Source organism: Vibrio sp. 1-Bac 57, assembly GCF_037546855.1.
Lineage (GTDB): Bacteria > Pseudomonadota > Gammaproteobacteria > Enterobacterales > Psychromonadaceae > Psychromonas.
In genome coordinates this window covers 115344-173014 of sequence record NZ_JALAAC010000007.1, presented here as the reverse complement: position 1 = coordinate 173014, position 57671 = coordinate 115344, and the positions used below count along the sequence as shown (strand labels likewise).

Genomic DNA, 57671 nt, shown 5'->3' with positions numbered 1-57671 from the left:
AGACAAATTAATAATGGCCGTCACTAATAAAGCAAGCAGTGCCAATGAAAGCATTAGCTTATAAGGTTTTATAAAGGAAAATATAGGTAATAAGCTATTGAAGGCTTTAAGCTTTTCTTTTGGATTAGACTTGTTTTGTAAATGGGTCTCTTCGGTTGAAGTATTATTCACAATATACTCAATATGTTAGGAGATGATATTTGTATCACTCATTAAGAATCAGGCGTTAATAATGATGCGGATAGAGAAGTAATTCAAGAACATAAATGTAAAAACAAAAAATCCCATGACTAGTTGAGTCATAGGATTTTTTGTTTGCTTTTGATTATTTGCTTTGAGTTATGTCATTTAAGGTTTAATTTATTATGACTGTTTGACTGTCCTATGAGCTAAAGCTAGCGGATACCCTCGCTGCTGTGTGTAACACTCTGAACGCTCCGTTACTTGTTGATCAGTAATAGAGCGAGTCACAGGAAACAAACGTGACCCCACTAAGCTTTTATCAACAAAACCCAATTCTGCCAATTTTTCAGTTAACGCATCGGCACTCGTTAATACAGATGACGCTTTCACTATCTCACAACGTGCATAATTATCATCTTCAAAAGATACACCAGCGGCACGCAGGGAAGCATCCTCACCGGGTATTTGTTGCGCTCCAAATAGCGGCTTACCTTCTACACTCGCTTCTTTAAAAGCAGGAATATATCGAGCCAAGTGTGCAATTGCGCGTTGCCCGCGTTCTGCAACCTCTTGGGCTAACCAACCTTTGTCTATTTTACGAATAAACTGCGCATCTAACTGAGGTTGAGAGCTATTGTCAGCACTAGCAACAAGGCCATTATCAAATAATGTAATTTGTTCAGTCATGCCATGTAACTGTACTAAATTTTCAGCATAAGGCGTAAATTGTGCCATGCCCTCGGGCGTACCACGTTGACCATGAAAAACAACTTCAGGCCATAAACCTCCGGTACCCTGCCACTTGGTGACATAGGCAGCTTTAAACTCGACTAAACGTTGACGATGAAAACCAGCTAAATCATCAATTTCACCGGTTTTAAAGCCCGCTGCATTAATTAAATAATCAAACTTCTGTTGGCTATTATGACCACTTTCATCACAACTTAACTGCCATTTTTTATCAACAGTTTGTTCGATTTTTGTGATTTTAGCATTTAGATGCACCTGACAATGGGCATTCTTTTCTAAAGAGAGCGCAGCTGTGGCGCCTAAGCGAAATACATTCCAACCAAATTCTTGAACTAAAACAACAGGAAATTTTAATAAAGACAGATCAACATGCTTAGCAAATGGAATCATCCATTGCTCTGCCGTGCTAGGTACTGGATGCTCATCTAGTAACGCTAACTGTTGTAATTCTTCCAACTCAAACAGTTGATAATAGTCGCTCGCTTTGCCAAGCACTTGATTATCAGCATCTTCATCAATTAGATCTTGGTATTCACTTTGTAATCGCTTTAGACGAGGTAAAAGTTCCATCGGTTGCCCTGGATCTTGTTCAGGGATCGCAATCACTGTTGGGCGATAGTCAACCGAATCAGGATATAAGCGCAGTGCTTCTATAGACTCTTTTAATAACGTTACACATTGTTCTTCTGAAATTTCCCTATATAAATTGCCACCAGCATGAAGATGACAAATAGGAGGTCCATTTACTAAACTCGTCCCTTTTTCAAATAAATCAACTTGTAAGCCTATTTCACTTAAATAAAGTGCAATTGAAGCTCCAGCAATACCGCCACCGATAATGGCAATTTTTTTATCTGACATTTCGTTCTTAGTCATTTTAAAACCGTTTATATTTACGTTTAATTCATGCCATATGTAAAAGCAATATGGCTAGATTTTATCAAAAATTAACTGAAGCTTTATTTACTCTGTTAATTCATATTGATTAACATCTGAGAAAGTAGCAATGATGTCCGCAAAGTCATCAAAACTGATATCTGGATTGTGCTCGTTGATATCTTCGCCATAGTTATAACCATAACTTAAACCAATGCTCTGCATGTTGGCTGCATTGGCAGCTAAAATATCATTTTTAGAATCACCAACCATCACACACTGGTCAACGGTAACACCTAACTTTTCGCAGCTGTAATGCAAAGGAAGCGGATCAGGTTTACGTTTTTCTAAGGTATCGCCGCCAATTAAAAGCTCAAATAAACCATTTAATTCTAAACCATCAAGGATTGGTTGAATAAAATCAAAGGGTTTATTGGTTACAATGGCAAGCTGATAGCCTTTAGCTTTTAATATTTTTAATGTTGAACGTACATGTGGATAAGTTACCGTATCTATACATAAGTTCTGAGCATAAAACTCAAGAAAAATCGCCAAAGCTTTTGCCAGCAATTCAGGATCAAGGTCAGGGTCAATGTGTGATTGTCCAGAAAGGCCTCTTTGCACTAGAATACTTGCACCATTACCTACCCAAGAACGAATAATAGTTGGTGAAATAGGTTCGCGACCAATACTTGTTAACATATGATTGATAGCTAATGCGAGATCCGGTGCGCTGTCAATTAACGTACCATCTAAATCAAAAAGAATTGCTTTTTTACCTGTAAATTTCAAGAGTCACTCCTAAGTGCTGCTATTTTTATTTATTATTTTATTTGGTTTTGCAGTGTGTTTGAACGATATTAGTTTGTTATTAATTACGCGATTCAAGCTTATCGTTTAAACATAACCATCAGTTAATTAAACTGTATTAAGGTAATATGAAGGTCAATAAGCAGGCCAATTAAATTCAGCCACCTCAATTAACCCATCAAGGATTAACCAATCAACGATCAACGATCAACCCGCCACAATAACGATAAGCTAATAAAGTCAGTCGTTTAACATCCACGGGGTTATACGCACCACAGAAAGTTTAAGTTCATTTATTTCTTTAATTTTTGAAAAATCATCTTTGCTAAGCAATAGGTCACCATTAGCAGCAAATTTAACATCGCTACTTTCAACATCGCTACTGAGTGAAGTCTTTATGGATGCGGGAATTGGATCTAAAAACTGAAGGCGTAAACCAGCAAACGTTGGTAAAAAATGCTTCCCTATCATGCCTGCATTTTTCTTTATCACCCCTTCTAACTGTTCATCAATAGCAGCGAGTTTTTGTTCGTTTAAATTAAATAATTCACTCTCTTTTGCCATCACGGTGATTTGTAAGTCACAACTAGATAATGTTTTATTATCATCAATATCAACTTCTAACATCCCACCGTCTTTGCGATGTTTATCAGAGTAGAAAGGCAATAAACGTCCTGCTGATTCAAACAAAATAGGCTCTCGAACATTCTCAACTACCATCTCTGCATTAGCAATCTTACATAGCGCTTTACTCTCTCTATCGATTAAATAAAAGGCGGTAGTGACATAGGGGTAATCAAGTTTATACATCGTTTTCATGTAGCTAAAAAACACTGAATAATTAAGCTTAATGGTTGAAGCTTGACTCAATGAAGTCAAGCTAGACAATAAAATGGCGAGTACTAAACGTCGCATAATACCTTCCTTCTTTGTATTGGAGTTAAGCTTCAAAGCCGCCGTTTTTAGGTCCAGAATGATGATTATCATCGTCATTCTTATTGTTGTCGTTTGAACCTTCAGTTGCTTCTGTTACTGAGATGCTAACACCGCATACTTGACGATAAACAATCCCCATCACGTTGATAGAAAAAGGAATAACGAATAATAAACCAATGCCTGATGTCAAAATACCAATCATAAAAAGAACACAAAATATAATTAATAGTTGGGTAAATTGAGCAATGTTTTTATGAACCAACTTAAATGAGAGTTTTAAAGCCATCACTGGTGATACTTTTTTCTCGGCAATCAAAGGATAAACCAAGCAGAAAGACATTTTTAAATACAGCAACACAATAACAGATAACACAAAACCAACACTGCCAAAGACTTGCCCTAAGAACATGCTAGCGCCATTGGTCATCAAATTGATGATCATCGCGGCTAACGATAATTTAAAGATGATATTAAAATAATTAAACAAGTGAAAAGATTTTGTTTTTAATCCCACTGAATGGTGAACTCCCATCATCAGCATACCGGTCATCAAAGGAGGCACGACAATTAATGCAAAAATAAAGAAAAGTATCATGGTTTTAGGATCATCAAGTGACGTTGCTTGATCAAGAAATACGCTAAGTAAAGCAAATGAAACCAACATGATAAATAGACAAGCGGTTAATAGAGGAAAGAAATGTTTACGCGTAATTTTAAGGGCATCCAGCAACAATTTTTTCAGATCAAATCGATACCCTTCGGTCAGTGATTTTTTAATATCACCACCTAATACAAAATATTTTGAATTCATAACACACTAACTTCCCTAAATTGAATAACAGCTGCTTAACAGCGGATCATTGTAGGGAGTTCTGTTAGCTTTTCAAGTACATTCAAAGCTAAACAAGATTAATTAAAACTCATTGCTTAACAAGTTTTTAAACACGCCTTCTTTACTATGCTTGGTGCTTAATGAGCTTTGATTTTAAAAAGTACTTAACGACAAAATCAAGACACGACACAGAGTTTATGAAGGAAAAAACTGAGCTATTTTATTATCATTTTTTAAGGTTTTTTGTTTCAGTTCGAGCCTTCGTGGTTACCTTCGTAGCTAACTCGCTTTTGATTTTAAAACAATTAACCACGAAGCCGCTGCGCTGCACAGAGAACACGAAGAACAGATTAAAAAAGGGATTTAAAAGTGCGGATCTACGTAAAAGTTAAATTTTTACTTATTAACAAGTTATAGGTTTCATGGTTTGATTTATCCTTCTTAGCTCTTCGTGCCTTCGTGGTTAATCAGCTTTTGATTTTAAAGCAATTAACCACGAAGCCGCTGCGCTGCACAGAGAACACGAAGAAAAGATTAAAAATGAGGATCAAGCTAAAAAATAAATTTTAATCACTTATTAAAGGGATAAAGGGTAAAGGGTTTATGGTTTGATTCCATCTTCTCCAACCTTCGTGCCTTCGTGGTTAACTCGCTTTTGATTTTAAAGCAATTAACCACGAAGCCGCTGCGCTGCACAGAGAGCACGAAGAAAAGATCAAAAATAAGGATCAAGCTAAAAAGTAAATTTTAATCACTTATTAACGGGTTAAAGGATTATGGTTTGATTCATCCTTCTGCACTCTTCGTGCCTTCGTGGTTAACTCGCTTGTGATTTTAAAGCAATTAACCACGAAGCCGCTGCGCTGCACAGAGAACACGAAGAACACGAAGAACAGATTAAAAAAGGGATTTAAAAGTGCGGATCTACGTAAAAGTTAAATTTTTACTTATTAACAAGTTATAGGTTTCATGGTTTGATTTATCCTTCTTAGCTCTTCGTGCCTTCGTGGTTAATCAGCTTTTGATTTTAAAACAATTAACCACGAAGCCGCTCCGCTGCCCAGAGAACACGAAGAAAGGCTTCAAAAAGGGATTTAAAAGTACGGATCTACGTAAAAGTTAAATTTTTACTTATTAACAAGTTATAGGTTTCATGGTTTGATTTATCCTTCTTAACTCTTCGTGCCTTCGTGGTTAATCAGCTTTTGATTTTAAAGCGATTAGCCACGAAGCCGCTGCGCTGCACAGAGAGCACGAAGAAAAGATTAAAAATGAAGATCAAGCTAAAAAGTAAATTTTAATCACTTATTAACGGGTTATGGTTTGATTCATCCTTCTGCACTCTTCGTGCCTTCGTGGTTAACTCGCTTGTGATTTTAAAGCAATTAACCTCGAAACCGTTCCGCTGTACAGAGAACACGAAGAAAAGATTAAAAATGAGGATCAAGCTAAAAAATAAATTTTAATCGCTTATTACAAGGTAAGGGAATCATCGTTTGATTCATCCTTCTCCACCCTTCGTGTCTTCGTGGTTAATTGCTTTTGAATTTGCACTTAAAAAACCAGATGGAACAATACAAACATTAACCTTTGATTGCTTATTAACGAGTTAAGAATGTTGACTCGCCCTTATCCACCCTTCAAAGCTTCAAAGCTTCAAAGCTTCAGGTTATTTCGCTTTTGGTCACTATAAAACCAGTGATTAGTTTTATGCTAATAGGTTTTTAACCAATTCAGGCACTAATTGAGTCGCCTTACCTTCTAGTATGGTATCGAAATGACTATGCTCATTACGTTCTAGGTTAACCTCAATAGAATCAGCTCCTGCACTTTTAGCTTCTTCAACAAATCCCGCTGCTGGATAAACAGTGCCGGAAGTACCAATCGCTATAAATAAATCGGCTTGCGCAAGATGATGATAAATAATATCTAGACCTATGGGCATTTCGCCGAACCAAACAATATGAGGCCTTAAAGGTAACGGGTATTGACAACAGGTACAAAAATCATCACTGGTTAAATCCGTTTTCCAAGGAATGACTTGATTGGTTTTAGCACAACGTACTTTTAATAATTCACCATGCATATGAATAACGCTCTTTGAGCCTGCTTGTTCATGTAAATCATCTATATTTTGAGTGACAAGTAGAAACTCTCCTTCAAATTTTTGTTCCAATTCCGCTAACGCATAATGTGCAGCATTAGGTTTATTTTCTCCTAAACAAAAACTATGGCGTCGTTTATTATAAAAATCTAATACCAATTCAGGATCGCGTTGATAACCATCCAAAGTCGCGACATCTTCAAGTTTATATTTTTCCCACAAACCATCCTTTGCACGAAACGTTTCAATACCTGACTCAGCAGAAATGCCTGCTCCTGTTAACACTACTATTTTTTTATATTTACTCACTACTTTAAACCCCAATCAAAAACATAACCCCAACAGCATAAAGCTGAGCTCTATTTATTAATGCCTTATTCACGAAAACCTCAATGCAATCTTAATATTGACAATATGACTTTTGATAAACGAAATTAAAGTATCAAAAAAGTCATTGTTAATTGTAATGTTATATCAGAAAAAGTTTGTGGTTCAGTTCATATTCCAACCGAATTTGAGGCAAAAAAAAAGCCGCTAAGCGACTTTCTTTAAAAGGGAATAAATTATTTTTTAGGCTTATCTGAAAGACTCGTTTCTACTAACTCTTTCAATTTCTGACCCGCTTTAAAAGTAACAACTCGTCGGGCCTCTATAGGTATGTCCTCACCAGTTTTAGGATTACGACCTGGCCGTTCTCCTTTATCCTTTAGCTCAAATCCACCAAAGCCTGATATTTTAACTGGTGAACCAGCTTCAAGAGTTGATTTTATTTCTTCGAAAAAAGATTCTACAAACTCTTTAGCTTCTCGTTTGCTTAATCCGATTTCTTCCGATAAATGTGCCGCTATCTCAGCTTTTGTCAGTGCCATAAATTAATCTCTCAACGATGCATGAAATTCCGTAGAAACCGCTTCAACTATTGAATTAACACTATCAGCAATCTCCTGTTCTTCCAAAGTACGTGTCGCGTCTTGTAATATTAAGCCTATTGCTAAGCTTTTCTTACCGTCTTCAACACCCAATCCTTTGTATACGTCAAACAAGTTTATGCTAACTAGCTGAGATCCGCCAATTTTTTCTATAAATTTGAGGACCTTACCTGCATTTACTTGATCATCGACCACAAAAGCGAGATCTCGGTTGTTTGCAGGGAACTTAGAAATGTCTCCAGCTTGAGGTAATTGACGGGTTAAAATAGCATCAATTTCTATTTCAAATACAATGGCTTGGCCGTTTAAAGCAAAGGTTTTTTTCAAACTTGGGTGCAAAGTACCTATGTATCCGACTTTAATACCATTACGGTAAATAGTTGCAGATTGACCAGGATGTAAAGCACTGTGTTTCTCTGCTTTAAATTCAAAACTTGTATCATCAACAGCTAAATCCAGTACGGCTTCCAAATCTGCTTTAAGATCAAAGAAATCAGCAACACGCGTTTCAATCGCCCAGTGCTCGTCATTAACGTTACCAATGATCACACCTGAAAGCATTGCTTGTTGGCGAATACCATTTTCAGCTTGCTCATCCTTGATAAAACGTAAACCAGTTTCAAATAAACGCACACGATTTTGTTGACGCTTTTGGTTTTTAGACACGCTATCTAACAAACCGGTCCATAAACTAACGCGCATTGCTGACATATCTTTAGAGATAGGATGTGGCAAAATCAATGCATCCGCTTCAGGATGTAATTTAAGTTGCTTATCAGGGTCAACAAAACTGTAAGTGATCGCTTCTTGGTATTCACGGTTCACTAATACATCACGGATTTTAGATAATTTTAAACGTGATTCATTATGAGCAGGCATAGTTAATGCTGCTTGTGGTGCAATATTAGGAATATTATTGTAGCCGTATACACGTGCTACTTCTTCAATTAAATCTTCTTCAATTTCCATATCAAAACGGTAGCTCGGTGCAAGTGCAGACCAACCTTCTGCCGTTTCAGATACTACACAACCTAATTGCGTTAAGATTTGTAGAACACGTTCAGAATCAATTGAAATACCAATTAAACGATCTAACTTACTACGGCGTAACTCAATAGTAGCTTGTGTTGGTAGAGTCGCTTCGTTTACTGCTTCGGTAATTGGGCCAACTTGACCACCACAAATATCAACTAATAATTGTGTTGCTCGCTCCATTGCAGTTGCCTGAAGTAATGGATCAACACCACGTTCATAACGATGAGAAGCGTCTGTATGTAAACCGTAGCTACGCGCACGACCCGCAATCGCTAATGGTGCAAAGAAAGCACTTTCTAAGAAGATATCTGTTGAACCTTCCTGAACGCCAGAATCTTGACCGCCAAAAATACCGGCCATTGCTAGTGCTTTAGATTGATCTGCAATCACTAATGTATCTGCATTTAACTTAACTTCTTTACCATCTAATAAAGTTAACTTTTCATCTTGATTAGCAAGGCGAACTTCAATGCCTCCATCTAATTTAGATAGGTCAAAGGCATGCATTGGATGACCAAACTCAAGTAACACATATTGTGTAATATCAACTACAGCATCAACACTTCGCACACCACAACGGCGTAGTTTTTCAACCATCCATAAAGGAGTTGTTGCATTTTGGTTAATACCTTTGATCACTCGACCAAGGTAACGAGGACATGCTTCAGGTGCTTGCAGGTTAATAGCGACTTGGTCATCGATAGAAACAGCTACATTTTCCCACGTTGGTTGAGTTGCATGTGTACTGTTTAATACTGCAACTTCACGGGCAAGACCTGCAATACCTAAACAATCAGCACGGTTAGCGGTTAAATCAACGTCAATAATCACATCATCAAGTTGTAAGTATTCACGAACACACTGACCGATAGGCGCATCTAATGGCAATTCAATAATGCCCTCAGCGCTTTCTGCCATGCCTAATTCAGACTCGCTACACAACATGCCAAATGAAGGTTGACCGCGTAGTTTTGCTTTTTTAATTTTAAAGTCACCCGGTAAAACGGCACCTACAACAGCAACCGCTACTTTTAATCCTAGGCGACAGTTTTTAGCTCCACAAACAATATCAATTAACTCATCTGAGCCGATATTAATTTTGGTAACTTGTAATTTGTCTGCATCAGGGTGTTGGCCACATTCAACCACTTCACCCACGACTACTTTACTAAATTCACCTGCAACGGGCTCTACGTCATCAACCTCAAGACCGGCCATAGTAATTTGATGCGTTAATTCATCACGTGTAATTTCTGGGTTAACCCACTCGCGTAACCAAGCTTCACTAAATTTCATTATTATTAACCCTTATTTGAATTGCTTGAGGAAACGAAGATCGTTTTCAAAGAATGAACGTAAATCATTTACGTCGTAACGCAGCATTGTTAAACGCTCAATACCCATACCAAAGGCAAAACCAGAATATTTCTCAGGGTCAACACCCATTGATTTTAATACTGTTGGGTGCACCATGCCGCAGCCTAATACTTCTAACCAACCATTTTTACCTTTCACATCTACTTCAGCAGAAGGTTCTGTAAATGGGAAGTAAGATGGACGGAAACGCACTTCTAAATCTTGCTCGAAGAAGTTATGTAGGAAGTCGTGTAAAATACCTTTAAGTTGCGTAAAGCTGACATTTTCAGCAATCATCAACCCTTCAACCTGATGGAACATTGGCGTATGTGTTTGGTCGTAATCATTACGGTAAACACGTCCCGGTGAAATAATACGTACCGGTGGCTCTTGGTTCTCCATGGTACGGATTTGTACACCCGATGTTTGTGTACGCAATACTAAGTCTGGATTAAAGTAAAAAGTATCGTGGTCAGCACGTGCAGGATGATGCGGCGGAATATTTAGGGCATCGAAATTGTGGTAACCGTCTTCAATTTCAGGACCGTCTTTCACTTCAAAACCTAATTCGCTAAAGAACTCAACAATACGTTCAGTTGTGCGCGTAACAGGATGCACATTACCTTGTTTAGCACCACGGCCAGGTAAAGTCACATCAATGGTTTCAGAAGCTAATTTGTCATTTAAAATCGCTTCTTCCATCCCTTTTTTACGTTCAACTAATACTGCTTGAATCGCTTGTTTTGCTTTATTAATTAATTGACCTGCCGCTGGCTTTTCAGCAGGAGGTAATTTGCCTAAGCCTTTCATTTGCTCAGTCATTAGGCCTTTTTTGCCCAGATACTGTAAACGAATCTCTTCTAATTCATTAGTATCTGCGGCGCTTTCGATCTGTTGTTGCGCATTAGCAACGATTTCATCTAGATGCTGCATTTAATTTACTCTACTTTAGTACAAGTGATAAAAAATATGGATGTAATTTTACGCAGATCAAATAGATATGGCTAGTGCTGAGGAGGATTTGCAGAGGATAAAACACTGGAAATGAGTATTTATTTCACTCAAAACCAGTGCAACATAAAAGCAGGATGAACTAAGCGTTACAACACAGTCCAAGTTTGTGTTAATAATAATTTACCTTGATCAAATATTTGTCCGGTAAATTTATCACCTTGATTCACTTTTCCGACACCTTTTGGTGTTCCCGTCATCAAAATATCGTTTGTTTCAAAAGACATAAATTCATTAACTGCTTGTACAATCTGTAACGGCTTATAAATCATTAATTCGTAATTCGCTTGTTGTATCACCTGATCATTAATCGACAAGACCAAGCTCAGTGAGTCGACTTGATGCTCAAAACTGACAAACTCTGAAAACACGGCTGACGCGTCAAAAGCTTTAGATCTTTCCCAGGGTAAAGATTTGCTTTTAAGCACGCTTTGTACTTCTCGCTTGGTGAGATCTAACCCAATACCAACGCCTATAAACTGATTATTCTCAACAATAAATGAAATTTCAGCCTCATAATGAATTGCGTCAACGGCATGTGTTTTTATATCAGCAGCGATAGCAGAGTTAGGTTTAACAAAAATAACCGGCTCAGTAGGCACTTCATTATTCAGTTCCGCAATATGCTCAACATAATTACGGCCAATACAAACCACTTTCGAAGGAGTAATTGTTTTTCCATTTAATAATACTGATTGCATGGGTGATCCTTATATATAAAAACTAATTTCTTCGTTCAACTAAGCGTTGCTAATCTAAATATTGATAAGTTAAGTATTCCTAAGCTAAGTATTTTCAAACTAGGCATTCTCAAACTAGGTATTCTTAAACCAAGCGTTACCAAACCGAGCATGACCAATTGAATTAGGTTTAACTACAAATAGGTTATCTTTTCGCACCTTTAAATAGCGTGAAGTAGTTTTCAGTAGTAACTTTAGCAAGCTCTTCAAATGTCACCCCTTTTAATTCAGCAACAAATTGTGCAACGTCGTAGGTGTAAGCTGGTTCATTTTCTTCCCCTCGATGTGGAACTGGTGCTAAATAAGGAGAATCCGTTTCTACCAATAAACGTTCCAAGGGTACCGCTTTTATTACTGCCTGCAATTCTTTTGCATTCTTAAAGGTCACAATGCCCGAGACAGAAATATAAAAACCCATTTCCATCGCGGCTTCTGCCATTTCGATTGATTCAGTAAAACAATGTAAAACGCCACCTACTTGCTCAGCGCCTTCTTCGCGAAGAATGTCTAAGGTTTCTTGTCGGGCACCACGAGTATGAATAATTAAAGGTTTATTGAGTTGTTTAGCCACTCTAATTTGTTTACGAAATGCATCGATTTGCCATTCTTTTGTTTCCGGAGAATAGAAAAAATCTAAACCAGTTTCCCCTATTGCAACCACATTCTCTGCACTTGCATATTCTAGCAATAAGGCTTCATCCATCACCGCTTCTTCGTATAACGGATGTACGCCACAGGTGCTAGAGACTTGTTTAAAAGGTGCAATCATTGCAGCCATTGCGGGGTAATCCTGTAACGTCACGCAAACACTCAATAAATGAGTAATGCCTTTTGCCTGTGCTTTTTCAATAACCTCAGCAATATCGGTATGTTTTTCTCCATATTTTAATCGATCAAGATGACAATGAGAGTCTACTAACATACAGTAATTTCCTTAAATTCATTTTTAATTTTTATTAATAACGCATTAATCAATAATTCTTTTTTAAGCGCCGAATGCCCCGTTAATAGGCTGCGTGTTTTTAATATTTCGTCGCTTAATAAACGTAAACTTTTTAACGACAATTGAGTTTGCCAAATTTGCAATTGCGGTAAAGCAAAGTAATAAATAGCATCAGGGTCAAGCTGATTACCGTTCAATTTTAATTTATGCAGATCGTGTAACAAATGAAATAATAATAATAGATTTTGCTCAACATCCTTCGCTAATAATTGTGCAAAGGAAAACAAATTAATAGGCTCATATAAAAGAGAAAATAACCCTTCAATACATTGCCGACGAGTATCAAGAGATGCATCTTCTTGCAACGCTTTCAAGTGGTTGAGCAAGGCTAATGGACTATTTTGAAACCAGCGTAATACGCCAACATCACTAACTTGAAAACCAAATTGATACAACCAATCAATTAAGGTTTGATCATCGGGACTGTGTAAATGTGTTTGTTGCAGACGGCTTAATAAGGTCGGCATCAATTGATGATATGTTCGTGTTAATAAAATTAAATAACTATCACCTTGCGGCTCTTCAAGAGTTTTCAACAATGCATTAGCAGCCGCTTCGGTTAATTGGTCGGCACCTTTAATTAACACCACTTTATTATTACCAAGTTGTGGACGCTCATTCAATTTATCTGTTAATAAGCGAATTTGATCAATACCGATTGATTTATTTTTTTCAGCTTCCAATAGATTAAAATCAAGATGATTATTAGCACTAAAGAGCTGGCAGGAGTGACATTCAAAGCAGGCGTCATCATGTTGTTTATTACTGCATAATAAATACTGGGCTAATTGTCGTGCTAATTTATATTTACCAATACCACTACTGCCAGTAAACAGCAGACCGTGCGCAAAACGCCCTTGACGATAGGCATCCTGTAAATGCGCATAGAAAGGGGTTAACCAAGGCGTATTCACATTTTCAAAAATATTACTTTCCGGCATTTTTATAAACTCGCTAACCATGCGTCAAGCTGTCGATTAATATCAATTTCAACCTGCTCAAATGTTTGACTTGCATCGATACATACCGCATTTTTTTCTTCGTTAACCAGTTGCTGAAAAACAGCACGTGAACGATTAAAGAAATCAATGGCTAAACGCTCAATACGATCTAATTCACCTCGGCCACGGGCTCTTGCGAGTCCCAACTCAGGTTCAATATCTAAAAATAGAGTGAAGTCCGCTTTAAAATCACCTAACGCAACCTGCTTAATATCATTGATCAGGTTTGTATTGATACCACGTCCACCACCTTGATAGGCAAGTGAAGACCAATTATGGCGATCACCAATCACCACATGACCAGCTGTTAAAGCGGGTTTTATTTTATGCTCAACCAGTTGTACTCGTGCCGCGTACATGATCAGTAATTCCGCTTTATCAGCTAATTGTTCGTCTGCTACATCCATTTTGACTATATCACGCATTTTTTCAGCTAATACAGTTCCACCAGGTTCTCGCGTAAAAGCGAGTTGTTGTTCAGCAAGCCCCTTTGATAATAACCACTTTTTAATGTATTGAATGGCCGTCGTTTTACCTGCTCCTTCTAAGCCTTCAATAACAATAAATTTACCCGCTAATTTTTCTAATACAGACATGCTACTTTCCTCGGATATATTTATTAACGGCATTATTATGCTCTCTCAAATTTTTAGAAAAATAAGAGGTCCCGTCGCCTTTGCTGACAAAATATAAGTAACGCGTTTTCGCAGGATGTAAAGCTGCATACATTGCTTCTTCACTCGGCATTGCAATTGGCGTCGGTGGCAAACCGTTAATGGTATACGTATTGTAAGCTGTTTTTTCCTGCAAATCTTTCTTACGGATACGCCCGTCGTAGCGTTCTCCCATGCCATAGATAACCGTCGGATCGGTTTGTAAACGCATACCAATACGTAAACGGTTAACAAACACTGATGCTATTTTATCTCTATCGTTTGCAAGCCCACTCTCTTTTTCAATAATAGAGGCCATGATCAGCGCTTCATAGGGTGTTTTATAGGGTAAATTTTTGTCTCTTTCTGGCCATAATTTATCTAATACCATTTGTTGATGCAAATAGGCTTTTTTAACAATGCTAAAAGCGCTCATATCAGCGGTGTAATGATAGGTCTCTGGGAATAATAACCCCTCTAGCTTTGTTGCTTTACTATCTAATTTAGTTAACAACGTTTGCTCAGATTCTTGTAATGGTTGAATATGTTGTGCATTTTGCAATATCACTAACCAGTCTTTATAGGTACTGCCTTCAACAAATGTTAATTTAAATTGAAACTCACGTCCGGTAGTTAAAATGGTTAAAATCTCTGCTAATGATGCACCTTTAGGTAACTCATAGGTGCCTGATTTTATTTTAGTTAACTCAGGCTTCAATTTAGAAACTACTTTCCACCATCGATCAGAATCTAATAAATCTTGTTCAATTAGCTGCGGCGCAAGATGTGCAAAATAACGCCCTTCGGACAAGGTAAATAACTGTGTTTGTTGTACTCTTGGTACATGTAAATATTTATCTATCTGTTGCTGCGCCCATAAAAAAGCAATGCTCAGACAAATACTGATAAATATTAAAGCTAAGATAATTTTTTTGACCATTAGTAACCACTTCCTTGCTTAAGCTTAATTTGTAAATCAGTTACCTGCTGCAACTGTTGTTGAGAATATGTTATATCTTCATATTGCTTCACTGGCACAATCCCCATTAACGCATTAGTTAATAGCATACAAGACGCTTGTTTAACTTGTTCGACGGTCAATTCAGCTTCAGTCACATCAATATCGATATGTTGCATAATACGCTGACGCATCACTCCAGCTACGCCACAATAATCTAATTTAGGCGTCAACCACTGCCCATTTAGGTGAATAAAAAGATTCGCACTGCAGGCCTCAATAACATGCCCAAACTCATCACATACTAAGCCTTCTACTGCATTTAATGAGCTTAGTTCTTGTTTGATAAAGACTTGTTCTAATCTCGCTAATGACTTTAACCCAGCTAATTGTTTATTTCGCCCCAATTGACTTTGGCATTGCACAATGTCAATTCCCTGTGTTTGCCATTCAAAATAATGCACTGGGAATGGTGATAAGCTAATGATGCGCATCGGTTGCTCACAACCTTCAGCACTATAGCCCCGACCACCACTACCGCGAGTTAATATGATTTTTAACACATAATTTGCTTCTGCTTTCACCGTAGTTGCACAGCTAAGCACCTCACTTTGAAGTTGCAACCAATCGATAGCAGGAAAAAATAAACGCGAGGCGCCTAGCTGTAAACGTTGTAGATGAAGTTGCCAATCAACAACCTTGCCATATTCGACTTTTATGGTGGAAAACAAACCGTCCCCATAGCCTAAACCGCGATCACTTGCATCGATTGAGTTATGTTGTTCACCGTTAATAAACATCAGCTTACTGCCACCTATTTTAAAGTAATTGCTAATACAGGGTTAAACAAAGCTAATAAGAAAGCACTTGTGCTCAATACAAGTCACTTGTACTGAAAATAAGCGACTTTAGCGATGTAAAATTTAGACATAAAAAAACCCGAGTCAATATCGGGTTTTCATTTTATAGGTAATGCGTAAAACTAGATACGTTTAAAGATTAACGTACCATTTGTTCCACCAAATCCAAATGAATTCGATAGTGCATACTCTATATTCGAAGGACGCGCTTTACCATCTGTTACGTAATCTAAATCACAACCTTCACTTGGGTTTTTAAGATTGATAGTAGGTGGAGCGACTTGATCTTTAATTGCAAGTACACTGAAAATAGCTTCAATTGCACCAGCAGCGCCTAATAAATGCCCAGTCATGGATTTAGTAGAACTCATCATTACTGATTTTGCATCTTCTCCCCATATACCTTTAACAGCTTGTGTTTCAGCAATATCACCAGCAGGTGTTGAAGTGCCATGTGCATTAATATATTGAATATCTGCAGCGTTAATACCCGCGTCTTTAATCGCATTTTTCATTGCTAACGCAGCGCCTGCACCACTTTCTGGTGGTGAAGTCATGTGATAAGCATCACCACTCATACCAAAACCAACAAACTCAGCATAAATTTTTGCACCGCGTGCTTTTGCGTGTTCGTATTCTTCAATCACTAACACACCAGCGCCGTCACCTAATACAAAACCGTCACGAGACTCATCCCACGGGCGACTTGCAGTTTCTGGCGAATCGTTACGTGTCGATAATGCACGTGCGGCACCAAAACCACCCATGCCCATTTCAGTCGATGCTTTTTCAGCGCCGCCTACAATCATTACATCTGCATCACCATATTGGATCATGCGAGCACCTAAACCGATACTATGCGTACCCGTTGTGCAGGCCGTTGTCACCGCAATGTTCGGACCTTTCAGTCCATTATTAATAGAAACATGACCTGAAATCATATTAATAATTGTCGCTGGGACAAAAAATGGACTAATTTTACGAGGGCCACTTTTTGCAAAATTATCTTTGTTTTGTTCAATGATACCAAGACCACCAATACCAGAACCAATAGCAACACCAATGCGTTCAGCGTTATCATCATTAATGATTAAACCTGAATCCTTGATTGCTTGATCAGCAGCTGCTACACCGTATTGAATAAATAGGTCCATCTTACGTGCTTCTTTCTTTGGCATGTATTCTTCGACATTAAAGTCTCGAATTAAACCAGCGAATTTAGTAGAAAACTTCTCTGTATCAAAGTGCTCAATATTTGAGATCCCACTTTGACCAGCTTGAATGGCCTGCCACGATTGCTCTACTGTATTACCTACTGGCGATATCATACCTAAACCGGTTACTACAACTCGACGCTTTGACACTAGACTCTCCTAAATGAGGCTTTAAAAACAATAACTAAAAACTTTAAATAAAATACTTAGGTATTGCTAAAGAAAATGATTGGATTCAAACTATAAAAAACAAAAGGCGGTCAGAAGACCGCCTTTAGAAATTAACTACACTTTAAAGTGAAGAATTAACCGTTGTTAACAACGTAATCAATAGCAGATTGAACAGTCGTGATTTTCTCTGCTTCGTCATCTGGGATCTCTGTATCGAATTCTTCTTCAAGAGCCATTACAAGCTCAACTGTGTCTAGTGAATCAGCACCAAGATCGTCAACGAAAGAAGCTTCGTTTTTAACTTCGTCAAGTTGAACACCTAATTGTTCAACGATGATGTTTTTTACGCGTTCTTCGATATTGCTCATTTTTTATCTTCCTTTGTAATTACGCTTTTGCGTTAAGTTGCGGTAGTTTATTCTATCGCGTTTAATATTCAAGTATTCTATCACTGGTTAGACCAGTATTTTACGACTTTAATCAATAAATTATAGAATATCTATCTTTTTCAGGTTAATTTGATAACTCAACAAGTCAAAAATTAGACCATGTACATGCCGCCATTAACGTGAATTGTTTCACCATTAATGTAAGCCGCACCTTCAGAGGCTAAAAATACAACAGTTGCAGCAATCTCTTTCGGATCACCTAAACGACCAGCTGGTACGTTTGCTAAAGTATTGGCACGTTGCTCTTCGTTTAATGCTTTAGTCATATCTGTTTCAATGAAACCAGGTGCTACTGTATTAACAGTAATGCCACGGCTTGCCACTTCACGAGCTAATGATTTAGTAAAGCCAATTACGCCCGCTTTCGCTGCTGCATAGTTAGTTTGACCAGCATTACCCATCGTACCGACTACAGAGCCTACATTAATAATGCGACCAGCACGCTTTTTCATCATAGGACGAAGCGCCGCTTTGCTCAATTTAAAGATAGGCGTTAAGTTAGTACCAATGATGTCATCCCACTCTGCATCTTTCATACGCATCAATAGGTTGTCACGAGTGATACCTGCATTATTCACTAACACATCAACAGTACCAAACTCTTTCTTAATGTCAGCAAATAATGCTTCAATAGACTCGTTTTCTGTGACGTTCAAGACAAAACCTTTACCCGCATCACCTAAATATTCACTGATTGCAGCTGCGCCACTTTCACTCGTCGCGGTTCCTAATACAGTTGCACCTAATGCAACAAAACTTTCGGCAATAGCACGACCGATACCACGGCTTGCACCAGTGACTAAAACAACTTGATCTTGCATACTCATTCTTATTCTCCTTTAACTGCAGCTAATGCAGCGTCTAAACTTGCTGAATCATTGATAGCTTGCGCAGCAACACCTTTTTCAATACGACGAACCAAACCACTTAACACTTTGCCAGGGCCTGCTTCCACTTGAAGATTAATGCCTTGGGCGGCCATTTTCACTACAATATCAGTCCAGCGTACAGGACAATATAGTTGGCGCACTAACGCATCTTTGATTTTGTTAGCTTCAGTTTCAATCGCGACATCAACATTATTAATCACTGAAATTTTCGGTGTATTAAATGTAATAGAACGCAGTGCAACGGCTAATTCATCGGCAGCAGGTTTCATCAATGCACAGTGAGAGGGTACAGAAACAGGTAATGGTAATGCGCGTTTAGCACCTGCTTCCTTACACAATATACCGGCACGCTCTACTGCATCTTTGTTACCAGCGATAACAACTTGTCCTGGTGAGTTAAAATTGACAGGAGAAACAACTTCGCCTTGCGCAGCTTGTTCACAAGCCGCTTTTATTTCTGCATCACCTAAACCGATGATCGCATACATTGCACCAACACCAGCTGGTACAGCTTGTTGCATTAATTGACCACGTAACTCAACTAATTTAAGGGCATCATTAAAATCAATCACACCAGCACACACTAATGCAGAATATTCACCTAAACTATGGCCAGCAATTGTTGTTGGTAACTCACCGCCAACTTCTGCCCATACACGCCAAATTGCTACAGATGCAGCCAATAATGCTGGTTGTGTTTTATCTGTTTGGTTTAACAACTCAGCAGGACCTTCTTGGGTTAATGCCCACAGGTCATAACCCAACGTTGCACTTGCTTCTTTAAACGTATCAACAACAACAGGATAGGTTGCCGCTAAATCAGCCAACATGCCCACACTTTGTGAGCCTTGACCAGGAAAGGCGAATGTAAAGTTTGTCATCTTTATTCCTAAATTTTGTATTAACAATTTTTAAAATGAAACTTGGAAGTTAATAGTGTTAGTAACTAGTAAAGTTAATTACATAACAACCAATGCACTACCCCAAGTAAAACCACCACCAAATGCTTCTAATAACACTAAATGGCCTGGTTTAATTTTGCCACTTCTTACCCCTTCATCCAAAGCAAGTGGTACAGATGCTGCAGAAGTGTTGCCTTGCTTATCAAGTGCTAAAATAACTTGATCCATAGACATCTCTAATTTTTTTGCCGTTGCTGCGATAATACGAAGGTTCGCTTGATGCGGTACTAACCAGTCTAGTTTTTCTTTTTCAATATTATTAGCGGCTAAAGTATCAACAACCACTTGGCTTAGTTTTTTAACTGCTACTTTAAATACTTCATTGCCCGCCATCGTTAAATATGAATTACTCAATAATGCATTTTTATCGCGGCCAACATTTGGCAGTTTGAGTAAATCACCAAAACGACCATCGGCATTGATATGAGTCGATAAAATACCAGGTTCTTCCGTTGCTGTTAGCACGGCTGCACCGGCACCATCACCAAATAGAATAATAGTACTGCGATCTTCTGGATCACAAGTACTCGCCAATGTATCTGCACCAATCACGAGCACGTTTTTGGCACCGCCGGCTTTAATGAAATTATCTGCAACGCTTAAGGCATAAGTAAATCCAGCACAGGCAGCTGCAACGTCAAAGGCTGGTATATCATAGATACCTAATAAATTTTGCACTTCACAAGCTGCTGAAGGGAATGCATTATGGTTACTTGTGGTTGCCACAATAATTAAATCTAAATCCGACGCACTCATACCAGCCGCCTCTAACGCTAGATCACTAGCTTTCTTGCCCATGAAAGCGATTGTTTCTTGCTCATTAGCAATGCGACGTTCTTTAATGCCAGTACGTACAGTGATCCATTCATCACTGGTATCAACCATTTTTTCTAAATCCTGGTTGGTGCGCACTGCTGTTGGTAAATAACTACCCGTACCTATAATTTTGCTATTCATGTGATAAACAATCTCGCTCTGCTAGGACAGATTCCAACCTTGCGCTAATACAAGCAGGTATCTGCCATTGAATTTCTTTAATGGCTTGTTCTATTGCATAGAAAAATGCACTTTCATTTGCACTTCCATGACTTTTTACAACAATGCCACGTAATCCGATTAAACTTGCTCCATTATACAGATCTGGATGCAAATTTTTTAATTGGTTTTTTATTATTGGATTCAATACTTTACCCAATAAACGGCTATACCAAGTTGAATTTATCGCTTGCTGTAATCGTGCAAAAAAAACACGTCCCATGCCTTCATAACTTTTAAGCGCTATATTACCACTGAACCCATCCGTCACAACGACATCTGCACGTCCGTCGAATAGTTCATTGGCTTCGATATAACCGATGTAATTAATAAACTCAGTAGCAGACAACATCTCTGCACATTGTTTAATCGTTTCATTACCTTTATTGCTTTCGCGTCCAACATTTAGTAATGAAACCGATGGAGCATTTAATTGCTCAACTTGTTCACAAAGTACGCTGCCCATCAATGCAAAATTAAACAGAGTATCACACCCACATTGCAAATTTGCACCTAAATCCATTAAGTAACTGTGACCACCACGATTATTTGGTAGTGCAGAGACTAAAGCGGGTCTTGAAATACCCTCTAATGTTTTTAAGGTATGCTTAGCTAGTAACATTAATGCGCCAGTATTACCTGCGCTGACACAAGCATCTGCCTCTCCGTTAGCCACTAATTGTAACGCAACGAGCATTGAAGATTGAGATCGATGACGTAAAACAGAAACAGGATCATCTTCCATTGATATGGTTTCTGGTGCGTGTACAAACTTTATTCTATTGTGATTAAGTAGCTGATATTTTTTTAATAGAGGAGTTATTTGTTGGGCATCACCAACGATAGTAATGAACAAATTTGGGTGTAACTGTAGGGATTTGGTACTTGCAGATAAAGAAATATGGGGGCCAAAATCACCCCCCATGGCATCAAGCGCAATGGTAAAGTTACGCAAAGTAATAACTTACTTTTCGATTACTTTTTTGCCTTTGTAGAAGCCGTCAGCAGTAACGTGATGACGACGGTGAGTTTCACCAGAAGTACTATCAACAGTTAAAGTAGGTGCACTTAGTGCATCATGTGAACGACGCATACCGCGTTTTGAAGGAGTCTTACGACTTTTTTGTACTGCCATTTTAAAAATTCCTGCTAGTTACTTGAGCTTTAGCTTCGCTAGAGCATCAAATGGGTTAGGACGTTCTTGCTCTTCCTCAATTTCGCCAAAGCTACTTTCGTAGTTGCCATATTTACATTCTGCTATTGCATGTTTTGCAATTTGCGGAAGTGTTAATAACAGCTCATCTTCAACTATTTGATGAAGGTTTACCTCCCCATTTTCATCGTAATAAATGGGTTCATAAACGTCTGGTAAATTATTTTCCTGTTCTTTATTAAGAACGGGACAATACGTAAATTCAGCTTCACACTGATAAGTCATAGGCTCATTGCACCGTTGACAAGTGAGTTCTACTGCGACACTTGCTTTACCTTTGAATATTCTCAGCTTTTGCTGGTCCACATCAAACGAAAAAGCAGTATCGATATCAGAGTGAATACTGTTTGTTGACTCTCCTAATCTGCTTAATAAAGACTTATCGAGGCTAGCAACTAGCTCCAGTCTATTATTAGCAGCGCGAACAGAATCAACGCTAATCGGTAGTTTAACCTTTTGCATGGTCGCGAATAATATAGATAGAGTTCAATATAGTCAAAGAAAAAGCGTTATTTTTCTTAAGTTTTTATTCAGCTATCGCTTTATTCTTTCACAGTCCTTAAAATAAACTCATTTTTCCACTTAAGTAAGGTTTATTATGCCACAGAAGCTAGTGTTAGCATCGACTTCACCGTTTAGAAAAGAGCTATTAACAAAGCTACATCTAGACTTTTCAACAGCTAACCCACACGTAAACGAAGAGGAATTACCTGGAGAAACGGCAATCCAATTAGTAGAAAGATTGGCGATAGCAAAGGCTCAAGCAGTTGTTAGCGAATTTCCAGACGCCTTAATCATAGGTTCAGATCAAGTGTGTTTAAACGACGGTAAAATCTTAGGTAAACCCGGTAACTTTGAAAATGCATTTAAACAATTAAAAGCAGCCAGTGGTCAACACGTTACTTTTTATACTGGATTAGCGGTAGTTAATAGCAAAACGGGACAAGTACACTCTTTAGTTGAACCTTTCGACGTCTATTTTCGTGATTTATCAGATGCAATGATCACTAATTACCTTAACAAAGAGCAACCTTATAATTGTGCAGGAAGTTTCAAAAGTGAAGGTTTTGGTATTAGCTTATTTAGTCGATTTGAAGGGAAAGATCCAAATAGTTTAATTGGGCTTCCACTTATCTCTTTGATTGAGTTATTAGAAAAAGAAGGGTTTTCCGTGCTTTAAGCAAGATGTTGGCACTTACTACTGCATTAGCTAGTCGCAAAGTACCTTAGCAAAATACCTTAGCAAAGTTGCGTAGCAGAGTTCGTAGTAACAGCACAGTAAAATGTACCTCAGCAATATTCTAATAACGTCGGGCAGGATCTGGTTAATAGGCCAACTCCTGCCCCTAATAATAGATGATCTACATAATGTATAATTCACTTCCTATCACAGTCGTCGCCGACCAGACATTTTCTAGTGCACTAAGCCCTTTAATAAAAAAATTAGAAATGAGGATAAACTTTCAAGCTTTAAAGGCAAATTGGTATGAAGATGAAAGGATTATTTTGTCCATTAATTTTATGCTAGTAAAGACAATAGAAGAAAAACAGCTGACAACAGAACATTGGGTGGTCGATACTGGCATTGCTTATCAACACCAAGGTAATAACCTAAATACACAAGCCTTGATTGCCATTGCAGACTTAGTAAAAATAAATAAAGGTATTGAACAAGCAATAAAAAATCGACTAATACAGGTTGCAAATGCCATTGCCAAACAGCATCAACTAACACCATTCGCTTAGTATTGAAACAGTGTGATAGTTACCCAGCTTAGAAATGTTATAAACTTTACATAGGATTTACATAGCAGTATAAGATAGAGAAATGTTGCAAATGATAATGTCTTTATCAAAATGCTGTTTAATTGCTCAACCTAAAAAACTTCCTCATTAAAAGTATTAAATAATGCTACTAAATAAATATACTACTTACTCATTACTTATCTTGATATGGATCCCTGCATTGATGTTAGATTCTACATTGATACAAGATACTAACTTTGATAATAAGTTGTTTACATCAATCATAATTATGAGTTTATGGGCTTTTCTTTTTATTAAAGTCAATACATCACTAAAAAAACTAATGATCATCATGGTGCCTTTATCATGGCTTGGCGAGCTGATCTGTTGTCTATGGCTTGATATGTATAATTATAGGAATGATGGCATTCCCCTATACGTGCCCTTTGGTCATGCTGTAATTTATATCACCGGTTTATTAATCAGTAACGTAAAATTAATCCAGAAAAATGAACACAAAATTAAAATGGTCTTAGTGCCCTTTTTCATTCTATTATTTTTGACCGTATCGATAGTGCTCACCGACACCCTAAGCGCCTGTTTAGCGCTATTGTTTTTTTATCTGCTGCAGCGCAAAAACTACGCTATTTTATATCTAATAATGAGTCTATTGGTCTTATATCTAGAAATTATCGGTACGCAGCTTGGCACCTGGTATTGGCATTCGAACTGGTGGTTATTCACAACCATTAATCCACCTGTAGGGGCTATCGTTATTTATATTGCTGGTGATATATTATTAAAAAAGCTAACCACCTTGCGCGGTAATAAAATGTCAAAAACAGCCACAAAAGCAGAGTGATAGTTGATACAAAGTAAAAATAGGCTTTTTAACATTTATCTGTCAATCAACGAAATGGACAAATGGGAGGGATATTTAGACGAATGGTCGCTACGAACACCAATTCATTGTTTATAATTCACTTGAATTTACAAATATCAATCAGCAAAATGAAGCAACAAAAATCAGTCAGTAAAAATTAAACGCTATAACAACCAGTTCCACTTTTAAGGAAGCAAAATGACATTATCACAAACACCAGTAAAATCTCTGTCTCTTTATCATTACGATGCTTGCCCATATTGTGCAATGACACGCAAAGCGATACAAAAATTAGGGTTGGATATAGAGCACAGAAATATCCAACAGCAAACTCAACATCGTAATGATTTAATTCAAGGTGGCGGTAAAAAACAAGTACCATGTTTACGCATCGAGCATGCTAGCGGTGAAACACAATGGTTATATGAATCCAATGACATCATTAATTTTATATCGCAATAATGACTGTTGTCATCGCTCGTTCAAGTATGCGCAATAAAATAATTGCTTAACAATATATCAGCGTATTTATTCAGCCATCTTCCAAGTTAATCATTTAGTTTGGAAGTTGACTTAACTAAATACATATTTTTATCTGCTTTATGGATCAGGGAGTCAGGAGAACAAAAATTAGTGGGTCCGGTCTGAGCATAACCAATGCTCATGGTTAGTTTATCCAAATTTTCATGTACTTCATTAGCTAAACGTAATCCAAAGGTTTGCTCTACTTGTTGTTCAACACAATTAGGGAAAATAATGCAAAATTCATCTCCACCGTATCTAAATGCTTGATCCTCTACACGCGTCATTTTTTTTATGGCTTTTGCCACTGCAAGTAAAATTTCATTACCTTTTTGATGCCCTTGTGCATCATTAATCTGTTTAAAATCATTAATATCAATGTACACCAAGGTGACTGGTTGTGAATGTCGCTCCGCTATTTGTAATGTACTGGTGAGAATACCATTCAAGTCCCGTACATTGAGTAAACCAGTTAAAGGATCTTTCCTTGCTTGCTCCTTCAAGTCTTTAACAACTTCTTCACGTTTAGCTTCGTATACGTAAACCATTGCCCAAATTGCAGCAAGCGTAAACCCTACATTCCCCATAACAATCCAGTGTACTTCGGTATTACTCGCCCACACTAATTGCCCTAGCGCTGCTAAGCCGCCAGAAACACTAAAAAAGGTGATCACTGTTCCTGCTTTTAGCCCTAACAGTAGATAAGAGAGAATGGGAAAAATAAACAGCCATGAGAATAGCCCGACCATAAAATTAGTGATCATAATTCCATATATGACCAGGAAGTAAAAAGTACATAAATAGACAAAAGACCATCTCTGTAAATATTGTATTGTATTACTAATAACTAATATCCAACTCCAAAAGCTCGCAATAATTGCTTCCATAATTGAAAAAAGATGAAACCCTGCGAGCCAATTAGTCACAGCAAAAAAACTTGCTGCAAAAATGGTTACAACGAGTAAAACCCGTAGTGTAGTGCGACGATATCCATATTCTTCAGTTTCCATCATTAATTTTCCATTCTTGGATTCAACTAAAAAGTGTCAGTCCATTTTGATCACTTATAAGTATGACTTATTATTTTAAGTATAATGGTGATTTTTACTGCTGCAGTCTACTTTTATGTTAATGAGAGGTTATGCACTGCCTACTTGTTCATCTTCATCTATATTAATGAGGTGTATCACATTTTATTAGTGCCAATTAGAAAAAAAGAAATGAGCATTAATTATGTAGAACTAGATAATTGATACTCGTTACCATTGAAGAAACAAAATCTACAAGACATGAAGCGACCAGATTCTGGCTATAAATATAAACAGCCATAAGTGTTTATCCCACAGATAGAAGTTGCTCATGTAATTTGGACACTTGATCGCGTAACTGTGCTGCCTTCTCAAACTCTAATGCTTTAGCAAAAGCGAACATTTCTTTCTCAAGTTTGGCAATCTCTTTTAAGATATCTTGCTCTGTACGCAGTGGTTTCTTAGATTGATATAAAACCCCATTCTCAGCTACGTTAAGCGGTGTAATATTACTTCTAGGTTGCGGTTTTTGCCCTAATTGCATTACATCAGTTACTTCTTTTGACAGACCTTTAGGTTCAATACCATTGGCTTTATTAAAATCATCCTGCAATATTCGTCTATCTTCTGTGACTTTAATGGCTTTACGCATCGACTCAGTAATTCTATCCGCATATAAAATAGCTCGCCCCTCTAAATTACGTGCAGCCCTACCCATAGTTTGAATTAACGAACGCTCCGAACGTAAAAATCCTTCTTTATCCGCATCTAAAATAGCCACTAAAGAAACTTCAGGAATATCCAAACCTTCGCGCAATAAGTTGATACCAATTAATACGTCGAATATACCTAAACGTAAATCGCGTATGATTTCAACTCGTTCCACCGTATCAACATCTGAATGTAAATAACGCACTTTAATACCATGTTCATTCAGGTATTCTGTTAAGTCCTCTGCCATACGTTTTGTTAAGGTGGTGACTAATACACGCTCACTTTTTGCAACGCGAATATTAATTTCAGATAACAGGTCATCTACCTGTGTAGTTACCGGACGGACTTCGATGATTGGATCTAATAATCCTGTGGGGCGTATCACCTGTCTAATAATATCTCCCTGTGATTTATTAATCTCATAATCACTTGGAGTCGCCGACACATAAATAGTTTGTGGTGCTAACTTTTCAAACTCTTCAAACATTAACGGACGGTTATCTAACGCAGAAGGTAAACGAAAACCATAATTGACCAAATTTTCTTTACGTGACCGATCACCTTTATACATAGCACCAATTTGTGGAACCGTAACGTGGCTTTCATCAATTATCAATAACCCATCATTAGGTAGGTAATCAAACAAAGTAGGTGGAGCTTCCCCTACTCCACGGCTGGATAAATAACGAGAATAATTCTCAATACCCGAACAATAACCGAGTTCATTCATCATTTCTAAATCATATAAAGTACGTTGCGAAATCCGTTGCTCTTCAATAAGTTTATTTTCAGCTAAAAACGTTTTCTTTCTATCCTGTAACTCTTCTTTAATACCATCTATCGCCTTTAGGATTTGCTCTTTGGGTGTTACATAGTGTGTTTTAGGGAAGATAGTGGTACGTGAGAGTTTTTCTATTTGCTGACCCGTCAATGGGTCGAAAATGCTAATCGCTTCTACTTCGTCATCAAATAATTCCACACGAATAGCTTCTTTTTCAGAGTCTGCAGGGAAAATATCAACGACTTCACCACGGACACGAAAGGTGCCTCGGCTTAACTCTGTTTCATTGCGTGTATATTGAATATCGACTAAACGCTGTAAAATATCTCTGCTAGAAATCATTTCACCGACACTAATATGCAACATCATTTTAAGATACAATTGTGGGTCACCCAAACCGTAAATAGCAGAAACGGAAGCTACTAAGACAACATCATCACGCTCTAATAAGGCTTTTGTTGCCGATAAACGCATCTGTTCAATATGAGCATTAACAGCGGCATCTTTTTCTATGAAGGAGTCTGAACTTGGGACATAAGCTTCTGGCTGGTAGTAATCGTAATATGAAACAAAATATTCAACAGCGTTGTTTGGAAAGAAAGCTTTCATCTCACCGTACAATTGTGCGGCAAGCGTTTTATTAGGCGCTAAAATAAGAGTTGGTTTATTTAATTGAGCAATGGTGTTTGCCAAGGTAAAGGTTTTGCCTGAGCCAGTCACCCCTAATAAGGTTTGATATGCCAATCCTGACTCAATGCCATCAACTAACTTAGCAATCGCCTGTGGTTGATCTCCTGCAGGAGAGAATGGACAAACTAACTCGAATGCTTTACTCATAAATCCTCGTTATTGATTTTAATTCAAAAGTTAATCTTATCATTATACCGATCACCACTAAAATGAACATTTTTTAGCTATCGATAAAAAACATAAATATCAGTAATGCCTGAAAACAGGGATTACGATTAAATTATTCGACAAACATAATATTTACAAGGCTAAAAATAACAATAAATGACCTTATTTGGCATTTTAAGTCATTGCTAATTTTTCAAAAGTTCAATATTCATGCGAAACAAAAGCACTCTTTATAATAAACACAACGCTGATCGCCTGTTTAATAAACAGGCAATGTAAATTCTGTAATCCGTATTTTTGTCAATTAAAATAAATGTCTTTTTTAACAAATAATGCACAGAAAATGATTGACAAGGCATAAATCAAAAGCGAGTTTATAGGCAAGGGACAAAACCTTAAAAAAACCACTTGACGATTATAACCAATTGAAAAATATAGGTTTAATTTCATGCTCAAAAATACTTCGATTTAATCAAACCCAAGGTATAGCAAGGCTTTCAGCACGATCTTCATTAACTTCCCACAGACTTATCCACAGAAAAAGTGGATAACCATCGCTAGCCTAGAGTTTATCAGTGTTACAGAAAGATTAAGATAATATGACAGAGATCTCATTAGTAAATAATTTAGGTAGTTCGATCATATTTTATACAAAAAAGTACATTTATAAAAAAATAAGGTGTTGCAGCAAGCCGTACCTAAAATGATGGTATATAGTAAAAAATGTAACACTTTGTTAACTTAACTGATTCAATAAAACCAACCCTGTTCAAAATTAAACCAAATAGAATATTTATTAATACGATTCAATAATAGGTTTGATATGATGCATTATTATTTTTCTTCTAAGGATCTTTGAATGCTTAACACTTATAGCAAATTAGTTGCCATGCTTACCCTCTTATTTACATTAGCCAGTTGTGCCTCTTTGCCGACCGATATCAATATTAACCCAGAGCTTGATCTTGAAAAAAATGCTTATACTTTTAAGCAATCGGATACTTGGCAAATAGCTAGCCAAGACTTACGAGTTGCACGTCATTTAATTGAGATTATTGATGGGGACAATGTCGCACAACTTATCAATGAGCAACAATCATTACGTTTACTGGTTGAAAAAAGTTTAACCCAAGCTTGGATAAACAATAAATTAAAAGTAAATAAAAGCAGTGAGCACCAAGCTAATATTAAATTAATCAAAGCCCTAGCTACGGTGACTGAATCAACATTAAGCTATGATGTAGACTCACAAATGGTAATAAAAATAGAACTTAATTATCAAGGTAAAAATTTCGTTAAATTATTCCGCAGCAACAAACAGTGGGATGCGGCTTTTTCTACCAGTGCGGCAGGTATCACAGAACAACTTAATGTACAGATATCACAATTATTAAATCAAATTATTCAAGATCCAGAACTAAATAGTAAATTACAACAGTTTTAGTCACCCCAATAGCAACATTGTAAATACAGTAAGTTAATTTTTAGTAAGCAAAATATAATAAAGGAAATGATATGAAGTACATCACCGCACTGATTTTATTAGTGAGCAGCCACTTCGCCTTAGCGGCCGAAAATCCAGTCGTTATTATTGATACTAATAAAGGTCAAATTAGCGTCGAGTTATATCCCGAGCAGGCTCCTCTTAGCGTTGCTAACTTTTTAAGTTATGTACAACAAGACGGCTTTAAGGGCACTATTTTTCACCGCGTTATCAAAGATTTCATGATCCAAGGCGGCGGTTTTTTAAAAGATGGTAATCCTTTACAGACACTGCCAGCGATTAGAAATGAATCAGGCAATGGTTTAAGTAATGAACGAGGAACCATTGCAATGGCAAGAACAGGCGCGCCTCATTCGGCAACACGTCAATTCTTCATTAATCACAAAGATAATACTTTTTTGGATATGCGAGGTAGTCAATGGGGTTATGCGGTATTTGGTAAAGTGAGCAAAGGATTAGATGTTGTTGATGCCATCGCATCAGTGCAAACCGCAGCGGCAGATAAGCCTGTACAAGCGGTTATTATCAATAGCATCACATTAGTTAAACCAGCCGCTAAAGAGTAAAGCAGCTCAGTGAAAGCATTTAGTTTAATTTGAACTGAATTTGGTTTGGGTGAGTAAGTCAGGCTAGATTGAAAGCAACATTAATGGTTAATGTTAGGATTAATGTCAGGCTTAATACCTAACTTAAAATGATGTTTAGCTAAAAGTAATAAAATGCGACTACTATTAATAAGTCGCTAATAAGTCGCATTTTATTTACTTGATTGGCTATTTATTTTTTGGCAATGTCACATTAACTTCTAATACCGACATATCATCATCCGCTTTATCATTAAATTCACATTTAACATCATGCGATGAAATATCCATATACTTGCGGATAACTGCAACTAATTCTTTTTGCAACTCAGGCATATATGAAGGTACATCAAAACTTGAATGCTCATGGGCTACAATTATCTGTAAGCGATCTTTTGCTAATTTCGCTGTACCCTTTTTAGGCTTATCTTTTCTAAAATATTGTAATAATCCCATCTTAACCCCCAAATATACGGCTTAAAAAGCCTTTTTTCTCAACTGTTACAAAACGTAAATCACGCTGTATACCTAAAAGACGATCAACAGCATCTTGATAAGCTTTGCCTGCATCACTTTCTTGGTTTAAGATCACTGGTTCACCTAAGTTAGATGCACTTAACACATCCTTAGACTCAGGGATCACACCTAATAAATCAATACCTAATAGGTCATCAATATCTTCGATACTGAGCATCTCTTCGCGTTCAACACGCTCTGGAGAATAACGCGTAATTAACAAATGAACTTTAACAGGCTCCATTTGTTTTTCTGAACGGTATGACTTACTGGACAACATCCCCGTAATTCGGTCAGAATCGCGCACCGATGATACTTCAGGATTAGTGGTAACGATTGCTTCATCTGCAAAGTATAAAGCCATCATTGCGCCCTGCTCGATACCAGCCGGAGAATCACAAATAATATATTCAAAACCATCTGCTTTTAAGTCTTCAATAACCTGTGCAACCCCTTCTTGAGATAACGCATCTTTATTACGTGTTTGCGATGCAGGTAAAATGAATAAGGTATCAACACGTTTATCTTTTACTAAAGCTTGCTGTAGATTAGCTTCGCCATTAATCACATTGATAAGATCATAAACTACTCGTCGCTCACATCCCATGATCAAGTCTAAATTTCTTAGGCCAATATCAAAATCGATAACCACCGTTTTAGCACCTGTTTTGGCTAAACCGGTGCCGATAGCAGCACTACTCGTTGTTTTGCCAACGCCACCTTTACCTGAAGTGACAACAATTACCTTTGCCATATAACTTTCCTTCCTAATTTTAAATTTTATTTAAACTTGAAAAAACCATGTTTTGATCTTCTAAAGAGATTGAGCAAGAGGTTGACCACATATCTTCAGGCAAGGTATCACTTAATTTGTAAACACCTGCAATTGACACTAACTCAGGTTGCAAAACCGTACAGAATACAACCGCATCGGTATCTCCCATCGCTCCAGCTAATGCTTTACCTCTTAAGGTGCCATATATATGAATATTGCCATCGGCAATGACTTCTGCACCGGCTCCCACATCACCACGAATAACTAAATCACATTCTTTTGCATAAATTTGCTGACCTGACCGAACGCGGCCAACATGTATTTTTGTTTTTACTTCGCTGACGGTATAGTCTTGCTCGGTAGGTAAAACATCAGCAACTTCTTTATTATCTTCCATGGGCTCTGGCACAGGAGAAGTATTTACAACCTGCCTCTTAGAACCATGTAAAACCGCAATTGAATGTTCACTCGCTTGTTGTTTTTGCTGTTCTGACACTTTGCCAGTTATACCTGTCAAGATAAAACCATGCTCTTCCACGATATTTCGTAATTGTAAAAAATCGATAGCTAACGATGTTTCAACAATATTGACCACCATCGGGGTCAGAGCAAAAAATTCAGGCGCCATTAACCGTTTTCTATTTAATTCATCGGCTAGGTCTGAAAGTGTTTCATTATCAAGATTGACTACTAACAAGGTAAAATTTAACGATTTTAACGTCATAATTGTCCTTTCTTATTAAATCTTTATTATTTGACATAAAATTCAGCGGATTTCTATAAAAAATAAACGCTTATGCATGTTATAGTTTGCATCAACATTAGGCAAGTAAAGGGCTAGATAAGTATTATGTTATGTGCTGTATATAAAAGTATCCGTAAACCACAAACCTACATTTTTGTAGCAAAACGAGATGACTTTTCACAAGTCCCGACTGCTTTGTTAGAACAATTTGGTCCACCAAAATTAGTGACCGTGTTAAATATCACTGAAACCACCAAAATGGCGATGGCTGAAGCACCTAAGGTGATCAAAGAAGTGGCCAGATCAGGTTTTTATTTACAACTTCCACCACCTCCAGTTGATCATTTAAAGGATCATAAAAAACGTCAACAACAAAAACGGGGAATAGCGGAATGAATGTAATAAAGCAATTTTCAAATAAAATGGGGTACTTACTCAAAACGATATCTGTTTTCACCCTGTGTAGTTTCTCAGCAAGTAGTTTTGCCGTTGCAAAAGATGACATTTCCTTTATTAAATATGTTGAAAATCTTAAAGTGGAAGCCGCCGAGTTAGGGATCGATCAAACAATCATTAACAATGCTTTTGAAAAAGTAGAATTTTTGCAACGTAGTGTTTCATCTGACAAGCAACAACCTGAATTTAAGATGACCTTGGATACTTATATTCCTCGTGCGGTGCCGGATTGGAAAATAAAACAAGCACGACAAGCCTATGCTGATAACTATCATCTTTTACAAAAGATTGGTAAAGAATATGGCGTTCAACCACGGTTCATTGTCGCGTTATGGGGCATTGAAACAAATTTTGGCCGTTTGACTGGGCGTCATTACGTGATCTCTTCATTAACGACAATGGCTTATGAAGGTCGTCGTGAAGCATTATTTAAAAAACAATTATTTGCGGCCTTAACGATTTTAGAGCAAGGACATATTAGCCAAGATAAATTTATTGGTTCATGGGCGGGGGCAATGGGACAAGTTCAATTTATGCCTACCTCTTATTTGAATTATGCCGTTGATTACGATGGTGATGGTAAAAAGGACATATGGAATACACCAGGCGATGTTTTTGCTTCTGCGGCAAATTATTTAAAAACAGAAGGTTGGAATAACCAGCAAACATGGGGACGACAAGTTAAGTTACCTGCTGATTTTGATACTGAATTAGCAGGCATTAAACAAACAAAATCATTAGCAGAGTGGCAAGCTTTAGGCGTCCGCCGTTACGAGGGAACTGACTTGCCAAATGTTGATTTACAGGCATCAATTGTTATTCCTGACGATCAAAATGGACGTGTTTACTTAGCTTATAATAACTACAAAGTGCTAATGCATTGGAACCGTTCTTATTACTTTGCGACAGCGGTAAGTTATTTATCAGAACGTATTCTTTCACCACGCATCGTCGTTGAATAGAATTTAAGTAGCGCTCTTATAAGTAGAGGCTATAAATAAGTAATAAGTAATAAAATGGGTAATAAGCATTACCCATCGCAAAAAATAATAGTCGATTAAAAAGGTAAGTAGAAAACAAATGGAAAAATTTTGGGAAACAAAAACACTATCACAAATGTCACAAAACGAATGGGAATCACTTTGTGATGGTTGTGGTAAATGTTGTCTTAATAAAATAATCGATGATGAAACAGAAGAACTGCATTTCACTAATGTTGCTTGTCATTTATTACATACTAAAACTTGCCAATGTAAAAAATATGAAAAGCGTTTAAAACTGGTCCCTGACTGCGTCAAAATTTCATTGGATGATATAGAACAATTTCACTGGTTACCTGCAAGTTGTGCCTATAAATTATTAATAGAAGAAAAACCATTACCAGTATGGCATCCTTTGTTAACAGGTAGTCAATCAGCAATGCATAAAGGTGGTCACTCTATTCGTGGAAAAATTATTTCAGAAACACAAGTTGATCCTGATAATTTAGAAGACTATATCGCCATTTGGCCTGCAGAATAAATACCCAACTAAACACCGGCATTAAAAATAATAAATTATATAACAGAGGTTACTATGACAGACATCATTTTTTATCATAATCCACGTTGCTCAAAAAGCCGAGAAACATTAGCGTTAGTCGATAATGAACAAAACAATATTGAAATAATAAAGTATTTAGAAACGCCCCCTACTGTTGAGACAATCCAGACTTTGATCACGCAATTAGGTTTTGATTCAGCTCGCCAATTAATGCGCACTAAAGAAACGTTATATAAAGAGTTAGATCTTGCAAATGAAGATAATGAATCAGCATTAATTACTGCGATGCAAGCTAATCCAAAATTAATTGAGCGACCAATAGTAGTGGCTAACGGTAAAGCGGCGATAGGTCGTCCACCTGAATCTGTTTTAGCCATTTTATAGTGATATTAACAACAGCAAAAAATATAAGGCTTTAGATGAACACCGTACATTTTCAACGTCTTGCACAATGTGGATATTTTGGTTTATTGATTTTGGTTCCAATTTGGCATCTTTATCTATCGCCTCCCACTCTGGATATTAATCCCTGGTTAGTGATGCTGATTTGGTTGATTCCATTGCTGTTTCCTTTAAAAGGGATTGTTCAAGGTAATCCTTATACTTATGCTTGGAGTGGATTCATTGCCCTGATTTATGTCATGCATGCATGTGTCATTATAATGATCGATGAACAAGAAAGATGGCTAGCAGTAGTTGAGCTAGTATTAGCGAGTTTATTTTTGGCAGGGAATATCTATTTTGCTAAATATAAAGGACAAGAGTTAGGGTTAAGTATTCGTAAAAAGAAAGCTAAAAAGTAACCTACTTCTTACTCCTCACCCGCACACTACAACTCTCCTGATACTTCGAGCAGCGGATAAAAAAACAAGCCATTATTATAGATTAATAATGGCTTTATCGACTAACACCTTATTTGTAACGCTTAATTCCAAGGTTTAATTTCAAGGCTTCAACTATTGACTCATTTTAGCGTTTTGAATGATTAATTGCTGCTCTTTAAAATGCATATATTCAGCCTTTGAAACCATACCATCAGCATCAGAGTCCATGTTATTAAAGACGGCTTCATTTTTAGCTGCGACTTGTTCAGCAGAGGCTGCTTTAAGCTTGTTACCTTTAGATTTGTCACCTTTAAACTTTATCAACTTTTCTGAGCTATCCTCTACTTTATTAGCCGCTTTATCCGTTTCAGTAGAAAAATTGCCTTTAAATTTTTTTAACTTTTCAGCATTTTTGTGTACTACTTTATCGGCTTTTTTGTCTATTACTATTGCTGAGCTATCTATTATTGAATTATCTATTACTGAGCTATCTATTACTGAACTATTGGTTTCAGTATCAGTGGCAAAAGCACCTGCTGTCATCAACACACCACAGACCAACACAACGAATTTTTTCATGTTTATGTTTCCTTGCAATATAATATGAGGAAATTCATACCAGAGAAATCAATCAGTGAAAAGTGACTTCGAGTTATGAACTGAATTCAGACAGTTATAATCCTTTTCATACTAAGTTTCATTAATTTATATCAAAATTTACTCATCTAAGTGAAAAATTTACAAAAAGACAATAATTTTTTAAGCATTCACTTATAAGCGCAACACTTCTTTAACAAAGGGGATAGTCAGTTTCCGTTTTGCTTCTAGGGAAGCATTGTCTAATTGATCTAAAGTATTCAGCAACATACACATTTCACGAGAAAGTCGGTTTAACAAAAAGCGCCCGACATCGATGGGTAAACGCATGCCTTTTAACTGTGCTCGTAATTGTAAAGCACCCAGTTTTTCCTCATCATTGAGTGATTGCAAATGATGACAAGCCCCCCACTCTAAGCGAGAGACTAAATCTACCAATTCAATGCCAATTTGTTTTGGTAAATCACTTGCAGCTATCACTAAATTAGCACCAGGTGTGCGGTTATCTTTATTGTCTAACCAGCGATTATAAAAATCGAATAACGCTTTTTCCCATTCTTTATTACCTGCAATTGCATCCACATTATCAATACAAACTAAAGTGATATTTTCCATATTTTCAAAAATATCTAAGGTCATACTGCGATGGTGATGTAATGGGATATAAGCAACACTATCACCACGTTCATCAACTTCAGAACATAATGCATGCAACAAATGGGAGCGCCCACTACCGGATTCTCCCCACATATAGAGTATCGGCTCACCGATACCTACCACATTATTCTTAAGGAGCGTTAACAGCTCAGCATTTTGTCCTGGATAAAAGCTTGCAAAGGTTTCATCGTCAGGAAACTTTAACGCTAATAAAGGGTATTGAAATCTTAATTCATCTTGAGGCATTAAGTACTCTACGGTTGCCAATTATAGTGAAATGGAGAAACAGTCGAACCATTACTCTCTAACTGTGAATGTGCATTTAAGGCATTTTGTAAACTATTTAAGCCACCTTTTAATGTCACTGATATTTGTACTTGCTGTTCACTAATATTAATAACTTCAAACGTATCCACTGCATTTAATTCTTCAAGCAATGCGTTTAAACGCATTAAATGCGCCAATGAATGAATATTATTAATACTTAAAACCTGTGTTGCTTTCTGGCCTTTATTTTCTAAAATAGCAAATCGTTGTGCGTAATAATCTGCAATTTGATTGAGCATCGCCTGCATAACAGCTGTCTTATCACCAGTATTAGTTTGCTTAATCACAACTTGATTATTCTTATTTTTAGCCAGATGCTGTACTAACTCCCAACTTAATTGCCATTGTTGATTGTTTGCTTTGTTCAAATTAGCAACTACAAAATACTCGGCGTCATAACGTTGAGAAGCATCCGCCACGGTTTGATAAAAACGACCGCTGATATCTGAGGCTGAAACAGCTAATGCATCATCTAAATCGATTAATGGAAATTGTGTATCGATTCCACGTTCTAATTGAGCCTGTTGCAGTCCGCTAGCTACTGCTTCATCTTGCAGGCTCTTTATCATGTCTTCAGAAGTTAAACGTTTATTTTCATCTACTAACCAAATTAATGGCTTAGGACGAGTATCACCCCAGATAGGCTGGTGCATTGCAATCAGTGCACTATTAATTTTTCGCTTATCAAACAGGGCATAGTAGAAGCGTTTTTTATTTAATTCTTGATAACCAAATTGGGCTAATAAATCATCTAAGTGCTTAGTCAGTAATTTACTATCATCCAGTTTATTAATGTTTACATTACCTGATACTTTTATTAATACTTGCTTAAGTGCTTGTTCACTTAATTGTGTTTCCGTTGCACCTTGTGCTGGGACGACACCTTGGTATGGGCTTATTTCAGGTAACGCCATACTATGCATTGAAAAAAGCATACTTATTATTACGCAGAAACGTACCAAGACATTCATTTTCATCTACTTATACAACCATTTCATTTATTACTATGCAACGGATCATAAGCAGATCTTCTACTAATGCAAGTATCCGGTAGTAAATATGTAAAAAGGAAGAAATATTAAACAATATTTCCTTAATTTAGGGGCACTTCCACCTAACTTTCATCAAAATAGACAATTCTTTTCAGAAATAATTCGACCCGTGTCATATAGATGTTAAAATGCCGACAATTTTTTACCTTAACTTTCTAAAGCGATTATCGCTTTTAACTTCTATTTTGTGGGGAATACAAGTGAGCAACCAAAAAAACTCTTTAAGCTATAAAGACGCTGGTGTCGATATTGACGCAGGCACAGCATTAGTTGAACGTATTAAAGGTGTAGCAAAACGCACTAAACGTCCTGAAGTAATGGGCGGACTAGGTGGTTTTGGCGCTTTATGTCAACTACCAACGGGTTATAAAGAGCCATTATTAGTTGCAGGTACTGATGGTGTGGGCACTAAATTGCGCTTAGCAATTGATCTTAAAAAACATGACACTGTCGGTATTGACCTTGTTGCAATGTGTGTAAATGACTTAATCGTTCAAGGTGCTGAGCCATTATTTTTCTTAGACTACTACGCAACAGGTAAATTAGATGTTGATGTAGCAGCGGACGTAGTAACAGGTATAGGTGAAGGTTGTTTACAATCTAACTGTTCATTAATCGGTGGTGAAACTGCTGAAATGCCAGGTATGTATGAAGGCGATGACTACGATATCGCTGGTTTCTGTGTGGGTGTAGTTGAAAAATCAGAAGTGATTGACGGCACTAAAGTTGCTGCTGGAGATGCACTTATTGCTGTCGCATCAAGTGGTCCTCACTCAAATGGTTATTCATTAGTACGTAAAATTTTAGAAGTATCAAAAGCCGACACCAGTGCACCATTTGGTGATTCAACATTAGGTGATACGTTATTAACACCCACTAAAATTTACGTTAAATCAACTTTAGAGTTAATCAAAAACTGCCCTGTTCATGCTATTTCGCATATTACTGGTGGCGGTTTTTGGGAAAATATCCCACGTGTATTACCTGCTGGTAGTAAAGCGGTTGTTGACGGTAAGAGCTGGGAATGGCCTGCTATCTTCAACTGGTTACAAGAAAATGGTAACGTTGAAACGGAAGAGATGTACCGCACGTTCAATTGTGGTGTCGGCCTAATGATTGTTGTTCCTGACGCTGAAAAAGAAAAAGCGGTTGAGATCTTAAATGCGCAGGGTGAAAACGCTTGGGTATTAGGTCATATCGAAGATGCAGCTGAAGGTGAATCTCAAGTAGAGATTAAATAATAGTATGAGCAGCAAAAAAATAGTGGTACTTATCTCTGGTAGCGGTAGTAATTTACAAGCACTCATGGATAAGTTGCATAAACAGCAAATAAATAACCAGCACGTTGAAATTGTTGCAGTGATCAGCAATAAAGCAGATGCCTATGGTTTAGAGCGTGCTCGAGAAGCGAATATTCCGGCTATCTTAGTCGCTAGTAAAGGTGTTTCATCGCGTGATCAATACGACGCACTACTGGCCGCTGAATTAGAACAGTTACAACCTGATCTTATTTTGTTAGCTGGATTTATGCGTATTTTAACGTCTGATTTTGTTAATCAATATCAGGGCAAGATGCTCAATATTCATCCTTCTTTGTTGCCAAAATATCCTGGTGTTAATACACATCAACGTGCTATTGATGCAGGTGATGAGGCTCACGGCGCAACGGTACACTTTGTGACGCCAGAGTTAGACAGTGGCCCTACAGTATTACAGGCAAAAGTACCTGTTTTTGCTGAAGATACTGCACAGGACTTAGCGGATCGCGTATTGACCCAAGAGCATCAAATATATGCCCTTGCTGCTTCTTGGTTTGTTGGTGATCGTTTAAAAATGCAAGATCAATTTGCTTATTTAGATGGTAAACAACTAGAGCAATTTGGTTACGCTGCTGATTAAGTAAATAGTTAATTAATAATCTTTAGTAGTGGCAATCATTAATGCCTCTACCATCTATCAAAAAACCGAAGCTTGCTTCGGTTTTTTCTTATTAGAAATGCTCACCAACTAACTCTTCACTTAATTAGACATGGATACAAGCCACTGAATGAGTTGAGGTGCCTTTCAGTAAAGGTTTCTCGAGACTGCATGCCACTGTTGCGATCGGACACCGTGTACGAAATACGCATCCAGAAGGTGGTGATATAGGCGACGGTAAATCCCCTTCCAACATTTGAATCACCTTAGTGCGTTCTATTTTAGGATCAGGAATAGGTACCGCAGACATCAACGCTTTAGTATAAGGATGCTGAGGATTTTTAAATAATGAGGCAGATTCTGCCAACTCGACTTCATTACCAAGATACATCACCAATACTCGGTCAGAGATATGTTTTACCACTGAAAGATCATGTGCAATAAAAACTAGACTCAGTCTTAACTCTTGCTGTAATTCTTTTAATAAATTTACTACTTGCGCTTGAATGGAAACATCTAATGCTGAAACGGGTTCATCACAAATAATCATTTTAGGTTTCAGTATAAGTGCACGCGCTATACCAATTCGTTGACATTGACCTCCAGAAAACTCATGTGGATAACGGTTAACCAAATTCGGCAGAAGCCCTACTTTATCCATCATCTCTTTAACTTCTAATTTCACCTCTTGTTTACTTAGTTTTGGGTAAAAAGTTTGCAATGGTTCAGCAATAATATCACCAATATTCATACGTGGATTAAGTGATGCTAATGGATCTTGGAAAATCATTTGAATATCTTTACGAGTCTCACGACGCTGAACGGCTTGCATTTTAGTTAAATCTTGACCTAACCACATCACCTCACCTTCAGTCGCCGCAACTAAACCAATAATCGCACGAGCAAACGTTGACTTTCCACAGCCGGACTCACCTACAACGCCGAGGGTTTCACCTTCAAATAAACGCACATTAATACCATCAACGGCTTTTAATTTTTCGGGTTTAGCCCAGGGCCATAAGGATTTAGAGTCGATGTCAAAATATACTTTTAGGTTATTAACATCCAGTAAGAGTTTTTTTTTCATTTTTATTTGCTCGTTCATTTCGCCCAACTCTCCCAATCAGAAAAACAAGCACGTTGCCGATCGCCTGCAAATGTTATTAATGGCGGTGCTGTTTGCATGCACTCTTGAGTGACACGGTGGCAACGCTCTTGATACGGGCAACCCACAGGTAATCGTAATAAATTAGGTGGATTACCTGGAATAGTAGGTAAAACGTCATCCTCAGCATCTAAACGCGGAATAGCTTTCAACAATCCTTCAGTATAAGGGTGGCTTGGTCGATAAAAAATATCATCAACAGCACCATACTCCATGGTGCGTCCTGCATACATCACCAACACTTTATCGCAACTACCAGCCACCACTCCAAGGTCATGAGTGATCATAATGATTGCAGTATTAAACTCTTTTTTTAGCTCATTGAGTAAATCCATTATTTGCGCCTGTACCGTTACATCCAATGCGGTCGTCGGTTCATCGGCAATTAATAATTTAGGACGACATAATAATGCCATTGCAATCATAACGCGCTGTCGCATTCCACCTGAAAATTCATGTGGATACATTTTAATACGCGCTCTCGCTTCTGGGATTTTAACCGCTTCTAACATACGCACTGATTCTTCAAAGGCCTCACTTTTACTCATGCCTTTATGCAGAATCAATACTTCCATCAGTTGCTCACTCACCCTCATATAAGGATTAAGAGACGTCATTGGATCTTGGAAAATCATCGCAATTTGCTCAGCTCTGATTTTATTTAATGCAGCTTCTGGTAAGTTAAGAATCTCATTACCTTCAAACTTTGCACTGCCTTTAATTAGGCCATTTTTCGCCAGCAGCCCCATAATAGCAAATACTGTTTGCGATTTGCCTGAGCCTGATTCGCCCACAATACCTAAGGTTTCACCGGGTTCCAATGAGAAGTTTAAATCGTTTACTGCGGTGACCGTGCCATCTTGAGTGCTAAACTCAACACGTAAGTCTTTGACATCTAATAAACTCATTTTTATGTCCAATAATAGTTATTTGTAGAGTGAACCGATAACGTTTATTACTATCGGCCCGTACCTATTTGTTATTGCTTTACACTATCTGTCTTTAGGGTCTAAAGCATCACGTAAACCATCACCCACATAATTAAAGCAAAATAAGGTCACGATCATAAAACAAGCAGGGAAAATCAACTGCCAAATCGCCACTTCCATCGTTTGTGACCCCTCTTGCAACAAAGCGCCCCAACTGGTCATCGGTTCTTGTACACCAAGACCTAGAAAAGATAAAAATGATTCAGTTAAGATCATGCTAGGAATTAATAATGTTGAGTACACCGCTACAATCCCTAATACATTAGGTACAATATGACGGGTGATAATTTTCCAATTACTAACCCCACTAACGTGCGCCGCTTCAATGAACTCTTTACTGCGTAAACTCAATGTTTGGCCACGTACAATACGTGCCATATCCAACCAAGCAATCGCGCCGATAGCGACAAATATTAATACAATATTTCGTCCAAAAAAGGTCACTAATACAATCACTAAGAACATAAATGGTACGGCATATAAAATCTCTAATATGCGCATCATAATGCGGTCTGTTCTACCACCTATATAACCCGATGTCGCGCCATAAAGCGTTCCAATCAATACCGCAACTAAGGCGCCTAACACTCCCACCATTAGCGATATTCGACCACCGATTAAGGTGCGAACATAAAGGTCTCTGCCTAAACTATCTGTACCGAAAAGATGCAAAGCAGAAGGAGCTTCATGCAATGCATACCAATCGGTATCATCGTAAGTAAACTCCGCAAACATAGGTAAAAAGATAACGGCTAACACCATTATTGTTAATATCACTAAACTGATCATGGCCGCTTTGTTGCGCATAAAGCGAATTTGCGCATCTTTCCATAAACTACGTCCTTCAATTTCTAAGTTTTCTGAGAATTTTTCTATCGCGTCTAGATTTTCTTTTTTTGTTAACATCATTTCTGTCCCAATCAATAGCGAATTTTAGGATCAATCGCCGCGAGTAAAATATCAACAACGGTATTGAATATAATGAATAAAAAGCCAATTAAAATGGTTACGCCCATCACTAGCGAGTAATCACGATTAAATGCGGCATTAACAAATAATTTACCAATACCCGGTAAACCAAAGATGGTTTCTATCACCACAGATCCGGTGATAATCCCAACAAAAGCAGGCCCCATATAAGAAACCACAGGTAACATAGCGGGTTTTAATGCATGCTTAAGTACGATATAGGTGTAACTTAAACCTTTGGCTCTAGCGGTACGAATGAAGTTACTATTTAAAGTTTCAATCATACTGCCGCGTGTTATTCGAGCAAAAGTGGCCACGTAAAGTAACGACATACCGATCACCGGTAAAAACATATATTGAAAAGAGCCATCTAACCAACCGCCCGCGGGAAACCAGCCGAGATAGATAGAAAAAACATAAATGAGGGCAGGTGCAAGTACAAATGAGGGCATCACTACCCCGATCATGGCCGTGGACATGATCGTATAATCTATCCAAGTATTTTGCTTCAACGCAGCTATCGTCCCGACCCCGACGCCCATTATTAATGTAAATACAAAAGCAGCTGCACCGACTTTTGCTGAAACAGGCAGTGCACTAGCCACTAATTCATTGACGGTAAAATCTTTATATTTAAAAGAAGGACCAAAATCACCTTGTAACACATTAGTTAAGTAGGTCGTATACTGCTCAAATACAGATTTATCTAATCCATATTTAGCATTAATGTTTTCCATCACCTCAGGTGGGAGCGGGCGCTCCGTAGAAAAAGGATTACCCGGTGCAAAGCGCATTAAGAAAAAAGAGATAGTGATCAACACCAGCAGTGTAGGGATCGCTTCTAATATTCTTTTAGCGATGAATTTAAACATAAACGCACTCTTTCTGTGTATTAAATGACAATTAATAAATACATCAGACGATATGCTGTAGTGCTATATCGGCTGATGTGTATTATCAATTAATGAATTTACTGTTTGATATAAAGGTCTTTTGAAAAGATCTTATCTTCAGCATTATTAGTAGGGAAACCACCAACATGAGGATTAACCAAACGCGCTTTAACATATTGATAAATAGGCGCAATCGGCATATCTTTGGCTAAAAGAACTTCCGCTTCTGCATATAAAGCATTACGTTCTTGGTCATCTGTAGATAATAGTGCTTTGTTCATGATTTGATCGTACTCAGCACTCTTGTATTTAGGATCGTTTGAGCTGTTATTACTCTGCATTAAAGAAAGAAATGAGGATGCTTCATTGTAATCACCACACCACCCAGCACGCGTCACATCGAAATCACCCTGGCGACGTGTATCAAGGTACGTTTTCCATTCTTGATTTTCTAACTGCACATCGACACCCAATGATTTTTTCCACATTGATTGAATCGCAGCAGCAATTTTTTTATGGTTTTCAGATGTGTTGTATAGCAGTGTGAATTTAAGTGGGTTTTGTTTGTTAAATCCCGCTTCTGATAACAGATCTTTTGCTTCTTGAACACGTTGCTTTTGAGTAAGTTTTCCATAGGCAGGCATTTGCGGATGAAATCCAGCAACAATTTCAGGCGTTAAGAAATAAGCCGGTTTTTGCCCCTGCCCAAGTAAAAACTTGGTGATCACATTGCGATCAATCGCATAGGAAAGTGCTTTACGAACGCGCACATCGTTAAAAGGTGCCTTAGCATTATTAAAACCATAATAGTAAGAACATAAATTACCAGGAATCGACACTGATTCCGCATGATCTTTTGCTAGACGTTTATAATGTTCATTAGGCAGTTCATTGGTGATATCAATCTCGCCAGAGAGAAAGCGATTCATTTCAGACACTTGATTTTCGATCGGTAAAAATGTCACTTTAGTTAACACCGTATGTGCATTATCCCAATAGTAGTTATTTGGTACTAATTCAATACGTTCATTAACCACCCAATTGGCAATAGTAAACGCCCCATTACCAACAAAGTTTTCCGGCTTAGTCCATTTATCTCCAAACTTTTCAATGCTTGCTTTATGCACGGGTTTAACCGTGGTGTGGCCCATCATTTTAACAAAATAAGGCACCGCTGTAGTTAACGTCACTTGCAAGGTATAAGGGTCAATCGCTTTTACACCTAGTGTTTCTTTATCAGCTGTTCCTTCGATAATTTCTTTGGCATTGACCATATTAGTCATTTCTAAATACCATGCATAAGGTGAAGCCGTAGCAGGATCAACGACACGTTTAAAGCTATATACAAAATCTTCAGCAGTCACAGGGTCACCATTTGACCATTTAGCATCTTTGCGCAAATGAAACGTAAATAATTTGTTATCGGTCGTTTCCCATGATAAAGCGACACCAGGAATAGTATTTCCCTGTGAATCTTGATTAACCAGACCTTCTAACAGATCACGAATAACATGTGATTCAGGCACACCTTCAGTTTTATGTGGGTCTAATGAAGCTACTTCGGTGCCATTGCCACGTACTAGTTCTTGTACTTTAGCCAACTGGGTACCCGCAGGCACATCCGCAGCAAAGGCAGAAAAAGAAGTACTTGCCAACGTTAAGCCAACACTTAATAAAACTGCTTGGGTAATTTTATTTTTGAGCCTTTCCATGTCATTCAACTCCTAAGTATTTATAGATAAAGGACTTATTAGGTATTAAATATTGCTTATTTAAACCACTCATACGTGGCTAATTCCTACTTAACACCTAAAAGTAAGGGAAACAAACTACCATAACGAAGCTTATTTTCCATAAAATAGATTGATTATCATGACATTTTATCGAATAAGTCAATATTTCAGGGTGTTTGTACAAAAACAAGGCAAGAAAAGAAATGATCAGTAATTAAACTCGATTTCTGATTTGTATTAAGTAGTGAATTTGAACAACCAGTGAGCATTATTCAATCAACCAATGATATAAAACCGGCATGATCAGGGCTGAAAGGATCGCACAAATAATTAACGCTATCGATGAAAAAGCCCCAGCTTCCTCATCTTCTTCTAATATTTTAGAAGTGCCTAAGGCATGAGAGGCACAACCAATTGCAACACCAACTGCCTGAGGATGCTTAATTTTACACAGCGATAAAAATGGTAGGCCAATACTGGCACCAATAATGCCGGCAAAAATAACCATCGCAGCAGTCAAAGAAACAATACCGTTAAGATGCGCACTAATTTCCATGGCAATAGGTGTGGTAACCGATTGTCCAGCAAAAGAAGCAGCGGTAACTAAATCAGCACCCAATAGCGGCATAATGTAAAATGCACAGAAAAACGCAACAAAAACAGCCAATAAACAACTGATCAAAATAAACTTAAGGCGAGCTTTGATCAATTTAAGCTGCAAATATAATGGCACTGCAAGCGCAACAATAGCAGGCTCTAATAATGCTGTGATAATAGAGGTCCCCTGCTTATATTCAGCAAAAGGAATATCAAATATTAATAACGTAGCAATCAGAGAAAATATGGTGACAAGCACAGGGTTTAATAACGCAGTCGGCTTTACTTGATACAACTTTTTAAAAGCAAAGAAAAATAATAGTGTCAGTGGAGCTGCAACATAAATAAACATTATTCCCCCTCCTTGACTAACCATTGATAACAATGCCCGACCATAAATAAAGTAAGTAACGTTGTGAAAAACAATGAGAAAACAATAACTAACCAATGTGTTGCAATTAATTCAAAATAGTTGACTAATCCGACACCGATCGGAATAAATAATAAAGCTAAATATTTAAGCACTAGGTTACCAGTAAACTCTATCCAACTTAATTTAACTAAGCCTAAAGATAATGCTAAAAATAACAGCAACATACCAAGAATAGAAGCCGGAAAAGTAATTTGAAAGTAAGTAGTAATAGCTTTTGCTAAACTTAGAAAAAGTAAAATAATAAAGCAACCTAACAGCAAAGCTAATAGGTTAAATAATAACTCAACATTTTTGTTTTTTTTATTAGACACATTCTTTACAGAGCTATCTTTTTGCTCTGCTTGACCTGCGTTTGTTTTATGATGCGTTAAAGGTGTTTTCGAAGGCTTGGTCATGATATCAATTCAACTCATTTCAGTGAGCTGTTATTATAACAACTTACGCCCCTAATGTGACAAGCAATTATAGTGAAATCCTTATTATGAGTTTATCTTTAAAACACTTTACTACCGAAAGTCGTAATCAAACCAGTGCCAATATTGATACTTTATCAAGCTTAGAGATGCTCACTATTATTAATAATGAAGATCAAAAAGTTGCACTTGCAGTGGCCAAGATTTTACCTGCTATTGCACAAGCAGTAGATACAATTCAATCAGCCTTTGCTGCAGGAGGCCGTTTACTTTATTGCGGAGCAGGCACTTCTGGCCGTTTAGGTATTTTAGATGCCAGTGAATGCCCGCCAACCTTTGGTAGCCCCGCTGAACAAGTGATAGGTTTAATCGCAGGTGGCAAACCCGCTATTTTAAAAGCGGTTGAAAATGCAGAAGATAACCTTCACGCTGGGCAACAAGATTTACAAGCCATCGACTTAAAAGAAAACGATGTTGTTGTTGGTATTGCTGCCAGTGGACGAACTCCCTATGTGATCGGTGCTATGCAATATGCTAAACAACAAGGTTGTAAGGTGATCAGTTTATGTTGTAACGAAGGCAGTAAAATGGCTGAAATTGCCGATATCGCTTTAGATGTCATTGTTGGACCAGAGGTAGTCACTGGCTCCTCAAGAATGAAGGCTGGCACAGCACAAAAAATGGTGCTTAATATGCTCACCACAGGTGCCATGATTAAAAGTGGTAAAGTATTTGGCAATTTAATGGTGGACGTACAAGCGACCAATGCCAAACTAATTGAGCGTCAAAAAAAGATAATAATGGAAGCGACAGACTGCAGCAGAGAGACAGCCGAATTGGCGCTAACCGAGTCAGGTCATCACTGCAAAACAGCGATCGTCATGATATTAACTAACACTAATGTAGAGCAAGCAACAGCAAGTCTGCAACAACATAAAGGCTTTATACGTCAATGTATTTAGTAAAATACTCATAATACTTAAAAAAGTAAACGTTGATTATAATAAGCAGCGTCCAAGAACTCGAAAAAAGATTAAAAACGAGGAATTATAAACTTGTAAACTAAAATTAATTTCTTATCTTTTCCATTAGTTTTTTGACTTAACCTTCTTCAACCTTCGTGCCTTAGTGGTTAATTGCTTTTCGCTTTTGGTTTAAGTTTTAAAAACATAAAGCAACCACGAAGCCGCTGCACTGCACAGAGGAAACGAAGAAAAATTAAAAAACGAGGAATTATAAACTTGTTGGCTAAAATTAATTTCTTATCTTTTCCATTAGTTTTTTGATCTAACCTTCTGCGCCCTTCGTGTCTTCGTGGTTAATTGCTTTTAATTTTTATTTTAAATAAAGCAAAAAAATGCCGTTCAGGTAAATGAACGGCATTATAAATAATAACTTATGAAGTTAAGAAGTTAAGAAGTTAACATTTACTCTTCGTATAAATTTTCATAAACGAAGTTTGTTGCTTCTATATAGCCCGGTACACTACCACAGTCAAAACGTTTACCTTTAAATTTATAAGCTAATACACAACCAGATTTAGCTTGTGCTAATAAAGCGTCAGTGATTTGAATTTCACCGCCTTTACCAGGTTTAGTATTTTTCAATATTTCAAAGATATCTGGCGTTAAAATATAACGTCCGATAATCGCAAGGTTACTTGGAGCTGTTCCTGGCGCTGGTTTTTCAACCATGTCATCAACACGATAAATATCATCTCTGATCACCGAACCTTTGATCACACCATATTTATGAATTTGATCTTCAGGTACTTCTTCAACGGCAACAATAGAACAACGGAACTGCTCATATAAAGCAGCCATTTGCTTTAATACACCATCACCACCTTGGTTGATGCATAAGTCATCAGCTAATACGACCGCAAACGGTTGATCACCGATTAGCTCTTGCCCTACTAAAATTGCATGACCTAAGCCTTTCATTTGACGCTGACGAATAAAAGAAAAAGTAGCAGTATCCATAATTTTACGAATATCTTTTAACTTTTCTTCTTTTGGTGTACCACTAATTTCTTTCTCTAATTCATAATTATGATCAAAATGGTCTGAGATAGAGTGCTTACCACGGCCAACCACAATCCCCATGCCGGTCATGCCCGCTTCAATTGCTTCATCGACACCAAATTCGATTAAAGGTTTATTAACCAGTGGCATCATCTCTTTTGGCATTGATTTAGTAGCAGGTAAAAAGCGTGTGCCATAACCAGCTGCTGGAAATAAACATTTTTTAATCATAATCCCTCACTTAATGAATACATTTACTTGACCTAAGTCTACTTTATCATCATTTTATAGATAAAACACGTACCATAATAGCGTTATATATTAATGAATTAGCTTCTTGTACGTGTCACTCGACGACGTTCACCGGCTTTACGATGCTGATTATGTTTCTTCACGGCACGACGAATTCTTGCTTGTGGATTAGATACTTTATTGGTATCAATGCGAACTTTAGTTTCTGTTTCGCGTGGCATACTCACTAACTTACGTAAGTAGTTCACTTCTTTCAGTGAAAGCTCCTGCCAACCACCCTGCGGTAATTGATTGTTTAGCATAATATTACCGTAACGAACACGCATCAAACGGCTAACTTGCAAACCTTGGCTTTCCCATAAACGACGAACTTCGCGCGTACGGCCTTCGGTTAATACAACGTGGAACCAACGGTTAATGCCTTCACCGCCATGTTCTTTAATATCTAAGAATTTTGCTTCACCATCTTCAAGTTGAACACCTGTACGTAAGCGGTTTAAAATTGCTTCCGTTACATCACCAAATACGCGTACTGCATATTCACGTTCAATTTGTTGGCTCGGATGCATCATTTTGTTAGCAAATTCACCATCAGTGGTAAACAGTAATAAACCTGACGTGTTAATATCCAAACGTCCGATCGAAATCCAACGAGCGCCTTTCATCTGTGGTAGACGGTCAAAAACAGTTTTACGGCCTTCTTCATCACTACGCGTACAAACTTCACCTTCGGGTTTGTTATAAACCAGAATTCGACAAACAACACTTTCTGCAGCTTGGTATTTAACAACATGCCCATCAACACGGATAACTTGATCCTGTGTCACACGTTCGCCTAATTCAACAATTTTACCATCAAGACTTACACGTCCTTCAGAGATAACTGCTTCCATTTTACGGCGAGAGCCTAATCCTGCACGGGCTAATACTTTCTGTAATTTTTCACTCATATTCTTTTCCTTTGGGTAATTCACATTATGCCAATAAATAATGTTAGCTATTTGCACTTCTATTGAGCTTCAATCACTAACCATTAATATCTTCATTAAAAGCCAACAGCAACACACTGCCAGCGGGTTTTCTTTACATTTTCATTGTAAAAACATTAATATTCATTATCCATATTAACGCACTCACAACTTGCTTTTTATTGAACAAACAGGCCGAGATACACAGCTTTAAATAAACGGTGTTAAATCTCCAGCACCTTCTCTGACAATAGTAACTTCATCGTCGGACAAATCAATCACAGTAGTGGGTGATTCACCTAAGTAACCGCCATTAATAATCAGATCGACCTGTTGCTCTAAATGATCGCGAATATCTTCGGGATCAAACTCAGTACTGGTTTTACCGGGTAAAATCAGACTGGTGGTCATCAATGGAGTACTTAATTCCTCCAATAACGCTAAGGCAATGGCATTATCTGGAATGCGAATACCAATAGTACGCTTAGCAGGATTCATTAAACGCTTTGGTAAATCCTTGGTGGATTTAAAAATAAACGTGTAAGGACCCGGTGTATTACTTTTCAGCATACGATAAGCCGCATTATCAACACGCGCATAAATAGCAATCTCAGCTAAATCTTTACATACCAGGGTGAAATTATGCTTTTTATCTATTTTTCTAATATGACAAATACGCTCTAGAGCGCGTTTATTATCAATGCCACAACCTAATGCATAACCAGAGTCGGTAGGATAAATAACCACCCCACCTTGCTCTATTATTTCAGCAGCCTGTTTCATCAATCGTTTTTGGGGATTTTCAGGATGTACATAAAAAAACTGACTCATAAGTCTCTACTACTCTTGTATCTCAATATTGATAATATTACGCTAAAAATGGCACAAAAAACGCCTTTTATTCGGTACTCTGACAAACAGTCCAATTATGCCAAACTGGCTGACAAATTTCAGGTAAAAATAAACTTTTTCCTAAATCACGCCAACGTCCAACAAAGTGAAAGTCACTGCCTTGAGAAGCTAATAAATCGTATTCTTTGCTCCACAACCCTAATTGCAAGCGCATTTGTGGTGATTGCTGCCCGATAGCCACTTCCATTGCATCACCACCAGCCGCTTTAAATGTAATCAATAGTTTTCTTAACCATTTATTCGATAAGCTATAAGCATCAGGATGGGCAAGTATTGCTTGTCCTCCTGCTGATTGAATGACCTCAATTGCATTCGCTAAATCCACCCAATCATGGGGTACATAACCGGTATTTCCGCGGCTCAAATATTTATCGAAAACTTTAGGGAAAGTAGGCGCCACGCCTATCTCGACTAAATAACGAGCAAAATGCGCGCGCGTGATAGCACCATCACCGGCCAAGGCTTTTGCCCCTTCATATACATTGTCTATATTCGCTTTCGCTAAACGACGGCCCATTTCCATGGCACGCTGTTCGCGCTTTTCTTTTTGTATTTCAATTAATTTAATTAATTCAGGGTGTTCCGGGTCAATATTGACACCTACGACGTGTATTTCATGATTCAACCAATTAGTTGTCACTTCAATACCATTAATCAATTGCAACTTTAAATTATTATCTTTAATGTATTGGCTTGCTTCAACCAATCCATCTACTGTATCGTGATCAGTAATGGCTAAAAAGTGAACTTGCCTGTTTTCAGCACGTTGCACTAATTCACTAGGCGTGAGCTGTCCATCTGAGGCTTTCGTATGAGAGTGAAGATCAATTAACATGAATATCCTAAAAACACCTTGACATTAAAAGCAGAATGCAAAAAAATAGCTTCTAATTATTACGGGACGCATAATATATGATTTTTTCTACAATTACTCTTAAAGATTCTTGGTGGCACTCATTCTCATAAGCGAGCAATGAGGTTTTTGTATATTAAATTTTCCCAACAAAACCAATTCTAAAGCTCGCATATTGCGGGCTTTTTTCATATTTGGAACCAACAAAAGTAAAACAGGTAAATTCAATGATAATCTTAAACACAGTCCTTAATTGGCGATGGCAAATCAAATAATAACTATTTCAACATTTGCTCACTAATTATTAAGGATTTAAACATGAATACTCAACACCCGATCGGCGTATTAAAAACCATTGAAGCACCCTGCAGCTACATTCAAGATTCATTAGGATTATTTCAACAAATCAGCGCGAATAGCGATAACCATTTATTGTTCGACTCTGCTGAAATAGAAAGTAAAGCGCACTTGAAAAGTCTGATACTTGTTGATGCCTGTTTGAAGATCACCTGCCAAGGTTTAGTCGTGACACTTGATACACTAACTGACAACGGCAAAGATTTACTTACTTTCATCACGCCTAAATTTTCAACACAATTGATCAGCGCACAAAGCCCTAGCCGATTGCAACTCACTTTTCCTCAATCAGATACCAGTGGCGATGAAGATCAACGTTTAAAATCTGCCTCACCAATGGATGCAATTCGCTGTTTAGTTGACCGCATTAAAAAACACTCTTCGCATTCTGAGGCATTATTTTTAGGTGGCGTTTTTGCTTATGATTTTATTGCAACCTTTGAACAGTTATTAGAAGTTGAAGACAGCGAAAACACGACTCCAGACTATGTATTCTATGTAGCCGAAACATTAATGATCCACGATCATCAAAGCAAACAAGGTGAGATTTTAGGCAGTATTTTTGGTGGCTTATATTCAGACGAAAGTAAGTTACGAATAAACAAACGTATTGCTCAATTACAAGGTTTTTGCGATAACTTCATTGCGCCAATCAATCAACAAATAACCATTGATGCAAAAGTTAGTGTTGATGTTTCCGATGCCCAATATTGCGAAATTGTTGAACAATTAAAAACCAACATCGTCAAAGGGGATATTTTTCAGGTAGTGCCCTCTCGTAGCTTCTCACTGCCTTGCCCAGATCCTATTTCAGCGTATCAAAAGTTAAAAGAAACTAATCCAAGCCCGTATATGTTTTATCTAAAAGACAGTGATTTTATTCTGTTCGGCGCTTCACCAGAGAGCGCTATTAAGTTCACTCAGAGTTCTAAAGATGTCGAAATTTATCCTATTGCAGGTACTCGCCGTCGCGGATTCAACCCAGATGGTAGTATCAATAAAGACCTAGATAGCCGCTTAGAATTAGAGCTTCGCTTAGATAAAAAAGAAACCTCTGAGCATTTAATGTTGGTCGACTTAGCGCGTAATGATGTTGCACGTATTAGTGAACCAGGTACTCGCCATGTAGCTGAACTCTTACAGGTAGATCGTTACAGCCATGTGATGCATTTAGTGTCACGCGTTGTAGGAAAGTTACGAAAAGATTTAGATGCTTTACATGCCTACCAAGCTTGCATGAATATGGGCACCCTAGTAGGCGCACCAAAAATTAGCGCTTCCAATCTAGTTCGAAAAGTAGAGAAAAAACGCCGAGGAAGTTATGGCGGTGCAGTTGGTTATATTAATGGTAATGGTGATATGGATAGTTGTATCGTGATCCGTTCAGCATTTGTAAAAGATGGTATTGCACAAGCACAAGCAGGTGCCGGTGTTGTTTATGATTCAGTGCCGCAATTAGAAGCCGATGAAACACGTAGTAAAGCGGCGGCAGTATTAAATGCGATAGCGCTCGCACACGGAACAACACTCGCGGCGGTAACCTCCGCGACAAACAATTCCAAAAATACCAACAAGCAAGGAGAATAAGGCCATGACTATTCAAAGCAATCAAAACACAACTAAAGCAACCTTATTTTTTCTTGATAACTTTGACTCATTTACTTATAACTTAGTGGATCAGTTCAAAGCAGCAGGTTATCCGGTTAAAATTTATCGCAATAATCAAAGTGCCGAGAACATTAAAGCGCATATTGATGCCTGCGTAGGTGAAGTAGTCTTAGTATTATCACCAGGTCCTGGGACACCAAGTGCAGCGGGATGTATGATAGATTTAATCACATTATGTAAAGGTCAAGTACCTATTTTAGGCATATGTTTAGGCCATCAAGCATTAATAGAGCAATACGGCGGTGTCGTTGGACAAGCGGATGAAATACAACATGGTAAGTCGTCTCTCATTCAGCACTGTGGAGATAAAATGTTTCAAGGTTTGTCTCAGCCTCTATCCGTTGCTCGTTACCATTCACTAGTAGGTACAACCGTGCCTGATACTTTACAAACCGTGGCAGATTATAATGGCATGTGTATGTCTATTTACCACCAACAAGATAAGGTGATCGGTTTTCAATTTCACCCTGAATCTATTTTAACCTGTGAAGGTGCACAGCTTTTAGAAAACAGTCTTAACTTACTGACTGAATCGGAGAAAAATTAAATGAGCCAATATGATGTACACCCGATTTTAGAACAACTTTATCAAGGGCAGTCACTGACTGAGCAACAAAGCCAAACCTTTTTTGAACAAGTTGTATTAGGGCAGATTGACCCTATCGTATTATCGTCAGTGATCACCGCGTTAAAAATTAAAGGTGAAACACCGACTGAAATTACCGGCGCTGCGAAAGCGTTATTAGCGCAGGCTAAAGCATTTCCTCGTCCTGATTATCCATTTACCGATATCGTCGGGACCGGCGGTGATGGTTTAGGCACCATCAATATATCGACTGCCAGTGCTTTTGTTGCTGCCGCCTGCGGAGTGAAAGTATGTAAGCATGGTAGTCGTAGCGTTTCTAGCAAATCAGGTTCATCAGATCTATTAGCTGCGTTTGGTATTAACCTAGAAATGTCACCACAAACAGCACGCCAATGCTTGGATGATTTAAACGTTTGCTTTATTTTTGCACCTAGTTACCACGCAGGTATGCGTTTTGCGGGACCAGTGAGAGCCGCTTTAAAAACACGTTCGATATTTAATGTATTAGGTCCCTTAGTTAACCCAGCTCGCCCTGATTTTGAATTAATGGGCGTTTATGCGCCAGAGCTATTATTGCCGATTGCTAAAGTGCATCAACAATTGGGCATGAAGCGAGTGATGGTTGTGTATGGCAGTGGCTTAGATGAAGTTGCCTTGCATGGCAGCACACAGGTTGCCGAGTTGCATAACGGTGAAATAAAAGAATACACATTAACACCGCAGGATTTTGGTGTTGAATCTTATCCTGTCGAAAGTATTTTTGGTGGCACACCCGAAGAGAATAAAGTCATTATTGAAAAGATCTTACAGGGTAAAGGCACCGAGGCACAACAAGTCGCTGTGGCGATTAATGTCTCAGCCCTGTTAGTCTTAAATGGCAAAGCAGATAACTTTAAACAAGGAACGCAAATAGCATTAGCTAGCATGCAATCAGGTTTACCCCTTTCATTACTCAAACAACTTGCGGAGCAAAGCAATGCTTAACGACCAAAGTTTACAAGATACTATTTTAGGTAAAATTGTTGATGACAAATTAATATCAGTTGCCGCACGTAAAGTGAAACAGCCTTTAATTACCTTTAAAGATGATTTGGTGGAAAGTGACCGTCACTTTTATCAAGCATTAGATCAAGAGCACAGTGTATTTATTCTAGAATGTAAAAAGGCTTCACCATCAAAGGGTTTGATCCGTGAAGATTTTGATTTAGATTTAATTGCTAATGTTTACAAAAACTATGCATCAGCTATTTCTGTGCTCACTGAAGAGAAGTACTTCCAAGGTGATTTAGAATATATCAACAAAGTACGTGAGCAAGTAACACAACCAGTTATCTGTAAAGACTTCATTGTCGACCCATATCAAATTTATCTGGCTCGTTATTACAAAGCCGATGCTATTTTATTAATGCTCTCGGTGTTGGATGATGACGCTTACCAAGCATACCGTGATACCGCACATAGCTTAAATATGGGCGTATTAACCGAAGTGAGTAATGAGCAGGAATTGGTTCGTGCAATAGCCTTAAATGCAAAAGTAATTGGCATTAATAATAGAGACTTACGTGATCTTACTATTGACTTAAACCGTACTAAAGAACTCGCCGTTAAAATACCAAAAGACAGGATCGTTATTTCTGAGTCAGGTATTTATAACCACCAGCAAGTAAAAGAATTAAGCCAATTCGCGAATGGTTTTTTAGTTGGCAGTTCAATCATGTCAAAAAACAATATTGACCGTGCGTGTAGAGAACTGATCCTAGGTGAGAATAAAGTCTGTGGTTTAACACATGCCAGAGATGCAGCTGATGCACATAAAGCTGGTGCAGTTTATGGTGGTTTAATTTTTGTTGAGCAATCACCACGCTTCGTCGCTCTTGAACAAGCTCGTTTAGTGATGCTAGGTGCCCCTTTAAAGTTTGTAGGTGTATTCCAAGATGAAGAGATCGAACTAGTTGCTTACACAGCAAAAAGTTTAGGTTTGAGCGCAGTGCAATTACACGGTGATGAAACACCTAAATATGTTAAAGCATTATTAGCGGCGCTGCCAAAAAGCTGTGAAGTATGGAAAGCACATGGTGTTAGTGATAGCTTGCCGGCATTTGAAAAATATAATGTTAGCAAACACATAGTCGATACACGTGTTGGTGAACAAAGTGGTGGTACAGGACAAGCTTTTGATTGGTCTCTATTAACCAATGATGATAGCGAACAAAACAAGATAAATAAAAGCAAGCTGATATTAGCCGGTGGGCTTAATCCAGACAATGCACAACAAGCTGCTTTAATAGGTTGTGCAGGATTAGATTTTAATTCAGGTGTTGAATCTGAACCTGGTAAAAAAGACGCTGACAAATTAAATCGTAGCTTTGCTGCAATTCGTCGTTACATGCAACGATAAACGCTTTAGAAGGTAAAAAAAATGAAAACGTTAGACGCTTATTTTGGTGATTTTGGTGGTATGTATGTACCACAAATATTGGTTCCTGCATTAAAACAGCTTGAAACTGAGTTTTTAAAAGCACAACAAGATGATGGATTTAAAGCAGAATTAGAAGAGTTATTGACTGAATATGCAGGACGCCCGACACCGTTAACTTTATGCCGTAATTTAACCAAAGGTAAAAAAACTAAATTATACCTAAAACGTGAAGATTTATTACACGGTGGTGCACACAAAACGAATCAGGTATTAGGTCAAGCATTATTAGCAAAACGCATGGGAAAAACTGAAATCATCGCCGAAACGGGTGCTGGTCAACATGGTGTTGCGACGGCGCTAGCCTGTGCATTATTAGGCCTTAAATGCCGTGTTTACATGGGACAAGTGGACTGTGAGCGACAAAAACCTAACGTATTTAGA

General features: G+C 37.7%; 61 protein-coding genes (2 of these 61 cut by a window edge). 19 read left to right on the top strand and 42 right to left on the bottom strand.

The features are described from left to right. The 23 genes from MT391_RS06945 to yceD all read right to left on the bottom strand — a co-directional run. A protein-coding gene (locus tag MT391_RS06945) for an ABC transporter transmembrane domain-containing protein (RefSeq protein WP_499497302.1) crosses the window boundary here: on the bottom strand, positions 1–171 show its beginning. It extends 1644 nt beyond the left edge of the window; only the first 171 of its 1815 coding nucleotides appear in the window; it begins with the start codon at positions 169–171; the stop codon falls past the left edge of the window. Between the two features lie 192 nt (positions 172–363). Beyond that, the gene (locus MT391_RS06940) at positions 364–1809 is read right to left on the bottom strand and encodes an FAD-dependent oxidoreductase (protein WP_499497301.1); all 1446 of its coding nucleotides are present in this window, start codon (positions 1807–1809) and stop codon (positions 364–366) included. An 87-nt stretch (positions 1810–1896) separates the two neighbouring features. Then, positions 1897–2601, bottom strand: a complete 705-nt coding sequence (locus MT391_RS06935; protein ID WP_499497300.1) for a phosphoglycolate phosphatase — start codon at positions 2599–2601, stop codon at positions 1897–1899. Between the two features lie 258 nt (positions 2602–2859). After that, on the bottom strand, positions 2860–3534 hold the full coding sequence (locus MT391_RS06930; RefSeq protein ID WP_499497299.1) for a DUF2987 domain-containing protein: 675 nt from the start codon (positions 3532–3534) through the stop codon (positions 2860–2862). Between the two features lie 25 nt (positions 3535–3559). After that, entirely contained in the window at positions 3560–4366 is an 807-nt protein-coding gene (locus MT391_RS06925) for a DUF2189 domain-containing protein (protein ID WP_166372810.1), read from the bottom strand. A 1729-nt stretch (positions 4367–6095) separates the two neighbouring features. After that, positions 6096–6800, bottom strand: coding sequence for a Sir2 family NAD+-dependent deacetylase (gene cobB, locus MT391_RS06920; RefSeq protein WP_499441294.1), 705 nt, complete (start codon positions 6798–6800; stop codon positions 6096–6098). A 254-nt stretch (positions 6801–7054) separates the two neighbouring features. Then, on the bottom strand, positions 7055–7360 hold the full coding sequence (locus MT391_RS06915) for an integration host factor subunit alpha (RefSeq protein WP_028870016.1): 306 nt from the start codon (positions 7358–7360) through the stop codon (positions 7055–7057). A gap of 3 nt (positions 7361–7363) precedes the next feature. Next, entirely contained in the window at positions 7364–9751 is a 2388-nt protein-coding gene (gene pheT, locus MT391_RS06910; RefSeq protein WP_499497298.1) for a phenylalanine--tRNA ligase subunit beta, read from the bottom strand. Positions 9752–9763: 12 nt separating this feature from the next. After that, positions 9764–10744 (bottom strand): phenylalanine--tRNA ligase subunit alpha, encoded by a 981-nt coding sequence (pheS, locus tag MT391_RS06905; protein WP_499497297.1) that lies wholly within the window; start codon positions 10742–10744, stop codon positions 9764–9766. 167 nt (positions 10745–10911) lie between these two features. Next, the gene (locus tag MT391_RS06900) at positions 10912–11523 is read right to left on the bottom strand and encodes a fumarylacetoacetate hydrolase family protein (RefSeq protein WP_499497296.1); all 612 of its coding nucleotides are present in this window, start codon (positions 11521–11523) and stop codon (positions 10912–10914) included. A 184-nt stretch (positions 11524–11707) separates the two neighbouring features. Next, positions 11708–12484: a TatD family hydrolase gene (locus MT391_RS06895; protein WP_499497295.1), complete on the bottom strand. Its 777-nt coding sequence runs from the start codon at positions 12482–12484 to the stop codon at positions 11708–11710. Then, on the bottom strand, positions 12478–13506 hold the full coding sequence (gene holB, locus MT391_RS06890; protein WP_499497294.1) for a DNA polymerase III subunit delta': 1029 nt from the start codon (positions 13504–13506) through the stop codon (positions 12478–12480). The genes MT391_RS06895 and holB overlap by 7 nt, the downstream gene beginning before the upstream one ends. 2 nt (positions 13507–13508) lie before the next feature. Continuing rightward, positions 13509–14162 (bottom strand): dTMP kinase, encoded by a 654-nt coding sequence (gene tmk, locus MT391_RS06885; protein ID WP_499497293.1) that lies wholly within the window; start codon positions 14160–14162, stop codon positions 13509–13511. A gap of 1 nt (position 14163) precedes the next feature. Then, a complete protein-coding gene (gene mltG / locus MT391_RS06880) occupies positions 14164–15159 on the bottom strand; it encodes an endolytic transglycosylase MltG (protein ID WP_499497292.1) in 996 nt (331 codons plus the stop codon). Then, on the bottom strand, positions 15159–15977 hold the full coding sequence (pabC, locus tag MT391_RS06875; RefSeq protein ID WP_499497291.1) for an aminodeoxychorismate lyase: 819 nt from the start codon (positions 15975–15977) through the stop codon (positions 15159–15161). The genes mltG and pabC overlap by 1 nt, the downstream gene beginning before the upstream one ends. 182 nt (positions 15978–16159) lie before the next feature. Continuing rightward, positions 16160–17401, bottom strand: coding sequence for a beta-ketoacyl-ACP synthase II (gene fabF, locus MT391_RS06870; RefSeq protein WP_028870007.1), 1242 nt, complete (start codon positions 17399–17401; stop codon positions 16160–16162). Between the two features lie 155 nt (positions 17402–17556). After that, positions 17557–17790: an acyl carrier protein gene (gene acpP / locus MT391_RS06865; RefSeq protein ID WP_025562459.1), complete on the bottom strand. Its 234-nt coding sequence runs from the start codon at positions 17788–17790 to the stop codon at positions 17557–17559. Between the two features lie 173 nt (positions 17791–17963). Beyond that, the gene (gene fabG, locus MT391_RS06860) at positions 17964–18698 is read right to left on the bottom strand and encodes a 3-oxoacyl-ACP reductase FabG (protein WP_028870006.1); all 735 of its coding nucleotides are present in this window, start codon (positions 18696–18698) and stop codon (positions 17964–17966) included. A 2-nt stretch (positions 18699–18700) separates the two neighbouring features. Next, entirely contained in the window at positions 18701–19642 is a 942-nt protein-coding gene (gene fabD / locus MT391_RS06855; protein WP_028870005.1) for an ACP S-malonyltransferase, read from the bottom strand. Positions 19643–19720: 78 nt separating this feature from the next. Next, positions 19721–20680 (bottom strand): beta-ketoacyl-ACP synthase III, encoded by a 960-nt coding sequence (locus MT391_RS06850; RefSeq protein WP_028870004.1) that lies wholly within the window; start codon positions 20678–20680, stop codon positions 19721–19723. Beyond that, positions 20673–21713, bottom strand: a complete 1041-nt coding sequence (gene plsX, locus MT391_RS06845) for a phosphate acyltransferase PlsX (RefSeq protein WP_182689593.1) — start codon at positions 21711–21713, stop codon at positions 20673–20675. The genes MT391_RS06850 and plsX overlap by 8 nt, the downstream gene beginning before the upstream one ends. A gap of 9 nt (positions 21714–21722) precedes the next feature. After that, on the bottom strand, positions 21723–21893 hold the full coding sequence (gene rpmF / locus MT391_RS06840; protein ID WP_025562454.1) for a 50S ribosomal protein L32: 171 nt from the start codon (positions 21891–21893) through the stop codon (positions 21723–21725). An 18-nt stretch (positions 21894–21911) separates the two neighbouring features. Further along, positions 21912–22433 carry a 23S rRNA accumulation protein YceD gene (gene yceD / locus MT391_RS06835; RefSeq protein ID WP_028870002.1) on the bottom strand — a complete coding sequence of 174 codons (522 nt, stop codon included), beginning with the start codon at positions 22431–22433 and terminating at the stop codon, positions 21912–21914. A gap of 136 nt (positions 22434–22569) precedes the next feature. Between yceD and MT391_RS06830 the strand changes: the two genes are divergently transcribed. From MT391_RS06830 to MT391_RS06815, 4 genes are all read left to right on the top strand, one after another. Continuing rightward, positions 22570–23151, top strand: coding sequence for a Maf family protein (locus MT391_RS06830; protein WP_028870001.1), 582 nt, complete (start codon positions 22570–22572; stop codon positions 23149–23151). 326 nt (positions 23152–23477) lie between these two features. Then, the gene (locus MT391_RS06825; protein ID WP_499497290.1) at positions 23478–23717 is read left to right on the top strand and encodes a hypothetical protein; all 240 of its coding nucleotides are present in this window, start codon (positions 23478–23480) and stop codon (positions 23715–23717) included. A gap of 163 nt (positions 23718–23880) precedes the next feature. After that, on the top strand, positions 23881–24579 hold the full coding sequence (locus MT391_RS06820; protein ID WP_499497289.1) for a hypothetical protein: 699 nt from the start codon (positions 23881–23883) through the stop codon (positions 24577–24579). A 219-nt stretch (positions 24580–24798) separates the two neighbouring features. Next, complete coding sequence (locus MT391_RS06815; protein WP_499497288.1) at positions 24799–25062, top strand: glutaredoxin family protein; 264 nt, start codon at positions 24799–24801, stop codon at positions 25060–25062. A gap of 86 nt (positions 25063–25148) precedes the next feature. On the opposite strand, the gene MT391_RS06810 is transcribed toward MT391_RS06815, so the two are convergent. Together MT391_RS06810 and uvrB are read right to left on the bottom strand one after the other, a co-directional pair. Beyond that, positions 25149–26135, bottom strand: coding sequence for a GGDEF domain-containing protein (locus MT391_RS06810; RefSeq protein WP_499497287.1), 987 nt, complete (start codon positions 26133–26135; stop codon positions 25149–25151). A gap of 322 nt (positions 26136–26457) precedes the next feature. Continuing rightward, on the bottom strand, positions 26458–28482 hold the full coding sequence (gene uvrB, locus MT391_RS06805) for an excinuclease ABC subunit UvrB (protein ID WP_499441320.1): 2025 nt from the start codon (positions 28480–28482) through the stop codon (positions 26458–26460). 880 nt (positions 28483–29362) lie between these two features. Between uvrB and MT391_RS06800 the strand changes: the two genes are divergently transcribed. Both MT391_RS06800 and MT391_RS06795 read left to right on the top strand, forming a co-directional pair. Beyond that, on the top strand, positions 29363–29947 hold the full coding sequence (locus MT391_RS06800) for a YajG family lipoprotein (RefSeq protein WP_299661007.1): 585 nt from the start codon (positions 29363–29365) through the stop codon (positions 29945–29947). Between the two features lie 71 nt (positions 29948–30018). Then, a complete protein-coding gene (locus tag MT391_RS06795; protein WP_499497286.1) occupies positions 30019–30573 on the top strand; it encodes a peptidylprolyl isomerase in 555 nt (184 codons plus the stop codon). 207 nt (positions 30574–30780) lie between these two features. Here MT391_RS06795 and minE read toward each other — a convergent pair whose 3' ends face one another. Genes minE through minC form a run of 3 tightly spaced genes read right to left on the bottom strand, consistent with a single transcriptional unit; the run spans position 30781 to position 32606 of the window. Further along, positions 30781–31047, bottom strand: a complete 267-nt coding sequence (gene minE / locus MT391_RS06790; RefSeq protein ID WP_166372787.1) for a cell division topological specificity factor MinE — start codon at positions 31045–31047, stop codon at positions 30781–30783. 1 nt (position 31048) lies between these two features. Continuing rightward, positions 31049–31861 carry a septum site-determining protein MinD gene (gene minD / locus MT391_RS06785; RefSeq protein WP_166372786.1) on the bottom strand — a complete coding sequence of 271 codons (813 nt, stop codon included), beginning with the start codon at positions 31859–31861 and terminating at the stop codon, positions 31049–31051. A 19-nt stretch (positions 31862–31880) separates the two neighbouring features. Then, complete coding sequence (gene minC / locus MT391_RS06780; RefSeq protein ID WP_166372785.1) at positions 31881–32606, bottom strand: septum site-determining protein MinC; 726 nt, start codon at positions 32604–32606, stop codon at positions 31881–31883. A gap of 126 nt (positions 32607–32732) precedes the next feature. On the opposite strand from minC, the gene MT391_RS06775 reads away from it, so the two are divergent. From MT391_RS06775 to MT391_RS06755, 5 genes are all read left to right on the top strand, one after another. Then, entirely contained in the window at positions 32733–33023 is a 291-nt protein-coding gene (locus MT391_RS06775) for a YcgL domain-containing protein (RefSeq protein WP_166372784.1), read from the top strand. Further along, positions 33020–34045, top strand: coding sequence for a lytic murein transglycosylase (locus tag MT391_RS06770; RefSeq protein WP_240923703.1), 1026 nt, complete (start codon positions 33020–33022; stop codon positions 34043–34045). The genes MT391_RS06775 and MT391_RS06770 overlap by 4 nt, the downstream gene beginning before the upstream one ends. Before the next feature lie 118 nt (positions 34046–34163). Further along, entirely contained in the window at positions 34164–34604 is a 441-nt protein-coding gene (locus tag MT391_RS06765) for a YcgN family cysteine cluster protein (RefSeq protein ID WP_166372783.1), read from the top strand. Between the two features lie 54 nt (positions 34605–34658). Next, positions 34659–35009, top strand: a complete 351-nt coding sequence (gene arsC / locus MT391_RS06760) for an arsenate reductase (glutaredoxin) (RefSeq protein WP_166372782.1) — start codon at positions 34659–34661, stop codon at positions 35007–35009. Positions 35010–35044: 35 nt separating this feature from the next. Beyond that, the gene (locus MT391_RS06755) at positions 35045–35428 is read left to right on the top strand and encodes a DUF2069 domain-containing protein (protein WP_166372781.1); all 384 of its coding nucleotides are present in this window, start codon (positions 35045–35047) and stop codon (positions 35426–35428) included. Between the two features lie 153 nt (positions 35429–35581). Here the strand turns inward: MT391_RS06755 and MT391_RS06750 are convergent, their stop codons facing one another. The 3 genes from MT391_RS06750 to MT391_RS06740 form a co-directional block, all read right to left on the bottom strand. Continuing rightward, on the bottom strand, positions 35582–36028 hold the full coding sequence (locus MT391_RS06750) for a hypothetical protein (RefSeq protein WP_499441327.1): 447 nt from the start codon (positions 36026–36028) through the stop codon (positions 35582–35584). 192 nt (positions 36029–36220) lie between these two features. Continuing rightward, the gene (gene hda, locus MT391_RS06745) at positions 36221–36949 is read right to left on the bottom strand and encodes a DnaA inactivator Hda (RefSeq protein WP_028869986.1); all 729 of its coding nucleotides are present in this window, start codon (positions 36947–36949) and stop codon (positions 36221–36223) included. 8 nt (positions 36950–36957) lie between these two features. Next, complete coding sequence (locus tag MT391_RS06740) at positions 36958–38007, bottom strand: DUF8605 domain-containing protein (RefSeq protein WP_499497285.1); 1050 nt, start codon at positions 38005–38007, stop codon at positions 36958–36960. A gap of 275 nt (positions 38008–38282) precedes the next feature. Here MT391_RS06740 and purM point away from each other — a divergent pair, with 275 nt between their 5' ends. Both purM and purN read left to right on the top strand, forming a co-directional pair. After that, positions 38283–39323 carry a phosphoribosylformylglycinamidine cyclo-ligase gene (gene purM / locus MT391_RS06735; protein ID WP_166372778.1) on the top strand — a complete coding sequence of 347 codons (1041 nt, stop codon included), beginning with the start codon at positions 38283–38285 and terminating at the stop codon, positions 39321–39323. Positions 39324–39327: 4 nt separating this feature from the next. Beyond that, on the top strand, positions 39328–39981 hold the full coding sequence (purN, locus tag MT391_RS06730; RefSeq protein ID WP_499497284.1) for a phosphoribosylglycinamide formyltransferase: 654 nt from the start codon (positions 39328–39330) through the stop codon (positions 39979–39981). Positions 39982–40105: 124 nt separating this feature from the next. Here purN and oppF read toward each other — a convergent pair whose 3' ends face one another. The 7 genes from oppF to MT391_RS06695 form a co-directional block, all read right to left on the bottom strand. After that, entirely contained in the window at positions 40106–41104 is a 999-nt protein-coding gene (gene oppF, locus MT391_RS06725; protein ID WP_499497283.1) for a murein tripeptide/oligopeptide ABC transporter ATP binding protein OppF, read from the bottom strand. After that, on the bottom strand, positions 41101–42072 hold the full coding sequence (locus MT391_RS06720; protein WP_166372775.1) for an ABC transporter ATP-binding protein: 972 nt from the start codon (positions 42070–42072) through the stop codon (positions 41101–41103). The genes oppF and MT391_RS06720 overlap by 4 nt, the downstream gene beginning before the upstream one ends. A gap of 84 nt (positions 42073–42156) precedes the next feature. Further along, the gene (gene oppC, locus MT391_RS06715) at positions 42157–43059 is read right to left on the bottom strand and encodes an oligopeptide ABC transporter permease OppC (RefSeq protein ID WP_166372820.1); all 903 of its coding nucleotides are present in this window, start codon (positions 43057–43059) and stop codon (positions 42157–42159) included. A 14-nt stretch (positions 43060–43073) separates the two neighbouring features. Next, positions 43074–43994: an oligopeptide ABC transporter permease OppB gene (oppB, locus tag MT391_RS06710; protein ID WP_028869979.1), complete on the bottom strand. Its 921-nt coding sequence runs from the start codon at positions 43992–43994 to the stop codon at positions 43074–43076. A 98-nt stretch (positions 43995–44092) separates the two neighbouring features. Then, positions 44093–45727, bottom strand: a complete 1635-nt coding sequence (locus tag MT391_RS06705) for an ABC transporter substrate-binding protein (protein ID WP_499497282.1) — start codon at positions 45725–45727, stop codon at positions 44093–44095. Positions 45728–46016: 289 nt separating this feature from the next. Beyond that, entirely contained in the window at positions 46017–46697 is a 681-nt protein-coding gene (locus MT391_RS06700) for an LrgB family protein (protein WP_499441338.1), read from the bottom strand. Beyond that, positions 46697–47173: a CidA/LrgA family protein gene (locus MT391_RS06695; protein ID WP_166372772.1), complete on the bottom strand. Its 477-nt coding sequence runs from the start codon at positions 47171–47173 to the stop codon at positions 46697–46699. The genes MT391_RS06700 and MT391_RS06695 overlap by 1 nt, the downstream gene beginning before the upstream one ends. Positions 47174–47259: 86 nt before the next feature. Here MT391_RS06695 and murQ point away from each other — a divergent pair, with 86 nt between their 5' ends. Then, positions 47260–48153, top strand: coding sequence for an N-acetylmuramic acid 6-phosphate etherase (murQ, locus tag MT391_RS06690; RefSeq protein ID WP_499441340.1), 894 nt, complete (start codon positions 47260–47262; stop codon positions 48151–48153). 465 nt (positions 48154–48618) lie between these two features. Here murQ and galU read toward each other — a convergent pair whose 3' ends face one another. The 4 genes from galU to rnm all read right to left on the bottom strand — a co-directional run bounded on the left by galU (position 48619) and on the right by rnm (position 52182). Continuing rightward, positions 48619–49446: a UTP--glucose-1-phosphate uridylyltransferase GalU gene (galU, locus tag MT391_RS06685; protein WP_299661063.1), complete on the bottom strand. Its 828-nt coding sequence runs from the start codon at positions 49444–49446 to the stop codon at positions 48619–48621. A gap of 98 nt (positions 49447–49544) precedes the next feature. Beyond that, on the bottom strand, positions 49545–50417 hold the full coding sequence (gene rluB, locus MT391_RS06680; protein WP_299661065.1) for a 23S rRNA pseudouridine(2605) synthase RluB: 873 nt from the start codon (positions 50415–50417) through the stop codon (positions 49545–49547). A 228-nt stretch (positions 50418–50645) separates the two neighbouring features. Beyond that, positions 50646–51266, bottom strand: a complete 621-nt coding sequence (locus tag MT391_RS06675) for an L-threonylcarbamoyladenylate synthase (RefSeq protein WP_166372768.1) — start codon at positions 51264–51266, stop codon at positions 50646–50648. 67 nt (positions 51267–51333) lie between these two features. Next, positions 51334–52182 carry an RNase RNM gene (gene rnm / locus MT391_RS06670; protein WP_166372767.1) on the bottom strand — a complete coding sequence of 283 codons (849 nt, stop codon included), beginning with the start codon at positions 52180–52182 and terminating at the stop codon, positions 51334–51336. A 336-nt stretch (positions 52183–52518) separates the two neighbouring features. Here rnm and MT391_RS06665 point away from each other — a divergent pair, with 336 nt between their 5' ends. The 5 genes in view from MT391_RS06665 to trpB are tightly spaced (at most 21 nt apart) and all read left to right on the top strand, a layout consistent with a single transcriptional unit that may run on beyond the window. Continuing rightward, a complete protein-coding gene (locus MT391_RS06665; protein ID WP_499497281.1) occupies positions 52519–54144 on the top strand; it encodes an anthranilate synthase component 1 in 1626 nt (541 codons plus the stop codon). Between the two features lie 4 nt (positions 54145–54148). Further along, on the top strand, positions 54149–54772 hold the full coding sequence (locus tag MT391_RS06660; RefSeq protein WP_499441345.1) for an anthranilate synthase component II: 624 nt from the start codon (positions 54149–54151) through the stop codon (positions 54770–54772). Beyond that, a complete protein-coding gene (gene trpD / locus MT391_RS06655; protein WP_499441347.1) occupies positions 54773–55795 on the top strand; it encodes an anthranilate phosphoribosyltransferase in 1023 nt (340 codons plus the stop codon). Continuing rightward, on the top strand, positions 55788–57209 hold the full coding sequence (gene trpCF, locus MT391_RS06650; RefSeq protein ID WP_499441348.1) for a bifunctional indole-3-glycerol-phosphate synthase TrpC/phosphoribosylanthranilate isomerase TrpF: 1422 nt from the start codon (positions 55788–55790) through the stop codon (positions 57207–57209). The genes trpD and trpCF overlap by 8 nt, the downstream gene beginning before the upstream one ends. 21 nt (positions 57210–57230) lie before the next feature. Further along, positions 57231–57671, top strand: partial view of a tryptophan synthase subunit beta gene (gene trpB, locus MT391_RS06645; RefSeq protein ID WP_499441350.1) — the start only. It continues 747 nt past the right edge of the window; only the first 441 of its 1188 coding nucleotides appear in the window; the start codon lies at positions 57231–57233; the stop codon falls past the right edge of the window.

Coding starts and splice junctions, on each gene's coding strand:
- MT391_RS06940 (WP_499497301.1), bottom strand. CDS start 1,809: ATGACTAAGAACGAAATGTCAGATAAAAAAATTGCCATTATCGGTGGC.
- MT391_RS06930 (WP_499497299.1), bottom strand. CDS start 3,534: ATGCGACGTTTAGTACTCGCCATTTTATTGTCTAGCTTGACTTCATTG.
- MT391_RS06925 (WP_166372810.1), bottom strand. CDS start 4,366: ATGAATTCAAAATATTTTGTATTAGGTGGTGATATTAAAAAATCACTG.
- MT391_RS06915 (WP_028870016.1), bottom strand. CDS start 7,360: ATGGCACTGACAAAAGCTGAGATAGCGGCACATTTATCGGAAGAAATC.
- pheT (WP_499497298.1), bottom strand. CDS start 9,751: ATGAAATTTAGTGAAGCTTGGTTACGCGAGTGGGTTAACCCAGAAATT.
- pheS (WP_499497297.1), bottom strand. CDS start 10,744: ATGCAGCATCTAGATGAAATCGTTGCTAATGCGCAACAACAGATCGAA.
- MT391_RS06900 (WP_499497296.1), bottom strand. CDS start 11,523: ATGCAATCAGTATTATTAAATGGAAAAACAATTACTCCTTCGAAAGTG.
- MT391_RS06895 (WP_499497295.1), bottom strand. CDS start 12,484: ATGTTAGTAGACTCTCATTGTCATCTTGATCGATTAAAATATGGAGAA.
- holB (WP_499497294.1), bottom strand. CDS start 13,506: ATGCCGGAAAGTAATATTTTTGAAAATGTGAATACGCCTTGGTTAACC.
- tmk (WP_499497293.1), bottom strand. CDS start 14,162: ATGTCTGTATTAGAAAAATTAGCGGGTAAATTTATTGTTATTGAAGGC.
- mltG (WP_499497292.1), bottom strand. CDS start 15,159: ATGGTCAAAAAAATTATCTTAGCTTTAATATTTATCAGTATTTGTCTG.
- pabC (WP_499497291.1), bottom strand. CDS start 15,977: ATGTTTATTAACGGTGAACAACATAACTCAATCGATGCAAGTGATCGC.
- acpP (WP_025562459.1), bottom strand. CDS start 17,790: ATGAGCAATATCGAAGAACGCGTAAAAAACATCATCGTTGAACAATTA.
- fabG (WP_028870006.1), bottom strand. CDS start 18,698: ATGAGTATGCAAGATCAAGTTGTTTTAGTCACTGGTGCAAGCCGTGGT.
- fabD (WP_028870005.1), bottom strand. CDS start 19,642: ATGACAAACTTTACATTCGCCTTTCCTGGTCAAGGCTCACAAAGTGTG.
- MT391_RS06850 (WP_028870004.1), bottom strand. CDS start 20,680: ATGAATAGCAAAATTATAGGTACGGGTAGTTATTTACCAACAGCAGTG.
- rpmF (WP_025562454.1), bottom strand. CDS start 21,893: ATGGCAGTACAAAAAAGTCGTAAGACTCCTTCAAAACGCGGTATGCGT.
- yceD (WP_028870002.1), bottom strand. CDS start 22,433: ATGCAAAAGGTTAAACTACCGATTAGCGTTGATTCTGTTCGCGCTGCT.
- MT391_RS06830 (WP_028870001.1), top strand. CDS start 22,570: ATGCCACAGAAGCTAGTGTTAGCATCGACTTCACCGTTTAGAAAAGAG.
- MT391_RS06820 (WP_499497289.1), top strand. CDS start 23,881: ATGCTACTAAATAAATATACTACTTACTCATTACTTATCTTGATATGG.
- MT391_RS06815 (WP_499497288.1), top strand. CDS start 24,799: ATGACATTATCACAAACACCAGTAAAATCTCTGTCTCTTTATCATTAC.
- MT391_RS06810 (WP_499497287.1), bottom strand. CDS start 26,135: ATGATGGAAACTGAAGAATATGGATATCGTCGCACTACACTACGGGTT.
- uvrB (WP_499441320.1), bottom strand. CDS start 28,482: ATGAGTAAAGCATTCGAGTTAGTTTGTCCATTCTCTCCTGCAGGAGAT.
- MT391_RS06800 (WP_299661007.1), top strand. CDS start 29,363: ATGCTTAACACTTATAGCAAATTAGTTGCCATGCTTACCCTCTTATTT.
- MT391_RS06795 (WP_499497286.1), top strand. CDS start 30,019: ATGAAGTACATCACCGCACTGATTTTATTAGTGAGCAGCCACTTCGCC.
- minE (WP_166372787.1), bottom strand. CDS start 31,047: ATGGGATTATTACAATATTTTAGAAAAGATAAGCCTAAAAAGGGTACA.
- minD (WP_166372786.1), bottom strand. CDS start 31,861: ATGGCAAAGGTAATTGTTGTCACTTCAGGTAAAGGTGGCGTTGGCAAA.
- minC (WP_166372785.1), bottom strand. CDS start 32,606: ATGACGTTAAAATCGTTAAATTTTACCTTGTTAGTAGTCAATCTTGAT.
- MT391_RS06775 (WP_166372784.1), top strand. CDS start 32,733: ATGTTATGTGCTGTATATAAAAGTATCCGTAAACCACAAACCTACATT.
- MT391_RS06770 (WP_240923703.1), top strand. CDS start 33,020: ATGAATGTAATAAAGCAATTTTCAAATAAAATGGGGTACTTACTCAAA.
- MT391_RS06765 (WP_166372783.1), top strand. CDS start 34,164: ATGGAAAAATTTTGGGAAACAAAAACACTATCACAAATGTCACAAAAC.
- arsC (WP_166372782.1), top strand. CDS start 34,659: ATGACAGACATCATTTTTTATCATAATCCACGTTGCTCAAAAAGCCGA.
- MT391_RS06755 (WP_166372781.1), top strand. CDS start 35,045: ATGAACACCGTACATTTTCAACGTCTTGCACAATGTGGATATTTTGGT.
- MT391_RS06750 (WP_499441327.1), bottom strand. CDS start 36,028: ATGAAAAAATTCGTTGTGTTGGTCTGTGGTGTGTTGATGACAGCAGGT.
- hda (WP_028869986.1), bottom strand. CDS start 36,949: ATGCCTCAAGATGAATTAAGATTTCAATACCCTTTATTAGCGTTAAAG.
- MT391_RS06740 (WP_499497285.1), bottom strand. CDS start 38,007: ATGAAAATGAATGTCTTGGTACGTTTCTGCGTAATAATAAGTATGCTT.
- purN (WP_499497284.1), top strand. CDS start 39,328: ATGAGCAGCAAAAAAATAGTGGTACTTATCTCTGGTAGCGGTAGTAAT.
- oppF (WP_499497283.1), bottom strand. CDS start 41,104: ATGAACGAGCAAATAAAAATGAAAAAAAAACTCTTACTGGATGTTAAT.
- MT391_RS06720 (WP_166372775.1), bottom strand. CDS start 42,072: ATGAGTTTATTAGATGTCAAAGACTTACGTGTTGAGTTTAGCACTCAA.
- oppC (WP_166372820.1), bottom strand. CDS start 43,059: ATGTTAACAAAAAAAGAAAATCTAGACGCGATAGAAAAATTCTCAGAA.
- oppB (WP_028869979.1), bottom strand. CDS start 43,994: ATGTTTAAATTCATCGCTAAAAGAATATTAGAAGCGATCCCTACACTG.
- MT391_RS06705 (WP_499497282.1), bottom strand. CDS start 45,727: ATGGAAAGGCTCAAAAATAAAATTACCCAAGCAGTTTTATTAAGTGTT.
- MT391_RS06700 (WP_499441338.1), bottom strand. CDS start 46,697: ATGTTTATTTATGTTGCAGCTCCACTGACACTATTATTTTTCTTTGCT.
- MT391_RS06695 (WP_166372772.1), bottom strand. CDS start 47,173: ATGACCAAGCCTTCGAAAACACCTTTAACGCATCATAAAACAAACGCA.
- murQ (WP_499441340.1), top strand. CDS start 47,260: ATGAGTTTATCTTTAAAACACTTTACTACCGAAAGTCGTAATCAAACC.
- galU (WP_299661063.1), bottom strand. CDS start 49,446: ATGATTAAAAAATGTTTATTTCCAGCAGCTGGTTATGGCACACGCTTT.
- rluB (WP_299661065.1), bottom strand. CDS start 50,417: ATGAGTGAAAAATTACAGAAAGTATTAGCCCGTGCAGGATTAGGCTCT.
- MT391_RS06675 (WP_166372768.1), bottom strand. CDS start 51,266: ATGAGTCAGTTTTTTTATGTACATCCTGAAAATCCCCAAAAACGATTG.
- rnm (WP_166372767.1), bottom strand. CDS start 52,182: ATGTTAATTGATCTTCACTCTCATACGAAAGCCTCAGATGGACAGCTC.
- MT391_RS06665 (WP_499497281.1), top strand. CDS start 52,519: ATGAATACTCAACACCCGATCGGCGTATTAAAAACCATTGAAGCACCC.
- MT391_RS06660 (WP_499441345.1), top strand. CDS start 54,149: ATGACTATTCAAAGCAATCAAAACACAACTAAAGCAACCTTATTTTTT.
- trpD (WP_499441347.1), top strand. CDS start 54,773: ATGAGCCAATATGATGTACACCCGATTTTAGAACAACTTTATCAAGGG.
- trpCF (WP_499441348.1), top strand. CDS start 55,788: ATGCTTAACGACCAAAGTTTACAAGATACTATTTTAGGTAAAATTGTT.